The organism is Chryseobacterium rhizosphaerae, assembly GCF_003385455.1.
Taxonomy (GTDB): domain Bacteria; phylum Bacteroidota; class Bacteroidia; order Flavobacteriales; family Weeksellaceae; genus Chryseobacterium; species Chryseobacterium rhizosphaerae.
On record NZ_QNUF01000006.1, the window covers coordinates 173015 to 230685 of the forward strand.

Sequence of the window (57671 nt, forward strand, 5' to 3'; positions counted from 1 at the left end):
CTCTTCCAGATAATCTTTCATCCAAAGATCATGGTTTCCCACAAAAAAATAAATGTGGATTCCCCGGTCTTTCAGTTCAGCAATTTTACCCAGAACACGTACATATCCTTTGGGAACAACATGTTTCCATTCATGCCAGAAATCAAAAAGATCTCCCATTAAAAATAAAACCTGAGCATCTTCTTTGATCTCATTCATCCAACGTATAAATTTCTCTTCACGGATCCGGCTCTCTTTAGGAGTAGGAGCCCCAAAATGCTGATCTGAAGCGAAATACACCTTTTTTCCAGGTTCTAAATTAATTGTTGTTTTTAACACTGTCTGAACTTTATTGGAAATGAATTATTAATTATCTTCTGCAAACCACTCTCCATAAGAGTTTTCGGTCTCATGAAGTTTAAGATAAGCCAGAGAAATTCCTTCAGGAAGTTTTGATTTTACTTTTGCAGCAATAGCATACAGCATATTTTCACAGGTCGGCTGGAAACTGCAGTAGATTACTTTGTGTCCCTTCTGCTCAAGGTCATCTCCCAATTCTTTGTGAGGAGACAAGGCATTCACCAAAACGGAATGATCCCACACATCTACAATTTCAGATTTTACGATACTTTTGATATCTCCAAAATCCACCACCATCCCATTCTTAGGGTTTTCAATATCATTAATAGGTCTTCCTTTTACCGTTACAAACAGTTTATAGGAATGTCCGTGCATATTTTTACACTTCCCATCGTAGTTGTACAGTACGTGAGCTGTTTCGAATGTAAAAATTTTTGTTATACGTATCATAGTGCAAAGATATGACAAAACAGCTAAACACAGAAGAGACTGTTTCTATTACAGGTATTAAACTAATCTTTTAATCAATTCTTAAGGTTAAATTATTGTCTCTGGATCCGTCTGTATTGATTGCATTGTAAGGAATAGTCAGCCAGCCACTTTTGTTCATCACGAATTTAAAACCATATGTTTTTCCTTTTTCAAACTGTGATTTTGGTACTGCCAGTTCAAAAGTATTGTTCTTTTTAAGAGTCAGCTGATAAGATTTATTTTCACTGTTCCAGTCATTAAATGAACCTGCTACTGAAACAGTCTTGATAAACTCAGTACTTAGATTTTCAGGATATTGATAAGAAAAAATCACTTTGTCATTTTCTGTTCTGTATCCATATACTTCTTTCTTAAGGTCAGGATGTACAAAAGGTTCAGCTATGGTCATTTCTTCTACTAATGCATACGGATTCATTAGACGTTTATCTATAATTCCGGCAATATGATTAATCATTTGATACATTACAGGAAATCCTTTATTCGCGTTATACATGACGACAACAGCCATATTGTTATCTGGAAAGATACTATAAGCACTTACGTTTCCGCCTGAGAATCCATATGACTTTGTGTTATTGTTATCTGTAATTTCCCAACCATGGCCGAATTCCCAGTCATTATTTTTATAATTAAACGGTTTCCACATCATCTTTTTAGTTTCGGGTTTCAGGAAATCATTTTTGCTGAAATGGATGCTCCACTGTAAAAAAGCAGGAAGGGTAACTGCCAGGCCATTAGCAGAATGGGCTCTCAAGCCACCAACCTCAGTTAGCTTTTCATACAGTTTCTTCTCAGGATTATAATTATATTTCCCCACTCTATTAGGGATTTCTTCAACAGAATTAGAAGAAAAAACGACCTGATTTCTGGATTCCGGAAATTGATTTTCAAGGATATACTCTTCGAAAGTTTTTCCTGTCAGTTTTTCAATAATCATACTAATCAACATATAATTTGTCTGATTATACCGATAATGATCTCCAGCTTCAAATTCTATTTTTTCATTTGACAAGCGTTTAATAACTTCATTAAAGGTCGCTTTTTCAGGAAGATCTTTCGCATCTAACATGTCCGGAAGTCCTGAAGAATGAGAAAGAAGATTTTTCACCTGTATGTTTTGCCAGTCTTTCGGCAGGTTGTCTATATACTTTGAAATCTTATCATCCAGCGATACTTTTCCTTCTTCAATAAGTTTAAAAAGACCAACATTGGCAATTAATTTTGTATTGGAGTACACCCTGAACATGGACTTAGAACTCACTTTTTTATCAGTTTCCAGGTTCTCACGCCCATAGTACTGCTGGAATGTTACTTTATCATTTTTTACAATTCCTACGGCCATTCCGGGAATTTCATTGATTTGAATAACATTTTTTATATAGCTGTCAATTGCTTTTGACTGTTCTGCGGTCTGACTGAATCCTAAAATGGATACATTAAAAAATATAGCTGCTAAAACGGATTTCTTCATTATTTGTTGATCTATCGTTGATAAGACAACCACAGGTTTTATTATGTTACAAAGATTTTTAACTTTTATTGTAATAAGTGTTCAAGCATATTTTATTTAGGTTTCAATGAATCAATTTCATATCCCAGCTCGAATAAATAATCCAACCCATTTTGTTTTTCCATCTTATTCTTTCCACTCCAACCCTTTTCCCTTCCCTTTACAATAAGTTGTTGAATATATTTAGGCTCATGTATATTGATGTTTTCTATGGAATCTCTTACTGTATTCATCAAATTGATTCCAGAATTTAAGGGCTGCCCCATGAAATAATCATCAGAAGTAAGAAATTCAATGAGTAAGGGTGTCTGCTTCTGTCCGCTTAAAAATATTTTCACCGTTAAGGTATTGGTTTCCGTACCTGCATGATACTTATCTGTGACAGAATATAGATACTCCATATTGTGGATAAGTATTTTTCTTAATTTACGTTTCATCTCAAGTTGTTTCCGCAATATTTTTCAATCCCTGAAGAACCGGATTCTCTCCACCTTGTGGCTCTTCCTGTATTGCGTTAGGTCTGTTATCTTCCTGTATGATTTCAAGTTTCGTTTTTCCGCCAAGATCAGTCAAAATATATTTCATCACAAAATAATTCTCAGGTTTATCCTCAAGGTCCGGTCTGGGGGCAAACAGGTTATAACTTAAACTGTCCGTTGGAATAAAGGTCAAAACGGTTCCCCATTGTTTAAATACATTCCCTTCCCACTCTGCTATAAACTCAATAGCACTTCCTATGATCCAATCTGTGAGTAGATTGCTTCCGTATTGCCATTGTTTTACCAACTCAGGTATTGTCAAAGTATCCCAAACTTTTTGTTTGGACGCATTGATCACTATTGTTGATATATTTGTTGCCATATGCATCGGTTTTTCAGAATGATTATATATTGTTTTTAGCTTTATCTGCTACTGTATGTTATTATTTAAAATTTCTCCAGCCAGTTAGTCTCCAACCGTTTAATCTTTTTTGTTTCAGGATCAAATAAAACCCAAAGTGTACTTGAATCCACCAAAAGCTTGTCATTACAGTAAAATTCAACTTTTCTCGGTTGTTTAGCTCCTTCAGGAGGCAGAGGATAGGTTTTTATGGTAATATGATCATTCAGATAGGCCTGTTTTTTATATTGAATATGGTGATCCAGAAGCATCTAGGCATCATTTTCATATTCTGTTTTATGTTTTAAAAAATCCCAGTGTTCGGCAGCTATTTCTTCCACCCAATGTACATACTGGACGTTATTGACATGCTGATTCTGATCAATATGTTCTTCCGTTACTTTTATCTGTTTTTGATATACTAAATCCATTATCTACAGCTTATTGATAATCAAATATAGAAATTTTTAAGCTCGAATTTTGCTGATATTTTTTTTATTTTTTCTCAAATTCTTCAAATCGCACTGGCTTTTAAATCCCATGAATTCTCCTATTTTTTGCGCCCAATAAAATTTTACACAAACTGCTAAGGATAAAATGCTAAAGGAAAACAAGAGGCTGTCTCAATAGGGCATTTTTTTATGACCAATATGTATGGTCACTCATCGGATAATCACTCTTAAGGGTTTGCCTTTGCAGAGTCTTTGTCATTCCGTAGGAATCCAGCCTGAAAAAAATAAAACGGGGGTTTAGATTCCTACGGAATGACACCCCCTGTATAGTTTCAATTCGTACAACTCGAAAAAGTATATCAATAGAAAGAGGCTGTCTCAAAAATACCCCTCTCTCGGACTCGTTTCTGACAAATTCTGTCATTTAGGAGATCCTCAGAGCTGTATTTTACCTTTTGGGACAGCCTCTTTATCCTATTTATATTTTTATCTTTTGCTGGTATCATAGGCTGGCATCCTCACTAAATTGCTTTTCAGGCCAGACAAAACCGACTCCACCAGGCAAATAACGCACCGTATCCTGAAGATAAAAAGTATTAATCCCTTGTATCATAAGTCCAAAGTTGTAGACGTATTTATCAACATATTCCTGATAAACACCAAATTCTCTATATTCATTATACAGCTCAAGAAGTTCTGCCAGGTCTTCATTGTGAATCCGTAATGCTTTAATGCATGCTTCTTCTAAAGAAATAGTATACTCTTCCTGTAATACTATAATCAGGTTAAATACTTCAGTTTTTTTTGCTAATTCTTTTGGGAGAGAGTGAAAATCATTTTGCCAGGCGACTACCCGAACCATCAATGCTTTTATCCTTTGAAAAACAGAGTGTTCGGAAATATGTTTTGGAATAACAAAACCCGGTAAAATTTCTGTCCAACACAGATAAGGATACATCAATACAGAATATTCCCGGATGGCTTTAAAAAGTGCAAGCGAAGGTGGGCGGGCAGCAGCTTTATAAGGAGTTTCCACCTCTATTCCATATCGGGTAGCACGATAAAAGTCTTCTATAAATCGTTCCATCCACTCCGCAGGCATAAAGGCAAGGTATTCGTCTCTCAGAAGTGCCACATGACGGTACAAGCCATTTTCGTCAGGTCCTGGATTATCTCCTTTTAATATAGCTGTAAAACGATCCCGCTGACACTCAATTTCCTCAAGAGAGGCATGTTCTAACTGGTCATCCAATACAATATAGAAGAGCATAAATTTATTACAAGGCAATACTTGTTCATAGCTCGCCTGTGGAAGCATTCTGGCAGTGCGGTACTGCAGTTTCATCCTTTTGTATTTCTCCCTTTGCTTCTCTGTCAAAAAAGTATAATCATTGTCAATCCAGAAATCCATATCCCTTCCCATTTGATCCACATGAGGATTAATCAGATCTGGCCAAGGATAATATCCCAGTGGCAAATAGTCTGCACTTTTATAATTATATTGTTCCATTGTGACTGTTTTATTGTTAAATACTATTTTTGAGTCCTTGCATTATATTTCAAAACTTTTCTCGTGTTCTAAAACACATAACTTGTCTAAAGTTTCAACCGATTCAATACACCTCGTCATATCAGGATTCTATATCAGGATAAGTATGGATTGGAAATTCAGAAGGTATATACCGAACAGTATCCCCATTATACCAGTCATCCAGCCCGGTTATATTCAGCAATATATGGTATACATAGTTCTCTGTTTCCTTCTGATAAATACCAAAATCAGGTAAGTCCTTTTGTATAGCATCCATTTCTTCCACATAGGAATCATGAATACGTTCAGTTTCCTGCATAGCCTCTTCAAGAGATAGTTTATTCTGATGCATTAGTACCAGAATATGGTTACACACTTCAAACTGGCCGTCAGCCATTTCTTTTTCTAATGTATACCAATCATTCTGGATAGACATAATCCTACACAACAATGTTCTAAGGCGCATGATAACAGGATGTTCTATAATAATCTTTGGCAACATAAAGTTGGTGCCGGCTTCAATCATATCTCCATAGACATACATTGCAATAGTATACTCCCTCATAAATTGTAGTCGCAATAAACTTGGATAACGGCCTTCGAGACGGTAAGGAGCTTCCTCCATGATGCCATAAGTTGTATAACGATACAAGTTTTTGGCCAGTCGCTCCATCCATTCAGAAGGCATATAAGTAAGGAATTCATCTCTGCATTTTGCAATCTGCCAGTACAGACCAATGTCAGTTGATTTAGGAGTATCCCCCAACATTACTCCTATAATACGGTCCCTCTCTATGGCCACTTTATCTACCGGCCAACGTTCATAGTAATCATCATATAAAGTAAGCCATATAAAGAAACGCGCTATCGGTCGGAGATGGTCAATATTGGTAGTTGTGGGTGACATCCAGGATGCTCCATTAGCCAAATTATGTCCTTTTATTTTTTCTGAGGCTTCGCTCATAAAGGGTTTATAATCTTCAACCAGCCACTGTCGTTCTTCTTCAGTAAAATAATAGGGATGAGCTGGAGCAATATGAGGCCATGGATATTTAAGACGTGGCATATTTAATTTTCGTTGCATGATTTTTTTATATTAATATTAAAAAATATTGAATTGATACACGAACATCCTTCTTTATTGAATTTGTTCTTTGCCCAATCTTTCCTTCAGTTCTAATGCACTTGGAAATTCAGTTCTGTTATAACGGTCAAGTTTAGTAGAAATATTTTTCCAACCACTGAGGACCATACTCATATAATGCACCCAATTAACAACAGCTTCCTGCCAGATACCAAAATCAGGAAGAGAGGCTTGCAGGGCTATAAATTCTTTCAGGTCTTCATTATGTAACCGCAGATCTTCCAGACAGGCCATTTCTAGTGAGACTTGTTGTTCATTTTGGATTACTTTCACAATGTTATAATAAATGCTATCTGTAGCTTCATCTTTTACAACGGATTGTACTTCATTGAAAAAAGTGACCAGATGACAGGCCAAAGCTTGGAGGCGGCGAATTACCGGATGTTCATGTATTTCCGGAGGCAGAACAATACCCGTTTCTACTTCTGTGAGTTGTAAGAAAGGATATAAGCAGATGGAGTCCTCCCTCAAAGCAATACACTCCGTTACCGTTGGGAACATCTTACTTTTCTTATACTTCAGCTCTCTTTCCAAGCCGACAAAATACCTATTGATCATTTGACTGAAGCGCAAAATTGACTCTTCCGGAATGAATTGCAGCAGCTCTTTTCTCAATGAAGACAGCATAGCTCCTAAAGGTATGGCTGATTCTGCAGCGCTTAGTTTACCATTCAGTATTGCAATAGATTGAGTACGTACATATTCAATATCCTCGGGTTCACTTTCTTCATAAAGATCATCATTATACAACGTCCAAAGCATTAACCTGCAAATGGGTTGAAATCGTTCAGCTGACGCTGTAGGGAACCACTGGGCAGCAATATGGGCTGTCTTGGTTTTTTTGTACTTTTTGCGCAGATCAGAATTCTTTTCATAAAGCCATAGATATTCTCCGTCGATCCACTGATTCTCAGTAATCTCCTGTAATTGATCAGCGTGGGGATTTTTTAATGTTGGGAATGGATACTTGAACTTATTGCGAAGCAGTTCAAGAGTGTTAAAATTTTCATTGCTCATGATTGTATGTTTTAATGGTTTTTGTTTTTCAGAGAATATGTGATATTATTTAAAATACAGTTTCTTATTTATAAAGATCTCCCATATTAAAAAAACAACATATCGCACTCGCTACCAACCAGATACAATCATGAATAATATAAATCAAATATATATTTTTTTATGATTATTGTACTATAAAAATATTTTTTTAATTAAAAACAAATAGCCATCGAGATTAAAACCTTATTAATTTATTAAAACTCTAATTATCAGATACAGAATTTCAGCTATTCAAAGCACCAAAAACAAGAGGTGTAGTCAGTAATACTATCAAGTCTCTTAGCATTCTGGGATTCTTCAGCTACTTCCTCTACCCCAATATCCTCGATCTCCTTTATACCAACAATATAAAAAAAACGGAATCAGATGGTAATCCGATTCCGTTTTTAGAATATTTAATCTGTTGAAAGATTATTTAGATTTTGCAGCAGGCTTAGAAGTTGTTACTGTCCCGCCTAATTTAGCTTTTACACTATCAGTAATATCCTCACTCCCATCTGTGTAGATAAGATTGTTGTTACCCTGTGAAGCTGTATCAAATACAAAGTTCAGACTTTTTTCTTTTGCTACTGCTAAAATAGCTCCACGTACTTTTTGCTGTAATGGAACCAACAGTTCATTTTGTTTTGCTGAAATCTCCTTACCGGCTTGCGTTCTTGCTGTTTCTACTTTTTTTCCTAAAACATCTAATTCAGTCTGCGCTGCCATCAGTTCCTTAGTCACTGATTCTTTATTCGCTTCCGTCAATGTTTTTTCTTTATCTTGTGCTACTTTCAGTTTAGCTTGATAGTCACCGATTAACTTTTCAACTTCAGCTTGCTTGGTTTTAGTAAGGTTATCAATCGTTGCACTTATCGTTTTTACCTCAGGCAAGCTTGAGAAAACTTCATCAGTATTTACGCTACCTATTTTTTGCTGAGCATGTACAGTATTTGCGCTAAGCGCTAATACTGCTGTAATAAAAAGGGCTTTAATTAAATTCATTTTGTTTAAAAAATTGTTTTTTTTCGACTTCAAATATAATCCAAATTTTTATTAGTTATCTTCAGACTTCTAAGAATAAAAAACCTTCCCGGAAATGAGAAGGTTTAGTATCAAAAAATATGGAAAAAATGACTAATGAAACTGAGCCGTTTCTGTAGAATCTTTCATAGCTACGGTAGCTGAAGAACCGTTTGTCACAACATTCTGTACTTCATCAAAATAGCCTGTTCCTACAAAAGACTGGTGCTTCACCGCTCTGAATCCTTTTTGTTGCAGTGCAAACTCACGCTCCTGAAGTTCTGAATATCCGGCCATTCCTCTTTCTTTGTAAGCTAGGGCCAATTCAAACATTGCTGTGTTCAGGGCATGGAATCCTGCCAGTGTGATAAACTGGAATTTATAGCCCAATTTTGCCAGTTCTTCACGGAAAGTAGACATCTCCTCAACGTTTAGCTTTGCTGCCCAATTGAATGAAGGTGAACAGTTGTAAGCCAGCATCTTTCCAGGGAATTTTGCGTGAATTCCTTCAGCGAATTTTCTTGCCTGTTCCAAATCCGGATTTGAAGTTTCCATCCAGATTAAATCCGCATAAGGTGCATAGGACAGCCCCCTGTCTATACCCTGTTCTACACCATTTCTTACCACATAAAACCCTTCAGAGGTTCTTTCCCCTGTGACGAATTTTTTATCTCTGTCATCAATATCTGATGTTAATAAGTCAGCTGCATCAGCATCTGTTCTCGCAATGATAAGGCTTGGCACCCCTAAAACATCTGCAGCAAGACGTGCAGCAATCAACTTGTTAATAGCTTCCTGTGTAGGAACCAGTACTTTTCCTCCCAAGTGTCCGCATTTTTTAGCTGAAGAAAGCTGATCTTCAAAATGAACTCCTGCAGCTCCTGCTTCGATCATTTGCTTCATCAGTTCAAAGGCATTTAGATTTCCTCCAAAACCGGCTTCTGCATCTGCAATGATAGGAACAAGATATTCTTTATCTCCGTTTCCGCTTACAGACTGTACCTGATCTGCTCTTAATAAAGCATTATTTATTTTCTTCACCACAGAAGGCACTGAATTAGCAGGGTATAAAGACTGGTCCGGATACATTTCTCCTGATAAGTTAGCATCTGCTGCTACCTGCCAGCCAGAAAGATAAATAGCTTCCAACCCGGCATCCACTTCCTGAACCGCCTGGTTACCTGTAAGGGCCCCTAGACCGGCAATATAATCCTGGTTATTTAATTTATCCCAGAATTTTTTAGACATTTCTGTCGCAATGGTATAATCAATCTTATAAGAGCCTCTGAGTTTTAAAACTTCTTCAGCAGTATAAGGTCTTTTTACTCCGTTCCAACGTGGGTTTGTTAGCCAATCTTGCTCTATAGCCTGGATTTGTTCTTGTTTAGATTTCATAATATTTGGATTTTGTTAATTTTGGATTAGGGATGAGTAGTCAGGTAATAGGAGCCAGAGTCTTGAGTATGGTTGTCAGTTGATAGTTGATAAGTCACACTCATTTAGGTGTATCACTACAACGCTCTCACGCTCTTACCCTCAAACTAAATAAAAGGATATGCTTTTAAGGTTAAAAATTCTTCAAAGTTTTCTGAGAAAATCAATTCATTGAAAAGTTCTTTGGCCAGATTAAATTTTCCGGTTTTGAAACGGTTTTCTCCCACGTAGTTTTCAATATTCTCCATTTCTTCGGTTTCCCATTGCAGGACCATACTTCGGGTCAATGTTCTGTCACCGCTTAAAACCGCTTCATTTTTCAACCACTGCCAGATCTGGGTTCTGGAAATTTCTGCGGTGGCCGCGTCTTCCATCAGATTGTATATGGCTGCTGCACCGGTTCCCATTAGCCAGCTTTCAAGGTAAAGAATTCCTACATTGATATTTTTTCTGACTCCTTTTTCTGTTATTTCTCCTTTAGGAATTTCCAGGAGGTCTGTTTCTTTGATATGGTATTCAAATTTTTTATCGATCTGATTCTTTTCAGGCATATACTGATCAAAAATCTCTTTTGCCACCGTAACCAATGCAGGGTGTGCTACCCAGGTTCCATCGTGTCCGTTCTTTACTTCACGTTCTTTATCGCTTCTTACTTTTTCAAAAGCAATTCTATTGGCTTCATCATCATCTTTTACCGGAATCTGAGCAGCCATTCCTCCAATGGCATGAACATTTCTTTTATGGCATATTTCAATAACCCTTTTTGAGTAGGCACTCATAAAAGGAGACGTCATTGTTACCTGATCTCTATCCGGAACAATAAACTCAGGAAGGTTTCTTAGTTTCTTGATATAGGAAAAAATATAATCCCATCTTCCACAGTTCAGACCTGCGCTGTGCTCTTTTAACTCATATAGAATTTCATCAATCTGGAAGGAAGCGGTGATTGTTTCAATCAGAACAGTTGCTTTAATCGTTCCCTGAGGAATTTCCAGATAATTCTGGGCGAATACAAAAACATCATTCCACCAACGGGCTTCTTTATAATGCTCCAGCTTTGGAAGATAAAAGTAAGGACCACTTCCTTTTTCCAAAAGATTCTTTACATTTCTGAAAAAATAAATACCAAAATCAGTCAGTGAGCCTGATGCTTCTTCTCCATTGATCTCAATATGCTTTTCTGGCAGGTGCAAGCCACGGGGGCGAACCAATAAAACAGCAGTTTTCTCATTCAGTTTATACGCCTTTCCATTTTCGTTGGTAAAATCAATTTTTCTGCTCACCGCATCGGAAAGATTAATTTGGCCTTCGATGCAGTTTTCCCATGTTGGCGAGCTGCTGTCTTCAAAATCAGCCATAAATGTATGAGCTCCGGAATTCAATGCATTGATAATCATTTTCCGGTCAACCGGTCCTGTAATTTCTACTCTTCGGTCCAGCAAATCCTCCGGTAATGATGCACAAGTCCAGTTTCCATTTCTGATCTCTTCCGTCTCATATAAAAATTTTGGAAGAATACCTTTGTCGAATTCCTGCTGAGTTTTTTTCCTTTCTTTTAAAAGTTCCAGTCTTTTATCATTAAAATTTTGATGAAGTGCTGTCAGAAAGTCCAACAAATCCGGAGTTAAAATTTCTTCAAACTGCTTCTGAGTCTTTATTTTTAATTGAGCCTGCGTTTCCATAACTTGTTGATTTTGTGATTTGATGTTACAAACATAAATAAAAATTTTCACAATCAGCGAACGTTCGCTAATTTATTTTAAAAATTATTATGCGAATAATCGCATCCAATTATTTATATTTGAGTAATGAATCCAGAAAGTGACTTTATCAAAACAGTTTTCGGGCTAAAGCTGAAGCAACAGAGACAAAAGAAAAATTGGTCTCTCCAGGATCTTGCAGTAAAAACCGGATTATCAAAATCTTACCTCAACGAAATTGAAAACGGAAAAAAATATCCTAAACACGATAAAATCATCCAGCTTTCTGATGCCTTGAACTGTACTTTTGATGATCTGGTATCCACAAAACTGGATAAAAGCTTAGCACCATTCAATGAAATACTGCAATCTGATTTTTTCAAAGAGGTTCCCCTGGAATTGTTTGGGATCAATAAAAATAATCTTATCAGTATCATCAGTGATGCTCCTAAAAAAGTAACTGCTTTTATCAATGCCCTGATTGAAATTTCCCAAAACTATAATTTAGGAAAAGAAAGGTTTTATTTTGCCGTATTGAGGTCTTTTCAAGAGTTGTATGATAATTATTTCCCGGACATAGAAGAAAAGGTCAACTTATTTACTCAAGAAAATCAATTGTATATTGATAAAAATCTAAAGGCTGAAGCCCTGGAAAATATTCTCATGGAAAAATTCAGTTATCAAATTCAATCTGAAGATTTCGACCAGTATGGAACCCTGGATAATCTCCGGTCTTTATTTGTGCCTGAAAAAAAATTATTGCTGCTCAACAAAAAACTTGAAAAAGATCAGAAAACATTCATTCTTGCTAAAGAAATAGCCTTCAATGTACTGGACTTAAGGGTTCGTCCAAATACTTATTCATGGCTTGATTTCGGAAGTTTTGAAGAAATTCTTAATAATTTTTATGCGTCTTATTTCGCCGGAGCTTTATTAATATCTAAAGACCCTGTCATTGAAAAAACTTCAGATTTTTTTAAGCAAAATAAATGGGAGCCTACAAATTTTGAGAATCTTATCAACAGCTTTACCAACTCCCCGGAAACGTTCTATTACAGGTTAACCAATATTCTTTCCGCTGAAATGGGGATCAAGGACTTGTTTTACTTATGTCTGGTAAAGAAGAAAGATTCTGATAAAATACAGATTTTAAAAGAGCTTCACCTCAACCACCAACAGGCTCCCCATGCCAATGCTATGCATGAACATTACTGCAAAAGATGGATTGCAGTGAAAAACCTGCATCATTTAAAGGAAAATGAAACGTTGACAGATGCTCAAATCTCCCATTATAAAGATCAGGGGATAAGCTATCTGGTTATCTCAACTTCTCAAAAAAATCCTTTTTCTGACGGAAGCAACAGAAGCTACTGCCTCGGTATCTTATTGAACCCTCAGACTATTAAAAAAATAAGTTTTATAAAATCTCCATCTTTAAAAACCATCAACGTGGGAGTGACCTGTGAATCCTGCAGTATTCCGGATTGTGAAGTAAGGCAAGCACCTCCTGTGCGGCTGGAAAAGGAACACTTTAATCTCAGTATGAAAAATGCTATTGAAAAGATCAGGAAAGAATTTTAGAGACTGAGACCTGGAGGATATGGAAGTTTAGGAGGATGAATAGTTTAAAAATGGTTATTTAGTGAAAAAACAATTTCCTAACTTAGCTAAAAACACCCCGATGATGCTTGATTTATTATTCCCTAACCGATGCATCCACTGCAACAGGATTATTGAACCTGATCTTTTGGTCTGCGACTTATGTTTTAACCAGATTCATTTCACCCATTATGATTATTTTGGAAATAATCTTATCAAAGAAAAATGCAGGCTACTCTTCCCCGTTGAGCATACTTATGCTTTGATACAATTTGAAGAAGAAGGGGTAAGCAGAAAAATCATTCATGAGCTCAAATACAGAAGCAGGGAAAAAACAGGAAAAATTCTGGCAGAATGGACTACAGAGCGTCTGGATTTTAAAGATGCAAAACCTGACCTGATGGTAAGCGTTCCTTTACATCCAAAAAAACTGCGGGAAAGAGGTTACAATCAGCTGCATCTTTTCACAGAAACCCTATCCGGCTTTTATAAAATACCATTTGAGCATACCCTGATTAAAAGAAATCATTATTCAAAAGCCCAGGCCCTGAAGGACAAAAAGCACCGTCTTGAATCTGTCAACACATTTTCACTCAATACAGCGGTAACAGGAAAACACATTTTACTTATTGATGATGTTTTTACAACAGGAAACACCGTTTCATCTATTGCATGGGAAATTTTAAAAGCCGGTGATAATAAAATAAGTGTGCTGATCATGGCCGTAGATATTTAATAATTGAAGTTCACTGATGACAACTTCCAGGCTCACCTTCTGAAATCTTACAAACTTCTTTCGTCCTCAAATTCTTTTTCTTAATTTTCCGGAAAACTATATCATCATGCCTCATCTTATTTTACTGCACGGCGCGTTAGGTCACAGTGATCTTTTCCATCCTTATGTGGAGCAGTTATCTCAGTATTTTACCATTCATACTCCTTTATTTTCAGGACACGGGAGTACCATGCTTCCTGCAGAAGGTATCAGTATTGAAAAATATACTCAGGAATTAGAAGAATATTGCAACAGTAACAATCTGGCAGATGTATATCTTTTCGGACACAGCATGGGAGGTTATGTTGCCCTTTGTTATGCTATGAAAACACCTAAGAATGTCAATTCAATCATCACTTTGGGGACGAAATTTGACTGGACTGAAGAACAGGCTGTAAAAGAAAGTAAAATGCTGAACCCTGAAGTTATTCTTCATAAAGTTCCACAATATGCACAACTCTTAGAAGCTCAACATGGTCAGAAATGGACAGAGCTACTTCCAGCGGTTGCTGATTTAATGGTTGATTTAGGGAAAAAGACACCGTTAAAAGACAATCTTGCCGGGATTAACCTCCCAGTCCAGATTATGGTAGGAGACAAAGACAATATGGTGACCATCGAAGAGAGTATCCATGTTTACAGAAGCCTTCCCCATGCAAAATTGGCCGTACTTCCGGATACAAAACACCCTATGGATAAAGTACGACCAACCTTGTTATTGGATATTATAAAAGATTTTTGGAATCTTTCTTAAATTATCTTTGAAGTTTTTCTCCGTAGCTTAAATCACCCGCATCACCAAGTCCCGGAGTAATATACCCTTTTGAAGTTAAGTTTTCATCAATGGCTCCCACCCAAATCTGAGCGTCAGGATAGGCATTCTGCACAGTCTCTACTCCTTGTCTTGATGCAATTGCTGCTACAATATGAAGCTGAGTAGGATTTCCGTTAGTCAGTAGATCTTTAATAGCTTCAATTAAAGACGCACCTGTTGCCAACATTGGGTCTGCTACGATCAAGGGTCTTCCTTCGATACTTGGGCAAGTCAGATAATCCTGCTTAATTGAGAAATAATCATTGGCATCGTGCTTTCTGTACGCTGCTACAAAACCACAGTCTGCTCTGTCTAAATAGCTCAGAATTCCTTCAAACAATGGAACTCCTGCTCGTAAAATTGTAGTAATAACCGGCTGTACCGCGATTTCTCTGCTTTTTATCGTATCTAAAGGAGTTTGGATTACAACTTCTCGGTACTCCAGCCCTTTGCTGATTTCGAAAGCTGCAATCTCTCCGATTCTTTCCATATTTCTTCGGAATCTCATCCGATCATGCTGAACTTCCACGTTTCGAAGTTCATTAATCCATTCATTTACAAGAGAAAAATTTTGTGATAAAATACTAAGCATGAATATCTTAAGTTTTAAAATTACAGTTAATCGACATTGAATTTCTACAAAATTACAATTAAAAAATGAATCTGCAGGAAGCGTCGAAATGAATACGTATATCTATAAAAAATCTGGTAAGAATATTTCCTTACCAGTTTTTTATTTAAAAGTCATTTTATTTTTGTCTGAAATACACTTCAATAGGAACTCCGGTAAACCCGAATTCTTTTCTCAATTGGTTCTCAGCAAATCTTTTATATGGTTCTTTCACATACTGTGGAAGATTACAGAAGAATACAAACTGTGGTGATGGCGTAGGAAGCTGAACACAGTATTTAATTTTAATATATTTTCCTTTATTGGCTGGAGGAGGAGTTTGCTCAAAAATAGGAAGCATCACCTCATTCAGTTTTGAAGTTTTAATCTTTTTCTTTCGGTCATTATACACCTCCATTGCTACTTCTACCGCTTTTAAGATTCTTTGCTTCGTTAAAGCAGAAACAAATAGAATTGGAATATCCTGGAACTGTCCTATTCTATCTTTAATAGCTTTTTCGAAATCACGCATTGTATTGGTTTGCTTGTCTTCCACCAAGTCCCATTTGTTTACCAAAATAACAATCCCCTTTCTGTTTTTCTGAGCCAGTCCGAAAATATTCATATCCTGAGATTCCCATCCCTGAGTAGCGTCTACCATAATGATTACAACATCAGAAAATTCTATAGAACGGATAGATCTCATTACGGAATAGAATTCCAAATCTTCGTTTACCTTAGATTTTCTTCTCATACCGGCAGTATCTACCAATACAAACTCATGTCCGAATTTATTATATAAGGTCTGGATACTATCTCTTGTAGTTCCGGCAATATCGGTTACAATATTTCTTTCTACATCCAGTAAAGCGTTGGTCATTGTAGACTTTCCTACGTTAGGACGACCTGCAATAGTGATTTTAGGCAATCCTTCAAACGGATCTTTATATTCTGTTGTAGGGAAATCTTTAACGATATCATCTAACAGTTCTCCTGTTCCTGAACCTGTAGCAGAAGAAAGAGTATAATATTTATCAATTCCTAACTGATAGAATTCTGTTGCAGGAAGTTCTTCCTTAGAAGAATCTACTTTATTAATGACAATATAAATAGGTTTATTGGATCTTCTCAGTAAACGGAAAATTTCATAGTCTGTGTCAGTAAGCCCTTCTTCCACGTTCATCATAAAGATAATGGAAGTTGCTTCATCTACTGCCAGCTGTACCTGCTTACGGATTTCCTCTTCAAAGATATCATCTGTACCTACATCATATCCTCCGGTATCAATTACAGTGAAGTCTACTCCATTCCAGTCAGATTTTCCGTAATGACGGTCTCTGGTTACACCGGCTGTAGAATCTACAATAGCTTCTCTTCTCTCTAGTAAACGGTTAAAAAGCGTGGATTTTCCTACGTTGGGACGCCCAACGATTGCGACAATATTCGACATAAAAAATGTTTAATAATCCCTTGCTATGCTCGGGACAAGTTATTAATGGGTTACTCCAACTTTTAGAGCCCAATTTTTTGCAAAGATAAGATTTTATTATTTAGTATTAAAAACATCCCTTGTTTCGAAAATTTTTCGCAAAAATAATTATTTGGATATCAGCCAGTAAACCCATAAGACAAGTGAAAGTCTTGTATTATCTCCTTATTTCATTTTTATATTTAAAATAAATTCTATAATTTCGCAGCATCGAAACAGACCTATAGTGTAACGGTAGCACTCCGGTTTTTGGTACCGTCAGTCGGGGTTCGAATCCCTGTGGGTCTACAAACCATCCTTTTTTAAGGATGGTTTTTGTTTTTTTAATCAATAAGTTTATTTTTCAAAACTAGTTTCTAAAATTTCATCGATTATTTTAAAGTGTTTTTCTTTCTACCTTATATCCGAAGTAACCAGAAATTAACATCCTGGCTATTCAAAATAAAAATGTAGAAATCAATACATTAACTCGCTTTAGGACAGAAACATATGTTTTTGATTAATTTATACCATTCTATTTCTTCAAAAAGATAGCTAAGCCAGAAGAGCTACTGCTCATTCCACTTGACAGATGGGTTGCAACTCCATTTTTCCAGTATGTTACGAAACGGCCTTCGTAACCAGCAATGTATACAGCACCACCCGAAAGAGCAATAGCATTCGCCTCGGAAGTTTGTGAGCCATTGGTAAGGTCTTTAGCAGTACCATTTTTCCAGTATTTTGCAGTATTTCCGGCACTTCCATTATTTTGATATCCTGAAACGTACACATTTTTACCCAAAACGGCAATATCTGTTGCTACATTATATTTTGTACCATCGGTGAGGGACACCGCGACTCCATTTTTCCAGTATTTGGCAACGGGAGTGCTTCCTCCATCAGTTGTCATTCCTTCATATCCCGCAACATAAATATCTTTTCCATCAACTGCAATTGCATAAGCATATGCTGATTTGGTACCATCGGTAAGCGGTATTGCTACCCCATTTTTCCAATATTTGGCAACGATACGGCTTCCGTTAAATTCACCACCTGCTATATACACGTCATTACCTACCACCACTATTCCGCTTGCATTGGTATGGTGGCCTGGTGTACCGTCGGAAAGATTGGTAGCTATACCGTTTTTCCAACATTTACCTACTTTAGTGCCATTCGTATTTTGGGCCCCTGTGACATAAACATCATTACCACTTACCGCAATGCCGCCCGTTAATGTATTAGTATCGCCAATAGCCAATTGTGTTCCAACACCATTTTTCCAGTATTGTAGCTTTCTTCCACCAGAAATATCTTCCCAGCCGGCTACATATACATCGTTGCCTGCAACAGTGATACCTGTGGCATATCCTGACCCATTGGTCAGATGAGTAACAGTTCCATTTTTCCAGTATTTTGCTCTTCCTCCCTCAAAACCTGACACGTATACTTCAGATACAGGTATTTCAGGTATCTCAGTTTCAGTGGGATCACTGGGATCAGCTTTATCTCTTTCGCAACTACCAAGAGAAATGGCTAGTATAGAAGCGATGAAAAGGGGGCGATAATGTAATTTCATTTTAATTTAATATGTGATTGATTGTTTCGGGATAACCTTTAGATATAAATACTTTTCGCGATTTTAATTCATCCATATTTGAAATTAATAAGCAATATTTGTACCACTGAACAACCGCCAAAAGTAACTATCAACGCAAGCAGAAATACGACATTATACCATACCGTATTTTATAATATTTTTTTGAATTATTATTTTTAAAAACTTATAAATTATTCATTTAAATGCAGCAATTTACTAATATTATTTTTTCAATATCTCTTTTACTTTTTTAGTGAATTATTACCCCAAGCATAAAATTACTCTGATTGAACAGGTAGCAAAAGTAGCTACAAAGTAGTCTATCTAGTTGACATATAAACATAACATCATTTAAAACCATAGCTTGTATTGCAAAAACATTGATTATACTGATAGCGCTCTCAGATTAAAACTATAAAATTTAATCCAACACAATATTTCAGACTTCTATTTAAAAAAATATTGATAGTAATTATGGTGCATGATGATAATATTATTGCTGAAATTTTTTAAACATTACCAGTAACTGAAGGTATATTGGCAACTATTGGATTTTATTGTTGGTCTATTTATCTTTTAATAGTAATAGTATCTTTTTTCATGAAATAACAGAGTTCAAAAGTATCTAAAAACAAAAAAGACAGCATCACTGCTGTCTTTATAATATGATAAGATAATTCGTTAATCCAAATCAAATCGATCCAGATTCATCACTTTTGTCCATGCGGCTACGAAATCATTGATAAATTTACCTTGCGCATCAGCACTTGCATACACTTCGGCCACAGCTCTCAATTCAGAATTGGATCCGAATACAAGATCAGCACGGGTAGCTGTCCATTTTGGCTGACCTGTTGAACGGTCTGTTCCTATATAGAGTTCTTTATCTTCTGACATGGCTTTCCATTGTGTTCCCATATCTAAAAGATTAACAAAGAAATCATTGGTAAGTACTCCGGGACGGGTAGTAAATACCCCATGTTTTGAACCGTCAAAATTCGTATCTAAAGCACGCATTCCTCCTACCAAAACAGTAAGTTCAGGAGCGGTAAGCGTTAATAACTGTGCTTTGTCTATGAATAAAGATTCTGTAGAAACTGAGAATTTTCTTTTCAGGTAATTACGGAATCCGTCAGCAATAGGCTCCAGGTATCCCATAGATTCCACATCCGTTTGTTCCTGAGAAGCATCCATTCTACCGGGAGCAAATGTTACTTTAACATCATGTCCCGCATTTCTCGCAGCTTTTTCTACAGCTGCTGTTCCGGCCAATACAATGATATCCGCCAGTGAAATTTTCTTGCCTCCATTTTGAGTATTGAATTCGTTTTGAATTCCTTCCAAAATCCCCAATACTTTCTGTAATTGCGAAGGGTTATTTACTTCCCAATGTTTCTGAGGCTCCAGTCTTATTCTCGCTCCGTTGGCACCACCACGTTTATCACTTCCTCTGAAAGTAGATGCGGAAGCCCAGGCTGTAGATACCAGCTCGGAAACACTCAATCCGGAATCTAAAATTTTAGTTTTAATATTTTCAATGTCTGCAGCATTGACCAGCTCATGATTCACGGCCGGAATAGGATCCTGCCAGATCAGTTCTTCCTGAGGAACATCCGGTCCCAAATAACGGGCACGAGGTCCCATATCCCTGTGGGTAAGTTTAAACCATGCTCTTGAAAAGGCATCGGCGAAGGCATCAGGGTTTTCATAAAAATGTCTTGAAATTTTTTCGTAAACAGGATCCAGTCTCAATGAAAGGTCTGTAGTAAGCATTGTTGGTCTATGCTTTTTAGTGGAATCAAATGCATCAGGAATAATTTCAGCACCATCCTTTGCTACCCATTGGTGAGCTCCGGCAGGGCTTTTCGTAAGTTCCCATTCATTTTCAAACAGGTTTTTAAAGAAATAATTACTCCATTCAGTCGGAGTTTCTGTCCAGGTTACTTCAAGACCACTGGAGATCGCGTCTTTTCCGCTTCCGGATTTGTAGCTGCTTTCCCATCCTAATCCCTGTAATTCTATTCCTGCTCCTTCAGGTTCTTTACCTACATGATCTGCAGGACCGGCTCCATGGGTTTTTCCAAAGGTATGTCCTCCGGCAATCAAGGCTACAGTTTCCTCATCATTCATCGCCATACGTCCAAAAGTATCACGGATATCTTTAGCGGCAGCAATAGGATCAGGGTTTCCGTCCGGACCTTCAGGATTTACATAGATCAATCCCATTTGCACGGCTGCCAGAGGTTTTTCAAGATTTCTGGAATGAATATCACCGTCTGCATTATCATCGGTAGGAAGAACTGCTGCATGTCCTTCTACTACGCCATCTGAACCGTGAGCATAGCGTACATCTCCGCCCAGCCATGTTTTTTCCGAACCCCAGTATACATCCATATCCGGTTCCCAAACATCTTCACGGCCACCAGCAAATCCAAATGTTTTGAATCCCATAGACTCCAGCGCTATATTACCGGTAAGGATTAAAAGGTCTGCCCAGGAAATATTTCTCCCATATTTTTGTTTGATCGGCCATAACAATCTTCTTGCTTTATCTAAACTAACATTATCAGGCCAGCTGTTCAGGGGGGCAAAACGTTGTTGTCCCGCTCCTGCTCCACCTCTTCCGTCTCCCACACGGTAGGTTCCGGCACTGTGCCATGCCATACGGATAAACAAAGGACCATAGTGTCCGAAATCAGCCGGCCACCAGTCCTGAGAATCTGTCATCAATGCATGAAGGTCTCTTTTTACGGCTTCAAGGTCAAGGTTTTTAAATGCTTCAGCATAATCAAAGTCTTTGTCCATAGGATTAGACAGTGATGAATGCTGGCGCAGCATATCAACTCTAAGCTGATCAGGCCACCATTCCAGGTTTTGGGTTCCGCCACCCGCTACATTCTTTTTCATAGTCCCATTATGAAACGGGCATTTACTGATGTCATTCGAATCTTTTTCCATTGTCGTTTATTTATTTTTTATATTGATTACTATAGTTTAAGTAAAGTTCTGTTGTAAGAACATGACAAACTTACAACGTTCGTTTAATAAATACAATCTATTAATAATTATTTCAATGATAGTTAAAAACTATAAAGAAGCATTTCCGACAGCATCCAAACTAAAGACATAATTGTGGTATTAAGTTAGTGAAAATTCATATTAATGTGGACAAAAAACATCAATACCCTACTCAATTTAGAATAAATCAACGTAATATTTTCTGAAAAATAAATACATAAGAAAGCTAAAAGCAAGAAGTTTTATCCCTATCAAAAGGGAATCAATGATCTTTGTATCAATTAGTAAAAGTCTATGACTTATCTAAAGTTTGTGCTGCCATTTCCTTCCTCCGGCTTTCCGCAAAATATTTCAATCTCTACTTAGCCTAAAAAATAATTTAACTACCTTTATCCTAATAAGAAATATGAACATCTATGAAAAAAGTATTAGTTGTCATTCTTGTGGCATTTATTATGATCCAGTTTTTTCCTATTGACAAGACCAATCCTGCTCCCACACCGGGTATGGATTTTCTTAAAATTAAAAACACTCCGGATCATATTGCCAAAATTATACGTACGTCTTGTTATGACTGTCATTCCAATGAAACCAAATATCCATGGTATGCCAATATTTCACCGGCATCATGGGTTGTAAAAAATCATGTCAATGAAGGCAGAAAACATCTTAATTTTTCTACCTTTGCAGTGTACGAATCTAAAAGACAGCTTCATAAGCTTGAAGAATGTTTAGAAATGATAGAAAAAAAAGAAATGCCTCTGGAGTCTTATTATTTGGGACATCAGAACGCAAAACTGACAGATGAGCAGCGTACAGCACTTTCTCAATATTTTAAAAAAGTAAAAGAGGATACCGAAAGAAGTATCATGTTTAATAAATAGAAATCATGAAAGACTGGAAAAACAAATATATTGTATTTTTTGACGGAGACTGTGGTGTCTGTAATTTCTGGGTACAATGGATTTTGGAGAGAGATAAGAAAGACCGATTTATGTTTGCTTCACTGCAATCTGATTTCGGACAGCAGTTTTTATCTGAAAGAGGATTGGAAACAAAGGATTTCAATACCATGTATCTTTGGAAACCGGAACAATACTATTTGATTAAATCGAGAGCAGTACTTAAAATTGCTGACCTGCTGGGCGGGATCTACAAACTTTCAGCCGTTGGAAAACTAATGCCTGCATTTCTAAGCGATAAGGTTTACAATATGATTTCCAGAAACAGAATGAAACTGGCTAACCAAAAATGTTATTTGCCGGATCAGCATCAGAAGAAAAAATTTATTCAGGTCTAATCAGGCAGAGTCTCAATAATACATTTTTCTCTCTTCAAGAAAAGCATTTTTTCCTACCAAAACAGCAAAAAGTCATTCCATAAAAACCTAATCGATTTAATAGTAAAATACATTATTAAGGTTCCTAAAGAATGACTAGTATGATAAATAGATTAATTTTAAATTAATCGCTTTTAGTACTTATTGATTCAGTGACCAAATTGAATAACTATTCGGGGCACATTGGATCTTCACCCATTTATCTCCCTGAGTTGTAGGATACCAGCTTGAGCTTCCTGTAAAATCTTTGATTTGCTGACTGGCCCAATTGGTTTCAATCCATCTTTCCTGCCAGCTTGACGAAGTATTGATATAAACCACAAGCCCTGGATTTCCATTATACCCATTACGTCTTGCAATATATTCATCATTATCAGTATATAATATCGAAGTTGTTCCGGTAGCTTTATTATTATGAATCCAGATTAAGTTATTCAGCCTTTCTTTGTTCAGCCATTCTTCATAATCTCTGTAAAAAATGGTTGGATAGCCTTCATGAGTTAAAATATAAGCGTACGCCGGCATTTTATTGTTAATAATATCCGTGTCATGATTGGCAACAAAAGTGACTGCTTTATAGGGGTTCCTCTTCCACATCATATCATCATTTAAAGCATTCAGATTCCCATTGTCAAAAGCTTCATCCATTTTATAGTAAGCAGCAAAATCAAATACGGAACTGTTTGCATTATTTGCCCACCACTCCAGTGTATTGACATTAGAATCCCATAGTTCACCAACCGAAAATCCGCCCACCTTAGCGTTCCAGGTATTCACTACCCAGGGTCCGAACCCTTTTACATAATCAAATCTCCAGCCATCAAATTTCATCACATTCTTATAATATTTTGCTACAGAATCATCCCTTCCCCATAACCAGTCCTGTACATGAGGATTGGCGTGGCACAGGTCCGGAAATCCACCGAAAGAACCTTCATCATTATTTCCATAAGCATTTTTATAAAAGTCTTCATAGCTTCTTTGAAATTTTCCGGAAGCTACTCCTGAGAAGTTGGTCCAGGTATTCGTTCCGGTATAAGGATTGGCTTCAGACTGCCCACCACTGTTGTGATTGATGACAATATCAGCAAACACCTGCATATTTTCGCTGTGCGCTTTAGTAATCAATGCTTCCAACTCAGTTCTCGATCCAAATCGGGTCTCCGTAGTTCCGTTTTGATTAAAATTTCCAAAATCATAATAATCTGTAGGATCGTATCCCATTGAAAGGGGGCCATTTTGAGCTTTGGAAGCCGGAGGAAGCCATACTGCTCCAATTCCGGCATTGGACCATCCTGTCACTTTATCTTTAACAGTATTCCACCAATTACCGCCTTCAGGAACATCCCAATAAAATCCCTGCATCAAAACTCCCCCACCGGGACCGGCTACAAATTTGCCTTGTAAAGAGCCGGATGCTCCTCCCGTACTGAAAGGCCTCCCGTCATGATGTGTGACATTTACAATTTTGTCGTGTACTTCCTGCTCTTGTGAAGATTTATTGCCAATATCATCATTGTTCTCACAAGAACTGACAAGTGCTAAACCCCATACAGAAAGAAGAAAATATGTTTTTTTCATCGCAATATTTAATTATCAATCTACTAACCAAGTTACAAATTCCTTGCATACAAATTCTTATTCATGTGAAATATTTTAATTTTCAATAATAAATTATAGGAAAGGTCAACTCCACTTTTCATTAAAAAATCATAAATTTTAAATATTCTCGAAACAATTTTTCTTTTAATCCATATATTTGCATACTATGGAATACAATACCCAAAAAACTCAGCTTCATATGCCCGAATACGGCAGAATTATACAACAGTTGGTTGAGCGCTGCAAAGAACTTGCTTCCAAAGAGGAAAGAAGTGAAATGGCTATGGCAATCATCGATTTTATGGGTCAGAGAAACCCACAACTTCGTGACGAAGAAAATTATAAACATAAACTTTGGGATCATCTTTTTATTCTGGCAAATTACGATTTGGATGTAGATTCTCCTTATCCATTTCCTACAATGGAAGAATTGGCAGAAAAACCTAAAAGGATGGAATATCCAAAACTTCAAGGTGACTTTAAGTTTTACGGAAAAAGTATTCTTCAATTGATCGAAAAAGCAATTGAGCTGGAGGCGGGCGATGAAAAAGAAGCCCTTATCGAAGTGATTGCCAACAATATGAAGAAATCTTATAATGTCTATAATAAGGAACATGTGACGGATGATGTTATTTTCCGCCACTTGAAGGAACTGTCTGAAAACAGGTTGGATCTTACAGGAATTGATTCTCTTGAAAAAAGTAAAATCTATTACACCAGTAACAACAACCGAAATAATAACAGCAACAGTAACAATAATAGGAGTAATAACAACAGCAATAATAAGAACCAACCTAACAAAAGAAGACATAACAATAATCATAAAAACAGAAAATAATGAGTGGAACATTTCAAATACGAGGAGGAAAAAGATTGCAGGGTGAAATAACTCCACAAGGAGCTAAAAATGAAGCTCTTCAAATTTTATGTGCAGTTCTGTTAACTGATGAGGAGGTTACTATTAAAAATATCCCGGATATCCATGATGTCAACAGATTAATTGAAATCCTGGGCGACTTTGGGGTAAAAATCACTAAAAACGGACATGGAGATTATACGTTCAAGGCCGACAAAGTAAATTTCGATTATATAAAATCCAACGAGTTCAAAAAAGATGGTGCTAAACTGCGTGGTTCTATCATGCTTATGGGGCCGATGCTGGCTCGTTATGGAGAAGCGTATATGCCTACTCCGGGGGGTGATAAGATCGGGAGAAGAAGATTGGATACCCACTTCCAGGGATTGGTAGAGCTTGGTGCAGAATTTAATTATGATGAAGAAGAATATTTTTATTCTTTAAAAGCTACTGAACTTAGAGGAAAATTCATCCTGTTGGAAGAAGCTTCCGTAACCGGAACGGCTAATATCGTAATGGCTGCCGTACTGGCAAAAGGGAAAACAAGAATCTATAATGCTGCTTGTGAACCTTATCTTCAGCAATTGTGTAAAATGCTGAACAGAATGGGTGCAAATATTTCAGGAATTGGCTCTAACCTTCTTACCATTGAAGGGGTTGATTATCTGAGAGGAACTGAGCATACGATGCTTCCGGATATGGTAGAAATCGGATCATGGATAGGTCTTGCTGCAATGACAAAATCTGAAATCACCATTAAAAATGTAAACTGGAACCAATTAGGGGTTATCCCGAATACATTCAGAAAACTGGGAATTCAGCTTGAGCAAAGTGGTGATGACATTTATATTCCTGCTCAGGAACATTATAAGATCCAGAAATTCATCGACGGTTCTATTCTTACCATTTCAGATGCACCATGGCCAGGGTTTACTCCGGATTTATTGTCTATTATCCTGGTAGTAGCTACTCAGGCTAAAGGAAGTATTTTGGTACACCAGAAGATGTTTGAATCCAGATTATTCTTTGTTGATAAATTAATCGATATGGGTGCTCAGATCATTTTATGTGATCCACACAGAGCTACCGTAATCGGATTGAACCAGGAAGCTCCGTTAAGAGGAACCACAATGGTTTCTCCGGATATCAGAGCCGGAAATGCACTTTTAATTGCAGCACTTTCTGCAGAAGGAAAATCAATTATCCACAATATCGAGCAAATCGACAGAGGATATGAAAATATCGATGGAAGACTAAAAGCTATTGGGGCTGATATCGAAAGAATATAAAATTATTTTTATTACTATAGAGCGTTCAGAGTGATCTGAGCGCTCTTTTCTTTGTTTACAGGGTTCAGGGTCTGGATGAAAATTTTGCGGTAAAAGTAATTGTTGCCGGCTGTTCCCCATCAGATCTTCGGTTTGTGATCTCCAGTAATTATAAAGGAAATCTTAGCTTTTACATAAAAAAGTGCCCGATTAAAACCGGACACTTTGAGTAATTAAAACTATATGAATCTCCCTTAAGAATATTTCCGGCAGAGATACTCTACCGTTGTACTCAAAAGTTTATTTTTATTCAGATAGAACTCTAGGTTCTGATAATCTTCTGAATTGACATTAATATATAACTGTACTGTACCAAAACTGTATCCGTTCACATATTCCACATTAGCAGACAACACTCTATGACAAATGCCCAATTGATTATAAATGGTATTCATTAAATGTTCGAATTTCATTTTCCCATTTAACTCTATTTCCAGGATCAATTCTTTTTTAGGCAGGGTAATTTTGTTTTGCAAAACCTGCAGGCCAGGATTAGGTGTAATCATCACTAAACATTTTTGGTTAAACACTTTCAGATTGTATTGCACTCTGCATTAAATCTGTGACAAAAATATAAAAAAATATTAGTCTACCAAATTAGTAGACTAATATTTTTAAAACTTTAACAAAAAAAAGAAGCCATTATAGCTTCTTTTACCTTTTTTTTATAATTCTTTTATTCTTTCCAGCTTATCTGAACCAGCCAATCCATTGGGGTTACAACCAGGTTCTCCTTCCGGAACCTTAAGATTTTTCTTTTGATAAAATTCTTCCCAAAAAACATTTATTTTTCCTGTCTTAGGATCTATGAACGTCATGGGTTCCAATTTGAAAATATGGTTTTCTCTAAATGCCCTTTCAATAAAATCTGAACAATAATAGGAGTTTTCGTCCAGGATATAATTGAAATTATAAGGTTTACCCAGCATTTGATTTGCTTGATCAACAGCTGATGGAATTGATTTCTGATATTCAGGCTTTAAACGGTATACCACGACTTTCTGGCCGTCTTCTTTCTGATCCTGAAGAAATTCTTTTAATTCCTGCTTTTGTGATCCTCCTTTTGGAGCTGCATGCAATACAAACAGCCTGTTTCCATTTTTTTCTAAAATACCAATATGATCAAAAGAAGCAGCTTTCTGCTTTTGTGTCACATTGTTAATTGCTCCGGAAAGTCCGGTTTCTTTTGCCGTTACAAAAAGTAGGTCACCGTTTTTAAGCTTTGATATTGGAGAAGCACTACAATTGACAAGCAGTACAATCAAAAAGAACAGGCTTCCTGCAAAGTTCATTTTTTTAAAAAAAGATATATTAAATCTTAGCATTCTGATATTGTTTCGCCGCCAAAATTACAAAATAGAATTTATTACATTTGTAGGAAGTATTGATCTATTCTTCATATCAACCCAAACATTCCCTATATTCCTATGCCACATATTTTACTCGTTGAAGACGATGACAGACTTTCAAAATTGATGACCAAGGGACTTCAGGAAGCTGAGTTTGAAGTAACGGCAGCCTATGATGGAATAACGGGGCTTAAACTGGCATTACAAAAAGATTTTGATCTGATCATCACAGATATTGTCCTTCCTAAAAAAAACGGCCTTGAATTCTGTAATGAAATAAAGATTTTAAAACCCAATCTTCCGGTGGTAATGCTTACTGCTCTCGGAACGACGGACGATAAGCTGGAAGGGTTTGATGCCGGAGCTGATGACTACCTAACCAAGCCTTTTGAAATGCGGGAGCTGGTGGCCAGAATTAAAGTTCTTCTAAAACGTTTTTCACAACAGAGGCAGCAAAAAGTTTTTGTTCTTAAATATGAAGGCATTGAAATGAATCTGGAACAAAAAACAGTCAGCAGAGATCAGGTTCCCATAAAATTGACTCCAAAGGAATTTAATCTTTTGAAATTCATGCTGGAAAACTCTGAAAGGGTACTTTCCCGCGGTGAAATTGCGGAAAAAGTATGGGAAACCCATTTCGATACAGGAACCAACTTCATTGACGTATACATCAATTATCTAAGAAAAAAAATTGATAAAGATTTTGAAATTAAGCTTATTCATACCAAAGCAGGTATGGGATTTATCTTAAAAAAAGATTACGAAACGGGCATCATACATTAACCAAAGTGAACTAAAAACAAACGGATGAAAATAAGAACCAGGCTTACACTCCTTTTTACCCTAATCACGGCAATGCTTTTAGGGGTTTACAGCTTTTCTATTTATTATTCTTCCAAAGAAGCCAGAGAAAAATCTTTCTACAGCGAATTGCAAAACGAGGCTATTGCCAAAGCTGATTTGTTTTTCCAAAGCTCACTCCCGGAACAGGAAATGCATAAGCTGTACAAAAATAACAACAGAACACTTAACGAAGTTCAAGTCGCTATTTATGACTCTAATCACCAGCTCATTTATCATGACGATGCAAAAGTTGATTACGTAAAGGAAACTCCGGCGATGCTCTCGCAGATATTTCAAAAGAAAAAAATCAACTTCTTTTTAAACAACTTACAGGTTATCGGGATGGTCTATCATCATTCCGGAAAATCCTATGCTGTAACCGCTGCTTCCTATGATAAGTATGGGTATGAATATCTCACTCATCTTCTTACCATTAGTATTATCGCTTTCATCAGCATCCTGATCCTGATTTACCTGGCCGGCATATTCCTTTCTAAAAAAGCATTGAGCCCCCTGAGTGAAATGGTGAATCAAATTAAAAAAATTACTGCCGGAAAATTACAGCTGCGCTTAAAAACGACCGGAGAAAAAGATGAACTTAACGAGCTTGCCCAGAATTTCAACGGAATGCTGAAGCGTCTGGAAAATTCTTTTGACTCTCAAAAACATTTTGTATCCAATATTTCACACGAACTCCGCACTCCATTATCCGCAATTATCACTGAGCTGGAACTGGCTTCTGAAAAAGAACAAACCAAAGAAGAATACCGGCAGACCATCCGATATGCGTTGGAAGATGCACGGAATATGGCCAAACTGTCCAACAGTTTAATGGATCTTGCCAAAGCAAGCTATGATCCTAATGAAATCAGCTTTTCTGAAGTACGCCTTGATGAAATACTTCTGGAATCTTACACCAAAATAACAAGAGAAAATCCGGCGTATAAAGTTTCTTTGAATATAGAAAATGAGGTGGAAGAACATCAGCTGATCACACAGGGAAATGAATATCTGCTGCAGGTAGCTTTCAATAATCTTATTGACAATGCCTGTAAATATTCCCCTGAGCATATATGTTCAATAGATGTGATAGCCCATAAAAACACACTTTCAATCAGTTTTACCAATACCGGCATCATTATTTCCAGGGAAGATTTACAGCGTATTTTTGAACCCTTTTACAGAAGTGAAACCTCAAAAAAGGAAAAAGGCTATGGTATCGGACTATTTCTGACAGAAAAAATCATTCATCTTCATCATGCAACAATTTCTGTAGCATCAGAGCATAATAAGACCATTTTTACAATACAGTTTGAAATACCAGGATCCTAATCATTTAACGATTTTCACACTACTCCACTGAAGTTTTACTGAAAACAGTAGTTCCTATACTGGCTGCGATCACACAGGCAATGGATATCCACTGTAAAAAGGTTAAACTCTCGGATAGGAATAATAATCCCGAAAAAGCAGCAAATGCAGGCTCCAGGCTCATCAGAATACTAAAAGTTTTGGCCGGAAGTTTTTTAAGTGCCATCATTTCCAGAGAAAACGGTAGCGCACTGGATAAGATAGCAACTCCAAGTCCCTTTATAAAAAGGGTTGGTGTAAGATTGAAAACCGCGCCATCCCAAATGGTAAAAGGAATAATCACAAGACTTGCAAATAACATCCCGGTAGTAACAGCATCTTTTCCATCCATTATTTTAGCTACTTTTCCGCCCATTACAATATAACCTGCCCAAAACATCCCTGCCAGAAAGGCCAGTCCAAGCCCCAATAAATCTATATTGTTACTCTGCCAGGGCACGATAAGTAAAATCCCTACACAGGCCAATAATGCCCAGACAACATCCAGTAACTTACGCGACAGTGCGAGAGCCAGGAATAAAGGTCCGGCAAATTCTACCGTAACAGCCAGCCCTAGCGGAATTCGCTGAATAGCCATATAAAAAATAAGATTCATCGCCGCCAGTCCGATACCGTACAGAGCACAATATTTCCATTTTTGTTTCGTGAACTGCAAAAATTTTGGACGGTTAATCAAGGTGAGCAAAACAGCTGAGAGTACAATTCTTAAACTAACGGTACCAATAGCGCCGATTGCAGGAAAAAGCTGCTTGGCAATGGAAGCCCCACCCTGCACGCAGATTATTGCTAAAAGTGTAGCAGGTATAGCTACATTAGACTTTTTCATTTCTAAAATTTATAACTTATAAAACAACTTTGGAAAGAATTTTCCGGGATTAGGCAAACTCTTATTTTATCATTATAAACCGGGAAATTCCGAATGCAAAATAGCTTGCCAGCAAATGTATTGAAATTTTAGCGTTCAATATGGGTACAGTTTTTATTTATTAATAAGACTTAGTTAATGAATATTTCCTAATTATGTTCTCCAAATCCTTTCAAGGTTTCCTACTATTCTATCCGGTTCAGATGATGATGTACGGTGAGAACATAGGTCTTTTTTTTAAATCCTATACACAATATCATTTGACACTTTCCGATGTATACATTCATTTTCAAAGGTCATTTTCCTTCTGTTTTCTCTAATCATTTTCTAATAACATTCTAAAGCTTTTCTAACGGCTTCTCCCCAAAAGGAGGAATACCTTTGCAGCAAATAAAAACCACTATGGATACCGATCCTTCCCATTATTACCATAACTAGGCATTCAGCAATATATCTTTCTGTATATCGGCTGCTTGCCATACAACAAAAAAGATTATGAATACACTAGAATTTACCCTTCGTCTTTTCACAGCATTCCTCCTGGGTGCCGGCATTGGTTTCGAAAGACAGTGGCGTCAAAAAAGTGCAGGCCTCCGTACCAATACACTGGTATGCCTGGGCTCTGCGGCCTTTGTACTGCTTTCCATCAGAATCGGCGGTGATGCTACAGGCAGAATAGCTTCCTATATTGTGAGTGGTATAGGTTTTCTGGGAGGAGGTGTTATTATGAAAGACGGTCTTACCGTACGGGGACTCAACACTGCAGCTACTATCTGGTGTTCAGCTTCCGTAGGAGCCCTCAGCGCTATAGGACTTCCTTTTGAAGCAGCTATTACCAGCGGATTTATTATTCTCACACATGTCATTCTCCGCCCTTTAGGAGTAAAGCTTGGCAACAATATCAGCAGCAGAAATCATTATACCGAATATTTAATCAGTATCAAATGTAAAAGTGAGGTGGAAAACCACATCCGGATACAGCTTATGCAGTCTTTAAGCGGGAATGATAAAATATTACTGAAATCTCTCACCAGCGATGATAACTGCGTTCCTGAAAATGCCATCATTACAGCAGAAGTGCACGCTTCTACTCCACAGGACAGTTTCATGGAAAAAATAACCAGCAGACTTACTATTGAAGATAAAGTCATCAGGGTAAGCTGGGAAATTATAGGTACTGAAACTGATTTATAACATTTAACACCAACCCTGAAGCCATGTTAAAAAAATATTCCAACAAAAATCTCAACTCCGCAGCTCTTGTAAAATTGAAAGAAGCTGCATCAGAGAACGAAAAAATGATTTATGCTATGCTGGAAACCTCAGAAGAAGGGCTTAGCGAAAACACCGTAAAAGACCGTTTAAAAATATATGGTAAAAATGAAATTGCCACTCAGAAAGCACCTTCATGGCTGAAGCAGTTTGCCCATTCTTTTTTTAATCCTTTCAATTATATCCTTGCCTGTATTGCCGTGATTTCATTATTCATTGATGTTATCCTGGTGCCTGCAGATGAAAAGGACCTCAGCACCAGCATTATTATTTCAGTGATGCTTCTGTTCAGCACCACCCTAAGATTCATTCAGGAGTTCCGCAGCAATAAAGCAGCAGAAGCTTTAAAAAGAATGGTAAAAACCAGCTGCCTTACCAAAAGAAAGTTTAAAGAAAGTGAGGAAATAGATATCAGTGAAATTGTTCCCGGTGATATGATCATACTTTCTGCCGGTGATATGGTTCCTGCCGACTGCAGAATTATGAAAAGCAAAGATCTCTTTATCAGTGAATCCATTCTTACCGGGGAAGCATTACCTGTAGAGAAAAATGCTCTTCCCATCAAAGATGCAAAGAATCAAAACCCATTATCCTTACAAAATATCTGTTTTATGGGAACTAACGTGGTAAGTGGGTCAGCCACGGTTGTGGTAGCTAACACTGGTATTTTCACCTATTTCGGAAGCATCAGCAGAAGCCTGGTTTCCAAAAGATCCGAAACCGCTTTTGATATAGGTGTCAATAAAGTAAGTTTTCTGCTTATCCGGTTTATGCTGGTGATGACCCCCATTATTTTTCTTATCAACGGATTGGTAAAAGGAGACTGGATGCAGGCTTTATTATTTGCCATTGCAGTAGCTGTGGGACTTACCCCGGAGATGCTCCCTATGATTGTTACCGCCAACCTTGCGAAAGGAGCTGTTAATATGAGCAAGAAGAAAGTCATCGTTAAGCGGTTGAATGCCATTCAGAATATTGGTGCCATGGATATTCTCTGTACTGATAAAACAGGAACACTTACCCTGGACAAGATTGTACTGGAAACTCATCTCAATGTTCAGGGGCTTGAAGATGATGAAGTATTGAAATGGGCTTACCTCAACAGCTATCATCAGACCGGGCTCAAAAATCTGTTGGACCAGGCTGTTTTGGATCATGCCGAGGTTCACAACATGATGAAAGCAGATGAACTGTATCTGAAAGTAGATGAAATCCCTTTTGATTTTGAAAGAAGAAGAATGTCCGTTATCCTCAACACTTCCAATGGTAAACACCTGATGATTTGCAAAGGTGCTGTAGAGGAAATGCTTTCCTTATGCAAATATGCTTTAGATCCGGGAGAAGACAACAGTTTGCATATTGAGAATGATAATATTGTTCCTCTCGATGAATGTATGAAGCAGAAAATCATCAGAATGTCTGAAAAGCTCAATGCTGAAGGGTTACGGGTTTTACTGGTTGCAATCAGAGAATTTGACGGAAACCATCCATTGAATTATTCTGTTGCCGACGAAAATCATCTTACACTTACCGGTTTTATAGGATTCCTTGATCCGGCAAAGCCATCGGCGGAACCTAGTATCAAAGCTTTACATAAGCTGGGTGTGGAAGTAAAAGTAGTAACCGGGGATAATGATATTGTCGCTAAAAAGATATGTCATGACGTAGGGATTCCCGTTACCATGATTATGCTTGGTGATGAATTAGACAACAGAACCGATGAAGAGCTTAGTAAAGACATGGATCTTTATTCTGTTTTTGCAAAAGTAAGTCCGTTACAAAAGCAGCGTATTGTAAAAATACTGAGATCTAAAGGGCATACCGTAGGATTTATGGGAGATGGGATTAACGACGCGGCTGCCATTAAGGAAGCTGATGTTGGTATTTCCGTTGATACCGGTGCAGACATTGCAAAAGAAAGCGCAGACATCATCCTGTTGGAAAAAGATTTAATGGTTTTACGCAGTGGTGTAATCTACGGCAGAAGAACGTTCGGAAATATCATTAAGTATATAAAAATGACAGCCAGCAGTAACTTTGGAAACATGTTCAGCATGATCGGAGCCAGTGCATTACTTCCGTTTTTGCCAATGCTTCCGCTACAGATTCTAACCCAGAATTTACTCTATGATATATCACAGTCTTCCATCCCTTGGGATACAATGGATAAAGATTTTCTGGAAAAACCAAAAAAATGGGAAGCCGACAGTATCAAAAAGTTTATGCTGTATATAGGTCCTTTGAGTTCTATTTTTGATTATCTGACTTTTGCTGTTATGTTCTTTATTTTCAAAGCCAATACCCCAGAGCATCAGAGTTTATTTCAGACAGGATGGTTTGTAGAAGGATTGCTTTCACAAACCCTGATTGTACATATCATCAGAACGAAAAAGATCCCTTTTATCCAAAGCTGGGCAACCGCCCCTGTAGTCGCTTTAACAAGTTTAATCATGCTGATTGGAATACTGATTCCTTTTACTCCCTTAGCTGTATATCTGAAAATGCAACCTTTACCTATGGGGTATTTTCCTTATCTGGTTGTCATGCTTACTGGATATTGCATCCTCACTCAGTTCGTAAAGCAATGGTTCATTAAAAAATTCGGACAGTGGCTATGATAAGTGTATGGCAAAATAAAAATCTGCATATAACTATTGCATTATAGCATCAGCTCAACAAGAAATAAATAATTAATTGGTTATAAATATTTTATATGAAAAATACCGTATTATCAATACTACTTTTGGCTTTTATTACCTCTTGTAAAGATCCCAAAAGTGAAACTCCACAAAGCCAGGATCTTCAAATCAAAGGAGATCATGTGATGATTCCTGAAAACAATCCTGTTTTAAAAACAATTAAAACAGAAGTGATCACCGAAGAGGAACACAGTGATGGTGTAGTATCCGCAGGAACCATCCAGGCAATCCCCAATCATTATGCAGAAATTGCCAGTCCTTTTTCCGGAAGAATTACAAAATCCTTTATCCAGCTCGGCCAAAATGTTTCTGCGGGAAGCCCGCTTTTTGAAATCCTTTCTTCCGATTATTTTTCAGTTCAGAAAGATTATACAGACGCCTTAAATGATGTGCAGCTTGCAGAGAAAAATTACAGACGCCAGCAGGATCTGGTAAAACATGGGGTCGGTATTCAAAAAGAGCTGGATGAAGCGGAAACAGATTTTAAAAATAAAAAGACCTCACTTTCTAATGCCTCCTCTGCCCTGAAGGTATACAACAGTAAAGGAGGAGGTATAGGAAGTCCCCTTATTGTAAGAGCTCCTATCAGTGGAGAAATTATTTCCAATAAGATTGTTAACGGTCAGTATCTGAAAGGTGACGCAGATCCTGTAGTTATTATTGCAGAACTTTCCAAAGTATGGATTTCCGGGGATGTTAAAGAAAAAGATATTCGTTTTGTCAATATCGGAGATCATGTCTCTGTAAAAATAAGTGCTTATCCGGATCGAAATATTACAGGAAAAGTATACCACATTAATGAAATAGTAGACGAAAATACCCGAAGTATAAAAGTCCTTATAGAATGTGACAATCCGGACAGAAAGTTAAAACCGGGTATGTATGCCACCGTTAATTTCTCAACGACTCCCGAAAAAACAGTTATGATACCCGTTACAGCTTTAATGCAGCAGGATAATACTCAGTATGTATGGATAAAAACGGGAAAGAACCAATTTACCAGACGTTCAGTGGCCACAGGTGAAACAGACCAGAAATCAGTAAGAATTATTTCAGGATTAAAACCAGGAGAAACCATCATGACTGAAGGCGGAATTTATATGCTGGATGCAAAATAATATGAATGTGATAAAATGTACAATCTAAAACCTGTAAAGACCGTATCCCGCTCAGCACAATTACATGATACGCCACACTTTATATACTGTACAAAAATTAAGAATTATGAAGCAATTACTTACAATCTCTATACAGAAGAGGTGGCTGATGCTCGCGCTCTTCCTTTTACTAGGCTTTTTTGGTTATTATTCCTGGACCAGATTATCCATAGAAGCTTATCCTGACATTGCCGATGTCAGCTCACAGGTGGTTACACAGGTACCGGGACTGGCTGCTGAAGAAGTAGAACAGCAAATTACCATTCCGTTAGAAAGGGCTCTGAACGGACTTCCGGGAATGCATGTCATGCGAAGCAAGAGTACTTTTGGACTTTCTATTATCACAATGGTATTCGATGACGGTGTAGATGATTACTGGGCCAGACAGCGAATCCAGGAAAGACTGACAGATGTGGAGCTTCCCTATGGGGCACAGCCGGGGCTGGATCCCCTTACCTCTCCTATCGGCGAAGTCTATCGTTATATTATCGAAAGTAATACCCATAGTCTGCGGGAACTTACAGATTTGCAAAATTTTGTCATTATTCCACGCATTAAACAGGTTTCAGGAATTGCTGATGTAACCAATTTCGGAGGCATTACTACCCAGTTTCAGATCGAGCTGGATCCTCATAAACTAGAGCAGTATGGTCTTTCACTATCTGAAGTTACCGAAACTATTTCCAGAAATAATGTAAGCGCCGGCGGGAGTATGCTACCCCGGGGAAATCTGGCCTATGTTATCCGGGGGATAGGTTTGGTAAAAGATTTAACAGACCTTGGAAAAATTGTGGTGAAAACACAGAATGGAGTTCCTGTTTTCCTGAATGATGTAGGAACACTTAAATATGGAAACCTCGAAAGAAAAGGTATTCTAAGCTATACAGACAGAAAACGCAACTACTCCGAAAGTGTAGAAGGAATTGTACTTTTACTAAGAGGACAAAATCCGTCACAGGTACTGGAAGGTGTTCATCAGGCCATTGAGGAATTGAATAAAGAGACCCTTCCTCCGGGAGTAAAAATCCATCCTTTCCTGGATAGAACAGACCTTGTAAAAACAACACTTACCACTGTATCCCATACCCTTACAGAAGGAATTGTACTGGTTATTATTGTACTTATTGTATTCCTTGGAAGCTGGAGAGGTGCATTATTGGTTGCTATTACCATTCCGCTTTCCTTATTATTTGCATTTATCTTAATGCATTTCACTAATATTCCCGCCAATCTCCTTTCACTCGGAGCCATCGATTTTGGGATTATTGTAGATGGTGCCATCGTCATGTTGGAAACTATCCTTAAGAAAAGAGAAGATAATGCAGAAGAAACCCTGGAAGAAAAAACAATTACCCAAAGAGTGATTGAAGTGGCCAAGCCTATATTCTTTTCCACCATTATTATCATTACTGCGTATCTCCCGTTATTCGCATTTGAAAGAGTGGAGAAAAAACTGTTTACCCCAATGGCGTTCACGGTAGGTTATGCCTTATTGGGAGCACTCGCGGTAGCATTACTTCTGATTCCGGGATTAGCCTATGTAATCTACCGTAAACCACAAAAAATATATCATAACAAATGGTTGGAAAAAATAAGTACTGCCTATGGAAAAAGAATAGAAAAGATCATGCAGACTCCTAAAAAAGTCATTATACCGGTCAGCATTGTATTATTATCTGCAGGAATACTTTCCTATACCGTAGGAAAAGACTTCCTTCCTGAGCTGGATGAAGGCTCTATATGGCTGCAGGTACAGCTGCCTCCCGGTATTTCTTTAGCCAAATCAAAAGAAATGAGTGATACCCTGCGTGCCCGAACACTGAAACACCAGGAAGTCACCTATATGATGATTCAGGCAGGCCGTAATGATGACGGTACTGACCCATGGACCGCTTCTCATTTTGAAGTATCTGTTGGTATAAAACCTTACAGCGAATGGCCTTCGGGAAAAACTAAAGCAGATTTAATTAAAGAGCTGGCCGCAGATTATAAAAATATGCCTGGATTCACGGTAGGTTTTTCACAACCTATGATTGACGGGGTTATGGATAAAATTTCCGGGGCTCACAGTGAACTGGTTGTAAAGGTATACGGAGAAGAATTCAAGGAGACCAGAAGGATTGCTGAAAATATAATGTCTACTTTGAATACCATCCCAGGTTCTGCTGACCTTGCCATCGATCAGGAACCTCCTTTACCTCAACTGCAAATTATTGCAGACAGGGATAAGATTGCTCAGTATGGTCTCAATGTGGCAGATGTAGCAGATCTTATTGAAGTTGCATTGGGAGGAAAAGCTATTTCCCAAATTTTTATCGGCAATAAAGTATATGATATTTCCTGTCGTTACACCGAAGACAGCCGCGACACTCCGGATAAAATAGGAAACCTGATGCTTACCTCAGCTTCGGGGGCCAAAATCCCACTGTCACAGGTAGCAGAAGTAAAATTAAGCACCGGTGAAAGTACCATTACCCGAGAAATGAATAAACGTCATCTCACCGTAAAACTGAATTTAAGAGGTACCGATCTTTCTTCTTTTCTGAAAAAAGCTCAGGATAAAATTGAAAAAGACATTCAATACGATCATGGAAAATACCAGGTCAAATGGGGTGGTCAGTTTGAAAACCAAAATAGGGCTTATTCCAGATTGGCATTTATTGTTCCGCTGGCATTAGCAATTATGTTTCTGTTATTGTATAGTGCATTTGGTGATTTCAGACAGGCTTTGGTGCTCATGTCTATCGTTCCATTGGCATTATTCGGTGGAATGCTGGCCCTCAATATACGCGGAATGTCTCTTAATGTGTCTTCTGCTGTCGGATTTATTGCATTATTCGGGGTAGCCATTCAGAACGGGGTCATTATGATTTCCCACATCAACGACCTTCGTAAAAAAGGCTATGATTTGAAGCTTGCAGTCACCAAGGGAGCAAAAGATCGCTTCAGACCGGTACTGATGACGGCAACCGTTGCAGTAATCGGATTATTTCCAGCATCATTAGCTACAGGAATCGGTTCAGATGTACAGCGGCCTCTGGCTACAGTGATCGTTTACGGATTGATGTTCTCTACTATTTTAACACTGTTTGTTCTGCCTGCTATTTATTATATGGCTGAACGCCGCAACGAAAAACAAAATTTAGAATCAGATGAAAATTAGAGCTCATTTTATCATATTATTTGCTGTGTTATTCAGCATGACAGATATCGTAAAGGCACAGGAAAAAGAACTTATACGTTTTGAAGAATACCTGAGTCTTGTAGGAAAGAAAAATCTCAGCTATGCTGCCCAAAAATATAACGTAGGTATGGCCGAAGCATCGATCCAGACTGCAAGTATGTTTCCGGATCCCCAATTGGAAATGGAAACCACCAACAATGGGGTAAGAGAGAATATGGGGTATGTTTACGGAGCTTCTATCGGCTGGACACTGGAGCTGGGAGGTAAAAGAAAAGCCAGAATAAATCTGGCCAGAAATCAATCTGAACTGAGCAAAATACAACTGCAGGATTTTTTCAGAAACCTCCGTGCCGATGCCGGTTTAGGGTATATCGATGCTTTAAAATCCAAAGCCCTTCTGGGAGTACAGCAGGACTCATACAAAAACATACTGCAACTGGCCAAGTCCGACAGCATCCGATACCGCCTAGGAACAATATCACTGGTTACGGCAAAACAGAGTAAATTGGAGGCAGCCTCCTTACTCAACGAAGTGTTTCAGGCTGAAAGTGCGGAGCTACAAGCATTAACCAATTTATCGGTATTTCTCAGTGACCACAAAATGACCGGCAGAGAGGTTACCGGAGATTTTAATGCTTTCAACAGAGATTTCAGTGTAGATGATCTGATCCTTCAAGCACTGAATGAAAGAACAGATTTATTAGCAGCCAGACAAAATACACAGATAACCCAAAGTCAAATCAACCTTGAAAAAGCCAACCGTGCCATAGACCTTGGAATCAGTGCCGGCGCAGAGCGACATACTGAAGCGATCAATGAAATAGCTCCTTCACCAACTGTAAATGCAGTAAAAATAGGACTTAGCATTCCTTTGAAATTTTCAAACAAAAGAAATGCAGGATTAAAAATAGCAGAAATGGCCCATTCTCAGGCTGAGGTCGAGTACCAGCAGGTTGAGCAAAGCATACGGGCAGATGTGATGCAGGCTTATCAGCAATATACAGCCACTCAGAAGCAGGTAAAACAATTTCATAACGGAATGCTTACAGAGGCCAAAAGTATATTGGAAGGGATTACGTACAGCTACAAAAGAGGGGAAAGTTCTATTCTGGAGGTTCTGAATGCCCAGAGAACCTACAACAGTATCAGGAAAGACTATTACCAGGCTCTTGCAGACAATGCCGCTGCTTTAATTGAACTTGAGCGGAAAGCCGGAATCTGGGATATTGAATTTTAGAAAATAAAACTGAGAACATTTTTCATCAAAAAACTATAAGACTACAGATTAATTCCATATTCCTTTTTTTCCTTTATCAAAAAAGCTCTGAGATCTATATGATTCCGGAGCTTTTTTACTTATTTCTTGTATTGAGATTCATAGGTACTGATCCAATCTTCAGGAGTCATTTTTTTACTCAGCTCAGCAATTAATTCAAAAGGAATATCTTCCACTTTTTTGAAGCGGACACATGATTTTCCCATATCCAGTTTTCTCCTGGAATATTTGGGATATTCTGAAACAAACCATTCCAAAAGTTCCGGTCTGGAATACAGCCCCATATGGTATAATGCTATAAAATTTTTCTGAGAAGCCAGATTAATGAAAGGTAAAGGGGTATTGGCTGCACAATGATAGCCGGCAGGATAAGTTTTCAAAGGGACAACCCAGCCTATCATTCCATAATTGGTGGCATCCTCAAAACCCTTCGGTAAGTTTGTATGAATACTATCAAAAAGCTTCTTGAAAGCCTCCTGTCTCTCTTCAGGAATCTTTGAAATATAATCTTCAATGGACTTAGATAAAATTTGCATTTTCAGTTCGTTTTTAAAGGATCAAATTAATAAAAAAAAATTCATCTCAGGATAAAAAAATGGCAGTACATCACTATACTGCCATACAATTTATTTACATAAAAAAAACTTATTTCTTCACTGCCTTTACAGTAGATTGAGTCCCATCTTTAAAATAAAGGGTAACAAAATACAGCCCGGTATTCAGCATACTTAGATTAAGCTCTTTTACAGGGCCCTCAATGGTATTCACAATTCTTCCTGAGAGATCTACCACTGTGACAGATTTCACTTCTCTTGTATCTGATATATAGAGAATATCTTTAAAAGGGTTCGGATGAATTTCAGCTTTCTTGGTTACTTTATTCACTTCCGAAGTACTCAGCTGGGCATTTTCAACGGTAAAGTCATCTATATAGAAATTATAATCCAGACCTTCATTTACGGTTCCGGAAGTTCCATAAAATGCAAATACCGTATGGGCATTGGTATTGGCTGTTAAATTATAACTGTATTCATTCGATGTGTTGGAAGGACCGTTAGCCGTATTCCAGGTTTGTAATATCGTCCACGTTGTTCCATTGTCTTCGGAAACCATAAAATGTACAATATCATCGCCTCCCATTAAAGAAGTTGCAGTTCCGGAATATGTTGTAACTCCGTAGTTAAATTTCACTCTGTACCCACCTGCCGAAAGATCGAATGGCACTGTTTTAAGCCAGCCCGTTCTATTGGTAGAATACAAATTCATATGGATGGACGGACCGTTAGCTGATGTATTTAAAAAATTACGCTGATCCCAATAGACTGTAGTTGCAGTAGGTCCTGTGGAAGGGCTTCCGCCAGAGATATTATTGGCCCAGCATGTCCCCGGAACGCTGCTGAAATTATTAGTATATGGAGGCACCAAAGCACCACACAGCGTAGTAAATGACTTAGAGAATGACCATGCACTTTCACTCGTTGCAGTACTGCAATTTGTTCTTACCCAATAATAATAGGTTGTACTTGGAGCTAAACTTCCCAATGTATAAGAGGTTCCCGTCACATCCGAATAAACAGGAACTGTAGTGCTGGTAGGAGTTGTGGGACTTGTACTGTAATAAATATCATGGCTTACCGCTTGTGTGCCGGCAGGAACCGTCCATGAAATATCCGCAGAACTTGAGGTAACCGTTCCTGTAGCAGATAATGTAGGCGCTACACAATCAGTATAAACATCTGCCGAGAAAGCAAAAATATTGGCCACACCTGCACTACTGGTTTTGGTTATTGTGATACTCTGAATAGGTTTGGCCTGGTTGGCTGCATCAATATTTAAAACAGCCTGATATAATCTCGGATTAGTAGAATTGGCATCCAGCGCATCTGAAGTTCTGAGAATTCTCCCAATCCCCTGAATTGCAAAATTCATTCCTCCATACCAGTCTGTGATTCCTTGCCCGGTAAAAACCTGGGTCGTATTGTCTGTAAAATTAACTGTCACATTTACTGTAGAGTTGCCACTTCCACTGGTAGAAAGCATGTATAATTTGAAAGCAGCCACAGGATTGGTAAATACGAGAGTCCCGGTATTTGCTCCTGCGGTATTACTGTTAATTCTTAAAGAATTATTTCCCGAATAATCTCCAAGCTGATAACTTAAACCCGGCGTTGAAGCCACTACTGAGTTTATAATCCCATTGGCAGGAAGACCATAGGTAAGTGGTGTGCTGCTCGCAGTGAGTTGAAAATCCCTGGAGATAAAATTATAGGAAACTCCATCCACATCCATTGTGGTAGAAGCCATAGAAGGTCCTATCCCGTTGGCGATAACGTCAGCTGTATATCCGGACTGAACGGGTATAGGTTGAAAATTTTGAGCCATCATTGATGATGTAAAAGATAGAGCTGTGATACTTAAAGCTCCAAAAAGTAATGTTCTTTTCATATTGATTAATATTTATCCAGTAAATTTATAAAAAAAATAACATTAAAAGTATTTTATCACTATTTTCAAAAATAAAACACATTATAGTTAAATAAAACAATAATTATTAAAATAAATAAAAAAATAATTCACCAAATAAGGAGTATATAAAAATTACAAATCACCTCTTTTTTCAAATTCCATTTATTCATAGATTTTATTATTGAGAAATTAAATCTTATTTTTGCCATACAAATTTTTTAAACAATGCCGAATATTTCAAACAGAGCACTGCACATGCCGCCATCGCCGGTAAGAAAACTAGTTCCTTTCGCATTACAAGCAAAACAAAAAGGGATAAAAGTATACCACCTTAATATCGGGCAGCCTGATATTGAAACTCCGGAAACAGCTTTAAATGCTTTAAAAAATATTGATTTAAAAGTATTGGAATATGCCCTTTCTGAAGGTAATATAGAATACAGAAAAGCCCTTACTGAATATTATCATTCATTAGGTTTTGCTGATTTGACACCTGAGAACTTCATTGTTACCAATGGTGGATCAGAAGCCCTTAATTTTGCTATTTCTACATTATGTGACGATGGTGATGAGGTGATTATTCCTGAACCTTATTATGCAAACTACAATGGTTTCACCAGTACATTTAATGTCAATGTAGTAGCAGTTCCTTCTACTATTGATACAGGTTTTGCCCTGCCTCCGGTAGAAGAATTTGAGAAAAAAATCACAGAAAAAACAAGAGCTATTGTCATCTGTAATCCTGGTAACCCAACAGGATACCTGTATACCCGTGAAGAGTTGCAAAAACTTGCAGAAATTGCTTTAAAATATGATATCGTAATCATCTCTGACGAAGTGTACAGAGAATATGTATATGACGGAAAGCAACAGATTTCAATGCTTGATTTCCCAGAATTGAGTGAGAACTGCATCATAATAGACTCGGAATCCAAACGTTATTCTATGTGTGGAGTAAGAATCGGATGTATGCTTACCCGTTCTTCAAAAATCCGTAATGCGGCAATGCTTTTTGCTCAGGCAAGACTAAGTCCTGTTCTTTTGGGACAGATTGCTGCCACTGCTGCACACCAGAACGATGGTGCTTATATTAGAGCGGTAAGAGAAGAATACACCCACAGAAGAAATGTATTGGTTGACCTGTTAAATGCTATTCCGGGGGTCATCTGCCCTAAACCGAGAGGAGCATTCTACTGTGTAGCTGAACTTCCGGTAGATGATACCGAAAAGTTTGCTCAATGGTTACTGGAAAAATATTCATTGAATAACGAAACCATTATGGTAGCTCCTGCCGGTGGATTCTACAGCAATCCTGAACTGGGTAAGAAACAGGTAAGAATTGCTTATGTTCTTAAAGAAGAAGATTTAAAGAGAAGTGCTGAAATCCTTAAAGAAGCTCTAAAAAAGTACAGAGAAGAATTTAGCCTATAAATTATAATATGATGCCGACAACAAAAAATATACATCTGAAAATACTGTTTTCGATCTTTTTGCTGTCGGCATTTTTTTCTTGTGACAAAAAGGAATCGGTACAAACAGCCCATAAAGATCCTTACGAGATTACATCTATCAGTATATCCAATATCGGAGGAAACCTTGGCTATTACAGAATTATAAAAGTCACCAAAGATTCTATCACCGTGGAAAAAGGAACAACCTCCACTCAAAATCACAAAAAATGGCATTCAGCTATCAATGCCAGCACCTGGAAACAGCTTACCTCATCCATCCATATGGTGGATCTTGATCATATAAAGAGTTCTCCAAGCCAGCAATCTGTAGACGGTATAGATGAAACTTTCCAGATCCGAACTCCGAAAAAGTCACATATTTATGTTAATTCTTATGTTGATACTGTACATTACAAACAATTTCAACAACTTAAAGAACATATAGACCACATTCTGCCAAAAGAATACAAATAAAACATGCAAGAAAATTTTTCCTTACAGCCTTACAACACATTTGGAGTTGACGCCAACGCTAAATATTTCACTGAAGTCAGCAATACCGAAGAATTAAAAGCAGCGCTCAGCTACTCAACATCTCATTCTCTTCCACTTCTTTTTTTGGGAGGCGGAAGTAATATTTTACTGACCAAAGATTTTGACGGCCTTGCTATTAAACTTAATTTAAAAGGAATATCCGAAGAAAACTTCAGTGATAATGAAGTGTTTGTCACGGCCAAAGCTGGTGAAAACTGGCATGAATTCGTGATGTATTGCTTACATAAAAATTATGGTGGACTAGAAAACCTCTCTTTAATTCCCGGAAATGTAGGAACTTCTCCCATGCAGAACATCGGTGCTTATGGAACGGAAATTAAAGATATTTTTGTTAGCTGTCAGGTATTGGATCTGGAAGACCTTGAAGTTAAAACATTCAACCTTGAACAATGCCGATTCGGATACAGGGATTCTATTTTTAAGCAGAAAGGAAAAGGCAGATATGTTATTCTGGAAGTCACTTTTAAACTGACCCGGAAAGAACATCATGTAAAAACAGAATACGGAGCGATTACATCTGAACTGAAACATCTGGGTATTGAAAACCCCACTATCCAGGATGTATCTCAAGCAGTAATCAATATCAGACAAAGCAAGCTGCCGGATCCTAAAGAAATCGGGAATGCCGGAAGTTTTTTCAAAAACCCTACAATTCCTTTGGCCCAGTTTGAAGCTTTACAGCAAAAGTTTGAAAACATTCAGGGATATCCTAATGGAGACATGGTAAAGGTTCCTGCCGGATGGCTGATCGAACAATGCGGATGGAAAGGGAAACAGATTGGGAATGTAGCCTCACACAAGCTCCAGTCATTAGTAATCATCAACGCAACAGGAAAGGCAAGCGGAAAAGAAATTTTTGACTTCTCCACGGACATTATCAATTCCGTGAAAGAGAAGTTTGGGATAGAACTTGAACGGGAAGTGAATATCATTTAATTAAAATACAAGGGCTGCTTCAATATTGAAACAGCCTTTAATTTTTACCGTTTTCTCAATGCATCATCTTATGCACGAGTATAAAACAGCAACTTATCCTGAAGTAGTTCACGTCCATTTTCCATAAAATCATTATTTTAGCTAAAAATAAAGACACAATATGAAAATAGCGATTCTGGGAGCCGGAAATATGGGACTATCTTTTTCAAAATCTTTTTTGAAGTACGAACTGATCAAACCTGAACACCTTCATCTGATCATCCGAAATCCATCTAAAGTAGCTAAAATAGCTGAGGACTTTCCCAAGTCTATCATTTCAACTTTCAGCGAGGTTAAAGAACTGGACGCGGATCTGGTTATTATCGCTGTAAAACCTCAGGATTTTCAGCTTGTTGCTCAAAATATTCAGTTTACATTAAAGGAAAACCAGATGGTTTTATCCATTATGGCAGGAATCAATATCGATAAAATCCAAAAATCACTTAATCATCCGCTAGTGGTAAGAGCTATGCCTAACTCTCCTACTCTTTTGGGTATGGGAATTACGGGCTATACTGCTGCAGACGGAATTTCTTTCAGCCAGCTAATCAATATTGAAAGACTGCTCAACAGTACCGGCCGCTCTGTCTATCTGGAAAACGAGGATCTTTTGGATGGTGTTACTGCATTATCAGGAAGTGGACCGGCTTACTTCTACTATATTATTGACGCCATGATTAAAGCGGGAATTGAAATGGGAATTGAAGAAAACCTTTCCAAGCTTTTTGTCAAACAAACGATGCTGGGGGCTTACCACCTGATCAACAATTCTGAAAAAAGCCTTGAAGAGTTGATTAAAGATGTTGCATCCAAAGGTGGAACTACAGAAGCTGCATTAAAGACATTTGAAGAAAACAGCTTTAAAGACATTTTAAAACAGGGAATTCTAAATGCTGAAAAGCGGGCTAAAGAGCTCAACAACTAAGCTTTTTCTCTACAAATATTCTGATCTGCCAGCCCAAATACACCCCGAAAGTATTCAGGAGGATATCATCTACCTCAAATATTCCCATTCTGGTAAAGTATTGGAGCGCTTCTACAATAACAATAGCTGAAATGAAAGCAATACACAATGTTTTCAAATCCTTAAACCTTGGAAAAATCCAACCCAGAAAACCAAAAGGAATAAACATAATAATATTTCCTAAGACAATAATCACAATATCTTTCCATCCATCTGCAGTCTGAATAAATTTAATCGTAGAAAAAATAGGTTTTACGGTGATCAGGTTATCTTCATACTGATATCTGCCCATCCCCAAAAACATCAGGTAAAGCAAAAATAAGGTATAGGGAATAATTGCAATTTTGTATACTTTCTTTAACATCAGTTGCTAAGATATTCATTTCAAAAACATTAAATTTGTATATTAAAATAAATTAATGAAATACGTTTTACTTACACTTATTTCAGCAATGCTGCTGTCGGTTTCGTGGCCTACCTATGGAGTTCCTTTTTTTATATTTTTCGCCCTTGTTCCCCTCCTGATGATGGAACATGGAATTTCAAAATTCTCCAGCTATAAAAGAAAAAGCTGGATGGTTTTCGGACTTTCCTATCTGTGTTTTATCATCTGGAATATTGTCACTACAGGATGGTTATATGGCTCTAAAAATCCGGATGGAAGCCATTCTATGATGGCTGTTGTATTCCCTGTTTTGGTCAATTCACTTTTGTATTCTTTGGTTTTCCAATGTTATCATTGGTACAAAAATGCCCAGGGAACGTATTGGGGCTTAGGATTTTTGATCGCCATCTGGATGAGTTTTGAAAAATTCCATCTGGGTTGGGAACTGACGTGGCCATGGTTGAATTTAGGAAATGTATTTTCTGAATATCCAAAGCTTATCCAATGGTATGATACCCTGGGAGCTACAGGAGGAAGTTTCTGGATCTTACTGATCAACGTTTTAATTTTTTATACCCTGAGAACCTGGGAAGCCGGAAGAAAGAGAAAAGATCTGATTAAAAACTCTTCAATTGTAACGGCATTAATTGCTGTTCCAATGATTATTTCATTAATCAAGTACAACAGCTTTAATGAAAAACCATCCGGACAGGTGAATGTACTGATGTTACAACCTGATCTTGATCCGTACATGGAAAAATATTCAAAAGACAGTCTTACCATTGAAAATGACCTGCTGAAGCTGGCTGAAAATAATTCAAAAGGAAAAATTGATTATTTCATTGCTCCGGAAACAGCCATTCCGGGAAGAGGTTCAATTTCTGAAACCGGTTTTGAAAAAAGTTTACTGCTAAACAATATCAAAGACTTTTTAGTAAAACATCCCGGATCTGTTTTTGCTACGGGAATTTCTTCACACCGCTTTTATTTTGATCCGTTACAAGCGCCAAAAGAAGCTTACCAGATCAATTCCGGAGTTTGGGTGACGAGTTACAATACGGCCATTCAGCTAGCTCCCCATCAGAAAACACAGGTTTACCATAAGGGAAAACTTGTTCCGGGAGTTGAAATCTTTCCTTATATGAGCGTTCTTAAACCTTTATTGGGAGATGCTATGCTCAATCTGGGTGGTACAGTAGCTTCCTTAAGCACAGATAAAGAAAGGCTTGCTTTTTCAAACCCTTACAATAAGGGAAAAATAGCTCCTATCATTTGCTATGAAAGCATTTATGGTGAATTTGTTACTGATTATGTAAAAAAGGGAGCCAATTTCTTAGGGATCATGACCAATGATTCCTGGTGGGGAGTTTCAGAAGGACACAAACAACTTTTATCTTACGCCAGATTAAGAGCTATTGAAACAAGACGAGAAATTGCCCGTGCAGCCAATAGTGGAATTTCCGCACATATTGATGCCAAAGGAGAAGTTGTAGCCGATACTTTTTATGGTGATCAGACTACTTTATTTGCTAAGGTAAATCTTTATGATACGATGACTTTCTATACAAGAGCCGGAGATCTTCTTTCAAGGTTTTCAATCTTTGCCTTAGGTTTCCTTCTATTTTATTTTCTGATTAAAAAGTTCCAGAACAGAGCAAAGAAAGGATAGTTGTTATAGGATGATTGAATCTATTAGAGCATAAGCCCAAATGAAGGAAAAAATATTCAGATACAGATATTCTATCATTTTTCTATTTTATTGTATAATGGTATCTTATCTAAGTAAAAATGCAACGCTCATATTTGAGTGGAAAGTCATTATACAGGATTTTGCGGTTTATCATGACTATTATTATCTAGGGAAGCCCTCCAGCTATATGCCTCCTCTATATCCTTACTATTTACTTTTGATACAAAGTATATTTAAAATCCCTCAATGGATAATGATATCCTGTATTTTACAGTCTGTTATTCTATTTTTTTCAGTTTTATCACTTGTTCAAAAATTCGAAGAAAATGACAAGAATAAGAATAATTATTTCATTGCTTTTGCATGTATTATTTTCTTTCCCCCTATCCTTCTTGGCAGTACAAAAATTAGTTCTTTTGCGCTAACGGTTTCTATATTCAGCGTTTTCTTTGCTCTAATATTAAAATTATCAAAAAAAATCACCCTCAAAAATATAGTGTTGGTTTCAATTGTATCAATACTGGGATTATATATTCGGTATGAATTTTTATTCTTAATGATTATCTCAACAATCGTACTCATATTGTATAAAAAATTAAAGTACTACAGCCTCCTGATTCTGTTCGCATTCATATTGATCACATACCTTCCCTGGTGTATAAGAAATTATGAAAAAATAGGAACTTTTCATTACTCAACTTCTTTAAGTTATAATTTTGCAAAAGGAAATCATGAAAAATATGATATTTTCTCAAGCGGTAATTTCCCCTATGATCCGTCAAAAAAAATAATATTAACGGATGAGTATCTTCGCGCTAATTATGAAAATGAAAAGCAAATAGATAACTACCTCAATCAACTCAACAAGAATTTTATTTCATCACATCCTAAAATGTTTATTGAGAATAGTTTAAAAAAAATTGGAATTAATTTTTTGAATTACTATCCGGGGAACTATAACTTTTCAGGTAATACAGTCCCCTATTTATACAGTATTAGTTTATTAATTTTCAATCTGCTGTTAATTTATATATTATTTCAAAAGCTAAAATCAAACTTTACATTTCAAGCAGCATTTCTTGGGATATTATTTATATTTTACCTACTGTTTTATTCAATAGCTCCTTTACCAAGATATTTTTTATTCTATTTCCCTTTATTCTTTCTTTTTGTATTTCAATACTTCAGTTGTAAAATACAATCAGTTCTATTGAAAGGAAATAATAGAAGTTCTTTCCGACGGTAACTTAATTTAAATAACAAAACACTGTTTTAACAATAAAAAAAATGCTATATAAATGATTTTATGGAGTTATATTTCCTCATGAATGTTACAGGTTATATAGAATCTAGCATAAAAAAGAGAAAAGCCAGCTGGACGTCTGGCTTTTCTCATTGATAGAAGATAGAATGATTCAATTACTTAATCGTAAGTTTCTTGGTGGTTATTTCGTTTTTTATCTTCAGTTTTAATACATAAATTCCTTTTGGTAAGTGAGAAATATTAATAGATTGGTCACTGTTCAAAGTAATATTCAGTTTTTTACCATCCATTGAAAACATTTCAGCTTCAGAAACCTTTTCTCCTTTGATATATACTTTCTCAGAAGCAGGGTTCGGATATACTACAAGCTGCTGTCTTGCCATCGTATCACGCGTTCCTAATGTACTGTTTTCTGCAGAAGAATTAGAATAGGTTTTGGATGCATCTATTGCCTTGACGCTCCAGTACACATTCTGAACAGAAGGATTCAGCTCCAGAAACCATGATGGTGTTGTCACTATATATTTGGCAATATCTGTTGCTCCCGGCGTTGATCCAACACTGATTTCATATCGTAAAGCATTGACAGGCGTTTTATCATCTGTAGCCCCACTCCACGCAAAATTAAACCTGTTTCCGTTTCTTGTTAGATTCAGATTCGTGGGAGGTGTAGGCTTTGCATTGGCTTCCGTAGATGTATTTTTAAAAATCTTCGTCAGGGAAGGCATATCAGGATTTGACCAGTCGAATCCGCTCAACAAAATATCCAGATGGTGATCATTATTAAAATCAAACAGCTGAACAACTCCAGGACCTCCCAGGTTGTATATTCCCGTAGTGGCTCCCTCAGTAAAGTTTTGAGTGTTTGGATTATACAGATAGGTCTTTACCGCTGCATCATTATCATTCCCGGCAATTATAAAATCATAATAACCGTCATTGTTTAAGTCTCCAATGCTTATAGAGGCATCGGAAATATCGGGCAGATTAAGCTGATGAGTAGTCAGAGTACCCGTCCCGTCATTCATTAAGACAGCAAAATATCCGTTATCACTATCATCCTTTCCTGCCACAAGAATATCCTGGAAACCATCAGCATTAAAGTCTGCAAAGTCTATCTTTCCGCTTGTCAGAGGTTCAAAATCCTGGGCGAAGGTCAAAACTCCGGCCTGATTCATGTATACCCTGGAGATGGGGGCTCCATTAATATCAGATCCAATGATGACAAGATCTAAAAGCTGATCATTATTAAGATCAACCATTTTAAAGCTACCGTTCTGAGTTCCATCTACCCAGTTTTCAGTCATGTCAAAACCAGCTCCTGTATTCCGGTAAAAATCCAGGCTGTTTCTAAAACCTCCCCCATGGGAGTATTGAGTTCCATTAAGTGCATAATCCTGTCTTCCGTCGTGATTAAAATCAAAAACTTCTAGAGATCCATAAATTTTTCCGGAGAGGTTTTCTTCTTTTACAAAACCTGTTCCCGTATTCCTGAATCTGTATTGTTTATAATTAACCACATCCATATAGCTAAGTCCTGTAGAGACAATATCCAGCAGTCCGTCATTGTTAAAATCAATAAACTTGATATCTCCCAAATGCGTGGGCCCTACACCAAGCCCCGCATAAGAAGACAATCCTGAGCCATTATTCTTATAAACTTCATTATAAGTCATATCTGCTGTTCCATCTCCGTCTGAATCTATAGCTCCATTGAATACAATATCCATAGTCCCGTTATTATCAATATCAGCGATATCCGCTGCTGAGTAATAAAAATTGTTCATCCCCGTCTGTATTTCAGTGAAATTCTGAGCAGCTAAACAAATCGGCACCATAGACAACAGAATATAAATTCTCTTCATGTTATTTTTATTTAGATTAATTAAAAACAAAGATAGGCTATTAAATTATTTTCTATGAAGAAACGTTGCATGAAATATATCAGGCCTGCTCTACCACCCAATTCCGGCAATTCGGCTATTTTAAAATCAATATTATTAATCAGTAAGTTATTTACAAATATTTTCCAAAAGATTTGTCTATCTAAAAAATTCTTCGTTATTTTGCACTCTCAAATATTATACAAATAAGAACATCGAGATATGTCAAGAATTTGCCAAATAACAGGAAAGCGTGCAATGGTTGGTAACAACGTTTCTCACGCTAATAACAAAACGAAGCGTCGTTTTGAAATTAACTTATTGGAGAAGAAGTTTTACCTTCCGGAGCAAGATAAGCACGTAACACTGAAAGTATCAGCTCATGGATTGAGAGTGATTAACAAGATTGGAATCGAAGAAGCTATTGAAAGAGCTACTAGAAACGGATTGATTAAAAAGAATTAATACATCATGGCAAAAAAAGGAAACAGAGTTCAAGTAATCCTTGAATGTACAGAGCACAAAGAGAGCGGTATGCCAGGAATGTCTAGATACATTTCTACAAAAAATAAAAAGAACACTACAGAAAGATTGGAATTGAAAAAATACAATCCTGTTCTTAAGAGATCTACCCTTCACAAAGAAATCAAGTAATTTATAAATATAATTTACAATGGCAAAGAAAGTAGTAGCAACCCTACAAAGCGGTCAGTCAAAAAAAATGACTAAAGTGGTGAAAATGACTAAGTCTTCTAAATCAGGAGCTTACGTTTTCGAAGAAAAAGTAATGAATGCAGACGAAGTTGATGGTTATTTGAAAAAATAATCAAGACTTTATTTACAATATAAAAAACTACTCAGATTTTGGGTAGTTTTTTTGTTATCTTTGTTCACCAGATTATTAATCAATAAAATATGAAAAAGATTCTTGTTCTGTTTTGCACAGCAATTTTTCTATTTTCATTCAGTCAGAAAACTATGAATACCTTAGAATATAAAAGTTCTCCAAAAGTTTTCAGCATAAAAGGATTGTCACAAGCAGTAAGTATTGATTGTGGAACTTCTAAAATGGTTTTATTGTCTGGGCAGGTTCCCCTTGATACGGATGGAAACCTGATAGGGAACAATGTAGAGGAGCAAACACAGCAGATATTCAAAAATATAGACTACGTTCTGAAAGAATATGGAGGAACAACGAAAGACATTATAAAACTAGGAATATTTATTACAGATATTTCTAAAACACCGGATTTCAGAAAAATCAGGGATACCTATGTCAATCTTCAAAATCCTCCGGTAAGCAGTCTTGTAGAAGTAAGTGATCTGTTCAGAAATGATGTGTTTATAGAAGTAGAGGCCACAGCAGTTATTAAAAAATAAATAAGAATAAACTAAAACTATGAGTTGGTTTAAAAATATTTTCAAAAAGGAAGAAAAAGAAACCTTAGATAAAGGATTGGAAAAATCCAGCCAGGGATTCTTTGAAAAAATGACGAAAGCCGTAGTCGGTAAAAGTAAAGTAGATGATGAAGTACTGGATAATCTTGAAGAAATACTGATTGCATCTGATGTAGGTGCTTCTACTACCATTAAGATTATAGGAAGAATTGAAGAGCGTGTTGCCAGAGACAAATATGTTAGCGTAAACGAATTAGATAAAATTCTTCGTGATGAAATTTCAGGACTGCTTCTTGAAAATCCTCACGCCGGAACCGGAAATATCGACGCCTCCAAAAAACCATATGTTATTATGGTGGTAGGAGTGAATGGCGTAGGGAAAACAACGACTATCGGAAAGCTTGCCCACCAATTCAAATCAGAAGGTAAAAAGGTGGTTTTAGGGGCTGCAGATACCTTCAGAGCGGCAGCTGTAGATCAGCTTACTATCTGGAGTGAAAGAGTGGGTGTTCCTATCGTAAAACAAGGGATGGGTTCCGACCCTGCTTCTGTAGCATTTGATACAGTACAAAGCGCTGTAGCGCAAAATGCAGATATTGCTATTATAGATACTGCCGGAAGACTTCACAATAAAATAAATCTGATGAATGAGCTTTCCAAGATCAAAAGAGTTATGCAAAAGGTTATTCCTGATGCTCCTCATGAAATTCTGCTGGTTCTTGACGGTTCTACAGGACAGAATGCATTTGAACAGGCGAAACAATTTACAGCAGCCACCGAAGTCAATGCATTAGCGGTCACCAAATTAGACGGAACAGCTAAAGGTGGAGTTGTTATCGGTATCTCAGATCAATTCCAGATTCCTGTAAAATATATAGGCGTAGGTGAAAAAATGCAGGATTTACAGCTTTTTAATGGTACGGAATTTGTAGACTCATTCTTCAAGAAAAGATGATTTATATCATGTTTTCCCTTATATTAGTACACAAATTATTTTTAAAATATTAACAATAAAAAATTTACAACTATGGGAATAATAACATGGATTTTATTCGGTCTTATTGCAGGAGCTATCGCTAAAATGATCATGCCAGGTACTCAAGGTGGAGGATGGCTAATCACTATTATCCTGGGAATTCTGGGAGCCTTTTTAGGAGGAGCTATAGGAGTTTATATTTTACATTGGGGAGATGTTGCCTCATTTTGGAATCCAAGAAGCTGGATCCTTTCTATTGGAGGAGCTTTAATCATTCTCTGGATTTATGGAATGGCCACAAAGAAAAGCTAATATTTAGCCAATACTTATTATAAAAAATAAAATCCCGGGTCTGAAATCAGATCCGGGATTTTGTTTACAATATAATTTAGTTAGTCGATTCTAATCTCATAAGGCATTGCCATCTTTACATCAGCCTGAAGCTTTTTGTCAGTAATCTGTTGTAAGATTTCATAATTGGCTTTTCCTATCTTATTTTTAATCAATTTTGCAGAAACATCTTCTTCATTCAGATCATTAAATATCTGTTCGAAAGGAGACATTCTTTTAGGAAATGAATCTACATGGTAAGATTTCAATCCTGCTTTCTGTGCTGCAAACTTTATGGCATCATTAAGGGTTCCCAAATCATCTACCAGGCCAATCTGCTTAGCACGTACTCCACTCCATACTCTACCACCACCGACATTATCAATCTGCTCAAAAGTCTGTTTTCTGTTTTGCGTTACAAAATGTACGAACCTTTTATAGGTACCCTCTACACCTCTTGTCATCATATTCACTCCATAAGGTGTCACTCCGTTCAGCCCGGAATAATACATAGAGTTAGCATTGGTAGCGACAACGTCTGCACGAATTCCGTTTTTATTGGCAATATCTTTAAAATAAGGAATCACTCCAAAAACACCAATTGAACCGGTAAGTGTATTAGGTTCTGAATAGATTTTATCCGCTGCCATCGCCACATAATATCCTCCGGAAGCCGCATAGTCCCCAAAAGAAACAATCAAAGGCTTTTTCTTTTTCAGCTGCTGAAGTTCAAATAAAATCTCATCCGACGCATTAGCACTTCCACCAGGAGAATTGATTCTCAAAACAACCGCCTTCACCTTCTCATCATCCTGAAGTTTTTTAATGTATTTTACATATTTATCAGCATAGATATCATTATATCCATCACCATTGTTAATAGATCCGGAAGCATATAATACCGCTACTTTTTCTCCCGACTTATCATCATCTGCATAAGAGCTTATATAATTAGCCAATGAAACTTTATTTAGCTTTTCATTGTCTTTCAGGCTTAGCTTCGACTTGATCATACCTTCATATTCTGTCTTTTGAACAAGTTTATCCGCAAGCTTGTATTTTAATCCCAATTCAGGAATCATTCCGTATAAGCTGTCTACAACCATTTTAAACTGAGCAGTATCAATTTTTCTTGAAACAGCCATTTTATTGGATGTATTTTTCCAAAGGTCATTCAAAAGCGTACTTAGCTGCTCTTTGTTCTCCGGAGAAATATCATTCCGTAAAAAAGGCTCTACTGCCGATTTAAATTTTCCATGACGTATTACTTCAATACCAATCCCATACTTATCAGCAAAATCTTTAAAGAAAGTAACTTCTGTAGACAATCCTTTCAGCTCAATACCACCTGCAGGATTCAGATAATACTGATCAGCTACTGATCCCAGATAATAGGAAGATTGTGAAACCCCGTTTCCATAAGCATACACAAACTTTCCACTTTTCTTAAAATCTTCAATAGCATTCCTGATATCATCAATCTGGGTCAGCCCGGCATTTAAATCATCCACTTCAATACTGATCCCTTTAATATTATCATCCGTTTTTGCTTTATTGATTGCTTCCAACGCATCATATAGAAGAACACTCTTGTTCTGGTTGCTAATTCCGAACAATCCACCTTCCTCTTCAGTAGGGCTGTCTATGATATGTGTTTTTAAATTAATCGTAAGAACCGAGTTCTTTTTTACCGTCACAGACTTATCATTCCCCATAGAACTGAACACAAGCATCATAATGAAAAAGATGAAAAATAAAGCGCAAAGTATCACAATTGCAACTATATTTGCCAAAACATTTTTAAAGAAACTTCTCATAAATCAATCAATTTTTTTAATATGTCGCAGCAAAAGGTGATTTTGTTACTAGGAAGTAACCTTGGAGAGCAAAAAAAAAATTTAGAGCTTGCCTTACAGAAAATTAGTGAAGGTGGAAATAACATTTCACAAATTAGCGAATTTTTAATGTCTGAACCCGTAGAATTTGCCAGTTCCAATATTTTTTGTAATATTGCAGCAATAATATTCACTCATCTTTCACCAATTCAACTGCTTGATTTTATTAAAGATATTGAAGTTGAAATGGGAAGAAGTAATGATTCAAAAGTATCTGGAGGCTATGCTGATAGAATAATAGATATTGATATCATTACATATAATGAATTAAATTTTATATCAGAAAGATTAGAAATCCCTCATAAAAAACATCTTTTTGAAAGGGAATTTTCCAGAGTATTATTAAAAGATTTTATTTAAAACATAAAACATACTGTATGAAATTAGGTTTATTATTATTGGCTACACTGCCAATTGCAGCTTATGCGCAAAACAACAGTACTACAGTTAATTCTTCAACTGAGTACCCTAATACTTTTTCTTCAGGTTCCGCTAACGTACAACCATTCGACAACAAATCCAAACGATTCAATGACTGGTCAATTTCTGTGGGTGGAGGTGCTGCATTTATGGTCCACTCGGATCTTAAATCAATCAATAAGGACAAAACAAACTGGGGTTACAATGCTTACGTAAGCGTAGATAAGCAAATTTCTCATACTTTCGCTTTAAGCGTAATGTATATGAGAGGAGAAACTAAGCAAACAGGCCAGCTTCCAGGGGCAGCAGGTCAGTTAGCAGGTGTAGGTACCGCTACAACTCAATTTGATCAAATATCTTTACTAGGGGATATCAACTTCTCAAATTTATTAAGAAGAACTGATAATCATTCTCCTTACAGATGGGCATTCCATGGATATGCAGGAATTGGA

At 37.1% G+C, this 57671-nt stretch carries 54 protein-coding genes and 1 tRNA gene (2 of these 55 running past the window's edge); 28 read left to right on the forward strand and 27 right to left on the reverse strand.

What is annotated here, in order from left to right:
- The 13 genes from DRF57_RS07555 to aceB all read right to left on the reverse strand — a co-directional run.
- A protein-coding gene (locus DRF57_RS07555) for a UDP-2,3-diacylglucosamine diphosphatase (protein WP_047488010.1) crosses the window boundary here: on the reverse strand, positions 1 to 318 show its beginning. The gene continues 453 nt to the left of window position 1, outside the view; 318 of the gene's 771 nt are visible here — the first part of the coding sequence; its start codon is at positions 316 to 318; the stop codon falls past the left edge of the window.
- A 27-nt stretch (positions 319 to 345) separates the two neighbouring features.
- Positions 346 to 789, reverse strand: coding sequence for a 6-pyruvoyl trahydropterin synthase family protein (locus DRF57_RS07560; protein ID WP_047488007.1), 444 nt, complete (start codon positions 787 to 789; stop codon positions 346 to 348).
- A 70-nt stretch (positions 790 to 859) separates the two neighbouring features.
- Positions 860 to 2302 (reverse strand): serine hydrolase, encoded by a 1443-nt coding sequence (locus DRF57_RS07565; protein WP_115917719.1) that lies wholly within the window; start codon positions 2300 to 2302, stop codon positions 860 to 862.
- 92 nt (positions 2303 to 2394) lie between these two features.
- On the reverse strand, positions 2395 to 2778 hold the full coding sequence (locus tag DRF57_RS07570; RefSeq protein ID WP_115917721.1) for a hypothetical protein: 384 nt from the start codon (positions 2776 to 2778) through the stop codon (positions 2395 to 2397).
- Position 2779: 1 nt separating this feature from the next.
- Entirely contained in the window at positions 2780 to 3202 is a 423-nt protein-coding gene (locus DRF57_RS07575) for an SRPBCC domain-containing protein (RefSeq protein WP_115917723.1), read from the reverse strand.
- A gap of 65 nt (positions 3203 to 3267) precedes the next feature.
- Positions 3268 to 3492, reverse strand: coding sequence for an acyl-CoA thioesterase (locus DRF57_RS24090; protein ID WP_241508015.1), 225 nt, complete (start codon positions 3490 to 3492; stop codon positions 3268 to 3270).
- Entirely contained in the window at positions 3493 to 3651 is a 159-nt protein-coding gene (locus DRF57_RS24095) for an acyl-CoA thioesterase family protein (RefSeq protein ID WP_241508016.1), read from the reverse strand.
- Between the two features lie 523 nt (positions 3652 to 4174).
- Positions 4175 to 5182 carry a terpene synthase family protein gene (locus tag DRF57_RS07585; protein WP_047487995.1) on the reverse strand — a complete coding sequence of 336 codons (1008 nt, stop codon included), beginning with the start codon at positions 5180 to 5182 and terminating at the stop codon, positions 4175 to 4177.
- 121 nt (positions 5183 to 5303) lie between these two features.
- Positions 5304 to 6287, reverse strand: a complete 984-nt coding sequence (locus tag DRF57_RS07590; protein WP_047487993.1) for a terpene synthase family protein — start codon at positions 6285 to 6287, stop codon at positions 5304 to 5306.
- A gap of 54 nt (positions 6288 to 6341) precedes the next feature.
- Positions 6342 to 7364, reverse strand: a complete 1023-nt coding sequence (locus DRF57_RS07595) for a terpene synthase family protein (RefSeq protein ID WP_115917725.1) — start codon at positions 7362 to 7364, stop codon at positions 6342 to 6344.
- Between the two features lie 453 nt (positions 7365 to 7817).
- Positions 7818 to 8390, reverse strand: a complete 573-nt coding sequence (locus DRF57_RS07600; RefSeq protein WP_115917727.1) for an OmpH family outer membrane protein — start codon at positions 8388 to 8390, stop codon at positions 7818 to 7820.
- 132 nt (positions 8391 to 8522) lie between these two features.
- On the reverse strand, positions 8523 to 9803 hold the full coding sequence (aceA, locus tag DRF57_RS07605; protein WP_047487984.1) for an isocitrate lyase: 1281 nt from the start codon (positions 9801 to 9803) through the stop codon (positions 8523 to 8525).
- Between the two features lie 146 nt (positions 9804 to 9949).
- A complete protein-coding gene (gene aceB, locus DRF57_RS07610) occupies positions 9950 to 11524 on the reverse strand; it encodes a malate synthase A (protein WP_047487981.1) in 1575 nt (524 codons plus the stop codon).
- Positions 11525 to 11650: 126 nt separating this feature from the next.
- Between aceB and DRF57_RS07615 the strand changes: the two genes are divergently transcribed.
- The 3 genes from DRF57_RS07615 to DRF57_RS07625 all read left to right on the forward strand — a co-directional run bounded on the left by DRF57_RS07615 (position 11651) and on the right by DRF57_RS07625 (position 14670).
- Positions 11651 to 13123, forward strand: a complete 1473-nt coding sequence (locus tag DRF57_RS07615; RefSeq protein ID WP_047487979.1) for a helix-turn-helix domain-containing protein — start codon at positions 11651 to 11653, stop codon at positions 13121 to 13123.
- A gap of 100 nt (positions 13124 to 13223) precedes the next feature.
- Positions 13224 to 13877, forward strand: a complete 654-nt coding sequence (locus DRF57_RS07620; protein ID WP_047487977.1) for a ComF family protein — start codon at positions 13224 to 13226, stop codon at positions 13875 to 13877.
- A gap of 106 nt (positions 13878 to 13983) precedes the next feature.
- Complete coding sequence (locus DRF57_RS07625) at positions 13984 to 14670, forward strand: alpha/beta fold hydrolase (protein WP_115917729.1); 687 nt, start codon at positions 13984 to 13986, stop codon at positions 14668 to 14670.
- Position 14671: 1 nt separating this feature from the next.
- Here the strand turns inward: DRF57_RS07625 and upp are convergent, their stop codons facing one another.
- Together upp and der are read right to left on the reverse strand one after the other, a co-directional pair.
- On the reverse strand, positions 14672 to 15322 hold the full coding sequence (upp, locus tag DRF57_RS07630; RefSeq protein WP_047487971.1) for a uracil phosphoribosyltransferase: 651 nt from the start codon (positions 15320 to 15322) through the stop codon (positions 14672 to 14674).
- A gap of 157 nt (positions 15323 to 15479) precedes the next feature.
- Positions 15480 to 16790 carry a ribosome biogenesis GTPase Der gene (der, locus tag DRF57_RS07635; RefSeq protein WP_047487968.1) on the reverse strand — a complete coding sequence of 437 codons (1311 nt, stop codon included), beginning with the start codon at positions 16788 to 16790 and terminating at the stop codon, positions 15480 to 15482.
- Positions 16791 to 17046: 256 nt separating this feature from the next.
- On the opposite strand from der, the gene DRF57_RS07640 reads away from it, so the two are divergent.
- Positions 17047 to 17117, forward strand: a tRNA-Gln gene (locus DRF57_RS07640).
- Between the two features lie 226 nt (positions 17118 to 17343).
- Here the strand turns inward: DRF57_RS07640 and DRF57_RS07645 are convergent.
- Together DRF57_RS07645 and katG are read right to left on the reverse strand one after the other, a co-directional pair.
- Positions 17344 to 18387 carry a hypothetical protein gene (locus DRF57_RS07645; RefSeq protein WP_047490428.1) on the reverse strand — a complete coding sequence of 348 codons (1044 nt, stop codon included), beginning with the start codon at positions 18385 to 18387 and terminating at the stop codon, positions 17344 to 17346.
- Between the two features lie 702 nt (positions 18388 to 19089).
- Entirely contained in the window at positions 19090 to 21366 is a 2277-nt protein-coding gene (gene katG / locus DRF57_RS07650; protein WP_047490426.1) for a catalase/peroxidase HPI, read from the reverse strand.
- A 476-nt stretch (positions 21367 to 21842) separates the two neighbouring features.
- Here katG and DRF57_RS07655 point away from each other — a divergent pair, with 476 nt between their 5' ends.
- A complete protein-coding gene (locus DRF57_RS07655; RefSeq protein WP_047490423.1) occupies positions 21843 to 22310 on the forward strand; it encodes a heme-binding domain-containing protein in 468 nt (155 codons plus the stop codon).
- Between the two features lie 5 nt (positions 22311 to 22315).
- The gene (locus DRF57_RS07660; protein ID WP_047490421.1) at positions 22316 to 22726 is read left to right on the forward strand and encodes a thiol-disulfide oxidoreductase DCC family protein; all 411 of its coding nucleotides are present in this window, start codon (positions 22316 to 22318) and stop codon (positions 22724 to 22726) included.
- A gap of 180 nt (positions 22727 to 22906) precedes the next feature.
- Here DRF57_RS07660 and DRF57_RS07665 read toward each other — a convergent pair whose 3' ends face one another.
- Complete coding sequence (locus tag DRF57_RS07665; RefSeq protein WP_047490419.1) at positions 22907 to 24346, reverse strand: alpha-amylase; 1440 nt, start codon at positions 24344 to 24346, stop codon at positions 22907 to 22909.
- 187 nt (positions 24347 to 24533) lie between these two features.
- Between DRF57_RS07665 and DRF57_RS07670 the strand changes: the two genes are divergently transcribed.
- Complete coding sequence (locus DRF57_RS07670; protein ID WP_047490416.1) at positions 24534 to 25205, forward strand: DUF4290 domain-containing protein; 672 nt, start codon at positions 24534 to 24536, stop codon at positions 25203 to 25205.
- Complete coding sequence (gene murA, locus DRF57_RS07675) at positions 25205 to 26512, forward strand: UDP-N-acetylglucosamine 1-carboxyvinyltransferase (protein ID WP_047490414.1); 1308 nt, start codon at positions 25205 to 25207, stop codon at positions 26510 to 26512. The genes DRF57_RS07670 and murA overlap by 1 nt, the downstream gene beginning before the upstream one ends.
- Before the next feature lie 233 nt (positions 26513 to 26745).
- Here the strand turns inward: murA and DRF57_RS07680 are convergent, their stop codons facing one another.
- Both DRF57_RS07680 and DRF57_RS07685 read right to left on the reverse strand, forming a co-directional pair.
- Positions 26746 to 27057 (reverse strand): NIL domain-containing protein, encoded by a 312-nt coding sequence (locus DRF57_RS07680; protein WP_047490408.1) that lies wholly within the window; start codon positions 27055 to 27057, stop codon positions 26746 to 26748.
- A 159-nt stretch (positions 27058 to 27216) separates the two neighbouring features.
- Entirely contained in the window at positions 27217 to 27843 is a 627-nt protein-coding gene (locus tag DRF57_RS07685; protein WP_167449351.1) for a YiiX/YebB-like N1pC/P60 family cysteine hydrolase, read from the reverse strand.
- 135 nt (positions 27844 to 27978) lie between these two features.
- Here DRF57_RS07685 and DRF57_RS07690 point away from each other — a divergent pair, with 135 nt between their 5' ends.
- The gene (locus DRF57_RS07690) at positions 27979 to 28683 is read left to right on the forward strand and encodes a response regulator transcription factor (protein ID WP_115917733.1); all 705 of its coding nucleotides are present in this window, start codon (positions 27979 to 27981) and stop codon (positions 28681 to 28683) included.
- 24 nt (positions 28684 to 28707) lie between these two features.
- A complete protein-coding gene (locus DRF57_RS07695) occupies positions 28708 to 30075 on the forward strand; it encodes a sensor histidine kinase (protein WP_115917735.1) in 1368 nt (455 codons plus the stop codon).
- A 19-nt stretch (positions 30076 to 30094) separates the two neighbouring features.
- Here the strand turns inward: DRF57_RS07695 and DRF57_RS07700 are convergent, their stop codons facing one another.
- Positions 30095 to 30940: an EamA family transporter gene (locus DRF57_RS07700; RefSeq protein WP_047490400.1), complete on the reverse strand. Its 846-nt coding sequence runs from the start codon at positions 30938 to 30940 to the stop codon at positions 30095 to 30097.
- A gap of 534 nt (positions 30941 to 31474) precedes the next feature.
- On the opposite strand from DRF57_RS07700, the gene DRF57_RS07705 reads away from it, so the two are divergent.
- From DRF57_RS07705 to DRF57_RS07725, 5 genes are all read left to right on the forward strand, one after another.
- Positions 31475 to 32173, forward strand: a complete 699-nt coding sequence (locus tag DRF57_RS07705; RefSeq protein WP_115917737.1) for an MgtC/SapB family protein — start codon at positions 31475 to 31477, stop codon at positions 32171 to 32173.
- 23 nt (positions 32174 to 32196) lie between these two features.
- Positions 32197 to 34869, forward strand: coding sequence for a magnesium-translocating P-type ATPase (mgtA, locus tag DRF57_RS07710; protein WP_047490395.1), 2673 nt, complete (start codon positions 32197 to 32199; stop codon positions 34867 to 34869).
- A 95-nt stretch (positions 34870 to 34964) separates the two neighbouring features.
- On the forward strand, positions 34965 to 36068 hold the full coding sequence (locus DRF57_RS07715; protein WP_115917739.1) for an efflux RND transporter periplasmic adaptor subunit: 1104 nt from the start codon (positions 34965 to 34967) through the stop codon (positions 36066 to 36068).
- A 106-nt stretch (positions 36069 to 36174) separates the two neighbouring features.
- Positions 36175 to 39270, forward strand: coding sequence for an efflux RND transporter permease subunit (locus tag DRF57_RS07720; RefSeq protein WP_174772366.1), 3096 nt, complete (start codon positions 36175 to 36177; stop codon positions 39268 to 39270).
- On the forward strand, positions 39260 to 40528 hold the full coding sequence (locus DRF57_RS07725) for a TolC family protein (protein ID WP_047490389.1): 1269 nt from the start codon (positions 39260 to 39262) through the stop codon (positions 40526 to 40528). The genes DRF57_RS07720 and DRF57_RS07725 overlap by 11 nt, the downstream gene beginning before the upstream one ends.
- A 119-nt stretch (positions 40529 to 40647) precedes the next feature.
- On the opposite strand, the gene DRF57_RS07730 is transcribed toward DRF57_RS07725, so the two are convergent.
- Together DRF57_RS07730 and DRF57_RS07735 are read right to left on the reverse strand one after the other, a co-directional pair.
- Positions 40648 to 41103: a DUF1801 domain-containing protein gene (locus tag DRF57_RS07730; RefSeq protein WP_047490386.1), complete on the reverse strand. Its 456-nt coding sequence runs from the start codon at positions 41101 to 41103 to the stop codon at positions 40648 to 40650.
- Between the two features lie 109 nt (positions 41104 to 41212).
- Entirely contained in the window at positions 41213 to 43012 is a 1800-nt protein-coding gene (locus DRF57_RS07735; RefSeq protein WP_047490384.1) for a T9SS type A sorting domain-containing protein, read from the reverse strand.
- Between the two features lie 246 nt (positions 43013 to 43258).
- On the opposite strand from DRF57_RS07735, the gene DRF57_RS07740 reads away from it, so the two are divergent.
- The 4 genes from DRF57_RS07740 (at position 43259) to proC (ending at position 46939) form a co-directional block, all read left to right on the forward strand.
- Positions 43259 to 44464, forward strand: coding sequence for a pyridoxal phosphate-dependent aminotransferase (locus tag DRF57_RS07740; RefSeq protein WP_115917741.1), 1206 nt, complete (start codon positions 43259 to 43261; stop codon positions 44462 to 44464).
- An 8-nt stretch (positions 44465 to 44472) separates the two neighbouring features.
- Complete coding sequence (locus DRF57_RS07745; RefSeq protein WP_228450329.1) at positions 44473 to 44958, forward strand: hypothetical protein; 486 nt, start codon at positions 44473 to 44475, stop codon at positions 44956 to 44958.
- Positions 44959 to 44961: 3 nt separating this feature from the next.
- Complete coding sequence (gene murB / locus DRF57_RS07750; protein WP_115917743.1) at positions 44962 to 45975, forward strand: UDP-N-acetylmuramate dehydrogenase; 1014 nt, start codon at positions 44962 to 44964, stop codon at positions 45973 to 45975.
- A 160-nt stretch (positions 45976 to 46135) separates the two neighbouring features.
- Positions 46136 to 46939 carry a pyrroline-5-carboxylate reductase gene (gene proC / locus DRF57_RS07755; RefSeq protein ID WP_047490373.1) on the forward strand — a complete coding sequence of 268 codons (804 nt, stop codon included), beginning with the start codon at positions 46136 to 46138 and terminating at the stop codon, positions 46937 to 46939.
- On the opposite strand, the gene DRF57_RS07760 is transcribed toward proC, so the two are convergent.
- A complete protein-coding gene (locus tag DRF57_RS07760) occupies positions 46929 to 47342 on the reverse strand; it encodes a VanZ family protein (protein ID WP_084085413.1) in 414 nt (137 codons plus the stop codon). The two genes, proC and DRF57_RS07760, sit on opposite strands and share 11 nt — an antisense overlap.
- Positions 47343 to 47397: 55 nt before the next feature.
- On the opposite strand from DRF57_RS07760, the gene lnt reads away from it, so the two are divergent.
- Positions 47398 to 49032 (forward strand): apolipoprotein N-acyltransferase, encoded by a 1635-nt coding sequence (gene lnt, locus DRF57_RS07765; protein ID WP_115917745.1) that lies wholly within the window; start codon positions 47398 to 47400, stop codon positions 49030 to 49032.
- A gap of 366 nt (positions 49033 to 49398) precedes the next feature.
- On the opposite strand, the gene DRF57_RS23530 is transcribed toward lnt, so the two are convergent.
- Both DRF57_RS23530 and DRF57_RS07775 read right to left on the reverse strand, forming a co-directional pair.
- On the reverse strand, positions 49399 to 49635 hold the full coding sequence (locus tag DRF57_RS23530; RefSeq protein WP_123863299.1) for a hypothetical protein: 237 nt from the start codon (positions 49633 to 49635) through the stop codon (positions 49399 to 49401).
- An 837-nt stretch (positions 49636 to 50472) separates the two neighbouring features.
- Positions 50473 to 52182, reverse strand: a complete 1710-nt coding sequence (locus DRF57_RS07775) for a T9SS type A sorting domain-containing protein (RefSeq protein WP_228450331.1) — start codon at positions 52180 to 52182, stop codon at positions 50473 to 50475.
- 240 nt (positions 52183 to 52422) lie between these two features.
- On the opposite strand from DRF57_RS07775, the gene rpmB reads away from it, so the two are divergent.
- The 6 genes from rpmB to DRF57_RS07805 all read left to right on the forward strand — a co-directional run bounded on the left by rpmB (position 52423) and on the right by DRF57_RS07805 (position 54886).
- Positions 52423 to 52665: a 50S ribosomal protein L28 gene (gene rpmB, locus DRF57_RS07780; protein WP_002976757.1), complete on the forward strand. Its 243-nt coding sequence runs from the start codon at positions 52423 to 52425 to the stop codon at positions 52663 to 52665.
- A gap of 6 nt (positions 52666 to 52671) precedes the next feature.
- A complete protein-coding gene (rpmG, locus tag DRF57_RS07785; RefSeq protein ID WP_027373683.1) occupies positions 52672 to 52854 on the forward strand; it encodes a 50S ribosomal protein L33 in 183 nt (60 codons plus the stop codon).
- Positions 52855 to 52873: 19 nt separating this feature from the next.
- Positions 52874 to 53026, forward strand: coding sequence for a DUF4295 family protein (locus DRF57_RS07790; protein WP_081989060.1), 153 nt, complete (start codon positions 52874 to 52876; stop codon positions 53024 to 53026).
- A gap of 152 nt (positions 53027 to 53178) precedes the next feature.
- Complete coding sequence (locus DRF57_RS07795; RefSeq protein ID WP_228450333.1) at positions 53179 to 53580, forward strand: RidA family protein; 402 nt, start codon at positions 53179 to 53181, stop codon at positions 53578 to 53580.
- 19 nt (positions 53581 to 53599) lie between these two features.
- On the forward strand, positions 53600 to 54553 hold the full coding sequence (gene ftsY, locus DRF57_RS07800) for a signal recognition particle-docking protein FtsY (protein WP_047490360.1): 954 nt from the start codon (positions 53600 to 53602) through the stop codon (positions 54551 to 54553).
- A gap of 72 nt (positions 54554 to 54625) precedes the next feature.
- On the forward strand, positions 54626 to 54886 hold the full coding sequence (locus DRF57_RS07805; RefSeq protein WP_047490357.1) for a GlsB/YeaQ/YmgE family stress response membrane protein: 261 nt from the start codon (positions 54626 to 54628) through the stop codon (positions 54884 to 54886).
- Between the two features lie 80 nt (positions 54887 to 54966).
- Here the strand turns inward: DRF57_RS07805 and sppA are convergent, their stop codons facing one another.
- Positions 54967 to 56721: a signal peptide peptidase SppA gene (sppA, locus tag DRF57_RS07810; RefSeq protein WP_084085421.1), complete on the reverse strand. Its 1755-nt coding sequence runs from the start codon at positions 56719 to 56721 to the stop codon at positions 54967 to 54969.
- Positions 56722 to 56742: 21 nt separating this feature from the next.
- Here sppA and folK point away from each other — a divergent pair, with 21 nt between their 5' ends.
- Together folK and DRF57_RS07820 are read left to right on the forward strand one after the other, a co-directional pair.
- Positions 56743 to 57159, forward strand: a complete 417-nt coding sequence (folK, locus tag DRF57_RS07815; RefSeq protein ID WP_047490351.1) for a 2-amino-4-hydroxy-6-hydroxymethyldihydropteridine diphosphokinase — start codon at positions 56743 to 56745, stop codon at positions 57157 to 57159.
- Positions 57160 to 57176: 17 nt separating this feature from the next.
- A protein-coding gene (locus DRF57_RS07820; protein WP_115917749.1) for an OmpA family protein crosses the window boundary here: on the forward strand, positions 57177 to 57671 show its 5' end (the start). The gene runs 618 nt beyond the window's last position; the window shows 495 of its 1113 coding nt (coding positions 1–495); its start codon is at positions 57177 to 57179; its stop codon lies beyond the right edge, outside the window.

Excerpts from the sequence above, each read along its gene's own strand:
- DRF57_RS07575 (WP_115917723.1), bottom strand. The coding sequence starts at position 3,202 with ATGGCAACAAATATATCAACAATAGTGATCAATGCGTCCAAACAAAAA.
- DRF57_RS07560 (WP_047488007.1), bottom strand. The coding sequence starts at position 789 with ATGATACGTATAACAAAAATTTTTACATTCGAAACAGCTCACGTACTG.
- DRF57_RS07670 (WP_047490416.1), top strand. The coding sequence starts at position 24,534 with ATGGAATACAATACCCAAAAAACTCAGCTTCATATGCCCGAATACGGC.
- DRF57_RS07565 (WP_115917719.1), bottom strand. The coding sequence starts at position 2,302 with ATGAAGAAATCCGTTTTAGCAGCTATATTTTTTAATGTATCCATTTTA.
- DRF57_RS07570 (WP_115917721.1), bottom strand. The coding sequence starts at position 2,778 with ATGAAACGTAAATTAAGAAAAATACTTATCCACAATATGGAGTATCTA.
- DRF57_RS07595 (WP_115917725.1), bottom strand. The coding sequence starts at position 7,364 with ATGAGCAATGAAAATTTTAACACTCTTGAACTGCTTCGCAATAAGTTC.
- aceA (WP_047487984.1), bottom strand. The coding sequence starts at position 9,803 with ATGAAATCTAAACAAGAACAAATCCAGGCTATAGAGCAAGATTGGCTA.
- DRF57_RS07615 (WP_047487979.1), top strand. The coding sequence starts at position 11,651 with ATGAATCCAGAAAGTGACTTTATCAAAACAGTTTTCGGGCTAAAGCTG.
- mgtA (WP_047490395.1), top strand. The coding sequence starts at position 32,197 with ATGTTAAAAAAATATTCCAACAAAAATCTCAACTCCGCAGCTCTTGTA.
- proC (WP_047490373.1), top strand. The coding sequence starts at position 46,136 with ATGAAAATAGCGATTCTGGGAGCCGGAAATATGGGACTATCTTTTTCA.
- rpmB (WP_002976757.1), top strand. The coding sequence starts at position 52,423 with ATGTCAAGAATTTGCCAAATAACAGGAAAGCGTGCAATGGTTGGTAAC.
- DRF57_RS07730 (WP_047490386.1), bottom strand. The coding sequence starts at position 41,103 with ATGCAAATTTTATCTAAGTCCATTGAAGATTATATTTCAAAGATTCCT.
- DRF57_RS07600 (WP_115917727.1), bottom strand. The coding sequence starts at position 8,390 with ATGAATTTAATTAAAGCCCTTTTTATTACAGCAGTATTAGCGCTTAGC.
- DRF57_RS07735 (WP_047490384.1), bottom strand. The coding sequence starts at position 43,012 with ATGAAAAGAACATTACTTTTTGGAGCTTTAAGTATCACAGCTCTATCT.
- DRF57_RS07740 (WP_115917741.1), top strand. The coding sequence starts at position 43,259 with ATGCCGAATATTTCAAACAGAGCACTGCACATGCCGCCATCGCCGGTA.
- DRF57_RS07665 (WP_047490419.1), bottom strand. The coding sequence starts at position 24,346 with ATGAAAAAAACATATTTTCTTCTTTCTGTATGGGGTTTAGCACTTGTC.
- DRF57_RS07725 (WP_047490389.1), top strand. The coding sequence starts at position 39,260 with ATGAAAATTAGAGCTCATTTTATCATATTATTTGCTGTGTTATTCAGC.
- murB (WP_115917743.1), top strand. The coding sequence starts at position 44,962 with ATGCAAGAAAATTTTTCCTTACAGCCTTACAACACATTTGGAGTTGAC.
- DRF57_RS07645 (WP_047490428.1), bottom strand. The coding sequence starts at position 18,387 with ATGAAATTACATTATCGCCCCCTTTTCATCGCTTCTATACTAGCCATT.
- DRF57_RS07680 (WP_047490408.1), bottom strand. The coding sequence starts at position 27,057 with ATGATTACACCTAATCCTGGCCTGCAGGTTTTGCAAAACAAAATTACC.
- DRF57_RS07775 (WP_228450331.1), bottom strand. The coding sequence starts at position 52,182 with ATGAAGAGAATTTATATTCTGTTGTCTATGGTGCCGATTTGTTTAGCT.
- sppA (WP_084085421.1), bottom strand. The coding sequence starts at position 56,721 with ATGAGAAGTTTCTTTAAAAATGTTTTGGCAAATATAGTTGCAATTGTG.
- DRF57_RS07660 (WP_047490421.1), top strand. The coding sequence starts at position 22,316 with ATGAAAGACTGGAAAAACAAATATATTGTATTTTTTGACGGAGACTGT.
- der (WP_047487968.1), bottom strand. The coding sequence starts at position 16,790 with ATGTCGAATATTGTCGCAATCGTTGGGCGTCCCAACGTAGGAAAATCC.
- lnt (WP_115917745.1), top strand. The coding sequence starts at position 47,398 with ATGAAATACGTTTTACTTACACTTATTTCAGCAATGCTGCTGTCGGTT.
- murA (WP_047490414.1), top strand. The coding sequence starts at position 25,205 with ATGAGTGGAACATTTCAAATACGAGGAGGAAAAAGATTGCAGGGTGAA.
- DRF57_RS07695 (WP_115917735.1), top strand. The coding sequence starts at position 28,708 with ATGAAAATAAGAACCAGGCTTACACTCCTTTTTACCCTAATCACGGCA.
- DRF57_RS07690 (WP_115917733.1), top strand. The coding sequence starts at position 27,979 with ATGCCACATATTTTACTCGTTGAAGACGATGACAGACTTTCAAAATTG.
- DRF57_RS24090 (WP_241508015.1), bottom strand. The coding sequence starts at position 3,492 with ATGCTTCTGGATCACCATATTCAATATAAAAAACAGGCCTATCTGAAT.
- DRF57_RS07715 (WP_115917739.1), top strand. The coding sequence starts at position 34,965 with ATGAAAAATACCGTATTATCAATACTACTTTTGGCTTTTATTACCTCT.
- rpmG (WP_027373683.1), top strand. The coding sequence starts at position 52,672 with ATGGCAAAAAAAGGAAACAGAGTTCAAGTAATCCTTGAATGTACAGAG.
- upp (WP_047487971.1), bottom strand. The coding sequence starts at position 15,322 with ATGCTTAGTATTTTATCACAAAATTTTTCTCTTGTAAATGAATGGATT.
- DRF57_RS07805 (WP_047490357.1), top strand. The coding sequence starts at position 54,626 with ATGGGAATAATAACATGGATTTTATTCGGTCTTATTGCAGGAGCTATC.
- DRF57_RS07590 (WP_047487993.1), bottom strand. The coding sequence starts at position 6,287 with ATGCAACGAAAATTAAATATGCCACGTCTTAAATATCCATGGCCTCAT.
- katG (WP_047490426.1), bottom strand. The coding sequence starts at position 21,366 with ATGGAAAAAGATTCGAATGACATCAGTAAATGCCCGTTTCATAATGGG.
- DRF57_RS07625 (WP_115917729.1), top strand. The coding sequence starts at position 13,984 with ATGCCTCATCTTATTTTACTGCACGGCGCGTTAGGTCACAGTGATCTT.
- DRF57_RS07585 (WP_047487995.1), bottom strand. The coding sequence starts at position 5,182 with ATGGAACAATATAATTATAAAAGTGCAGACTATTTGCCACTGGGATAT.
- DRF57_RS24095 (WP_241508016.1), bottom strand. The coding sequence starts at position 3,651 with ATGGATTTAGTATATCAAAAACAGATAAAAGTAACGGAAGAACATATT.
- aceB (WP_047487981.1), bottom strand. The coding sequence starts at position 11,524 with ATGGAAACGCAGGCTCAATTAAAAATAAAGACTCAGAAGCAGTTTGAA.
- DRF57_RS07655 (WP_047490423.1), top strand. The coding sequence starts at position 21,843 with ATGAAAAAAGTATTAGTTGTCATTCTTGTGGCATTTATTATGATCCAG.
- folK (WP_047490351.1), top strand. The coding sequence starts at position 56,743 with ATGTCGCAGCAAAAGGTGATTTTGTTACTAGGAAGTAACCTTGGAGAG.
- DRF57_RS07685 (WP_167449351.1), bottom strand. The coding sequence starts at position 27,843 with ATGAACTTTGCAGGAAGCCTGTTCTTTTTGATTGTACTGCTTGTCAAT.
- DRF57_RS07760 (WP_084085413.1), bottom strand. The coding sequence starts at position 47,342 with ATGTTAAAGAAAGTATACAAAATTGCAATTATTCCCTATACCTTATTT.
- DRF57_RS07620 (WP_047487977.1), top strand. The coding sequence starts at position 13,224 with ATGATGCTTGATTTATTATTCCCTAACCGATGCATCCACTGCAACAGG.
- DRF57_RS07790 (WP_081989060.1), top strand. The coding sequence starts at position 52,874 with ATGGCAAAGAAAGTAGTAGCAACCCTACAAAGCGGTCAGTCAAAAAAA.
- ftsY (WP_047490360.1), top strand. The coding sequence starts at position 53,600 with ATGAGTTGGTTTAAAAATATTTTCAAAAAGGAAGAAAAAGAAACCTTA.
- DRF57_RS07700 (WP_047490400.1), bottom strand. The coding sequence starts at position 30,940 with ATGAAAAAGTCTAATGTAGCTATACCTGCTACACTTTTAGCAATAATC.
- DRF57_RS23530 (WP_123863299.1), bottom strand. The coding sequence starts at position 49,635 with ATGAGTACGATTGTTGAGATAATCATTAAGAATAAAAATTCATACCGA.
- DRF57_RS07795 (WP_228450333.1), top strand. The coding sequence starts at position 53,179 with ATGAATACCTTAGAATATAAAAGTTCTCCAAAAGTTTTCAGCATAAAA.
- DRF57_RS07720 (WP_174772366.1), top strand. The coding sequence starts at position 36,175 with ATGAAGCAATTACTTACAATCTCTATACAGAAGAGGTGGCTGATGCTC.
- DRF57_RS07705 (WP_115917737.1), top strand. The coding sequence starts at position 31,475 with ATGAATACACTAGAATTTACCCTTCGTCTTTTCACAGCATTCCTCCTG.
- DRF57_RS07745 (WP_228450329.1), top strand. The coding sequence starts at position 44,473 with ATGATGCCGACAACAAAAAATATACATCTGAAAATACTGTTTTCGATC.